Below are 46,623 nucleotides of genomic sequence, written 5' to 3'. Positions count from 1 at the left end.
CTCCGGCGCTTCGCGCCGACCCTCCCCTCAAGGGGGAGGGGTGCCAATCGCAAAGGATGAAACCCATGCCTCGCGTTCTCGTCTCGGATAAACTTTCCACCACCGCCGTGCAGATCTTCAAGGATCGCGGCGTCGAGGTCGACTACCTGCCCGATCTCGGCAAGGACAAGGAAAAGCTGCTCGAAGTCATCGGCCAGTATGATGGCCTTGCCATCCGCTCGGCGACCAAGGTCACCGAAAAGCTGATCAACGCCGCCACCAATCTCAAGGTCATCGGCCGCGCCGGTATCGGCGTCGACAATGTCGATATCCCGGCGGCAAGCCGCAAGGGTATCATCGTGATGAACACGCCCTTCGGCAATTCGATCACGACCGCCGAACATGCGGTGGCGATGATCTTCGCGCTGGCGCGCCAGATACCGGAAGCCAACGCGTCGACCCATGCCGGCAAATGGGAAAAGAACCGCTTCATGGGCGTCGAGATCACCGGCAAGACGCTGGGCGTCATCGGCTGCGGCAACATCGGCTCGATCGTCGCCACGCGCGGCGTGGGCCTGAAGATGCATGTCATCGCCTTCGATCCGTTCCTGTCGGACAAGCGCGCCGAGGAACTCGGCGTCGACAAGGTGGAACTCGACGAACTGTTCGCCCGCGCCGACTTCATCACGCTGCACACGCCGCTGACCGACAAGACGCGCAACATCATCGATGCCGAGGCCATCGCCAAGATGAAGAAGGGCGTGCGCATCATCAATTGCGCGCGCGGCGGCCTCGTCGTCGAGGCCGATCTGATCGCGGCGCTGAAGAGCGGCAAGGTGGCGGGCGCCGGCATCGACGTGTTCGAGGTAGAGCCGGCCGAGCAGAACGAGTTGTTCGGCATGGAGAATGTGGTGGCGACACCGCATCTCGGCGCCTCGACGGCGGAAGCACAGGAAAATGTCGCGCTGCAAGTGGCCGAGCAGATGTCGGACTATCTGATCAAGGGCGCGGTCTCCAACGCCATCAACATGCCGTCGATCACGGCGGAGGAAGCGCCGCGGCTGAAGCCCTTCGTCAAGCTGGCGGAAGTGCTCGGCGCCTTTGTCGGCCAGGTCACCGAGGATCCGATCAACGAGGTCGAGATCCTGTTCGACGGTTCGACCGCGACGATGAACACGCGCGCGCTGATCAGCGCGGCGCTGGCCGGTTTGATCCGGCCGCAGGTCGCCGACGTCAACATGGTGTCGGCGCCGATCATGGTGAAGGAGCGCGGCATCATCGTCGCCGAGGTCAAGCGCGACAAGTCGGGCGTGTTCGACGGCTATATCAAGCTCACGGTCAAGACGGAGCATATGACGCGCTCGATCGCCGGCACCTGCTTTTCGGACGGCAAGCCGCGCTTCATCCAGATCAAGGGCATCAATCTCGACGCCGAGGTCGGCCAGCATATGCTCTACACGACCAATGCCGACGCGCCGGGCATCATCGGCCTGCTCGGTACGGTGTGCGGTGAGAACGATGTCAACATCGCGAACTTCCAGCTTGGGCGCAACCGGCCGGGCGGTGACGCCATCGCGCTGCTTTATCTCGATGCGCCGTTCCCGGAAAAGGTGTTGGAGCAGGTGCGGGCGCACAAGTCGATCGACTCGGCCAAGCGGCTGCGGTTCGACGTCGGCGCGGCGTAGGCCGTCATAACCAACGCAGAGCTGGTCAAGCGAGGCACCCCGTCAGGCGCGGGGTGCCTCGAGCCGGTTACCCCAGCCGCGCCCAATCCACGGCTTCGAGCACATAGGGCGCGAACAGGAAGTCCCGGATGCCGGCGATCCTGTCTTGCGACCAGTCGATCAGGACGAAATGCGCGGGTTGCTCCATCGAGCCGGCGCCGTCGAAGACCAGCATGGCCGGGTGTCCCTCGATCGCTCCGAAGGCGAAGCGCCATTTCGTCACCTCGGCATACCGGGTGAAGTAAGGCGCGATCTTCTCGCGTCCGTCCAATCGCAAGCGGTTCACCAGTTCGAGCTTGACGTCATCGGCAAGCATGGCGCGGATCGCGTCGAAATCGCCCTCGCGGAACAGGTGGACAAAGGCGGTCATCCTGCGCCGGTCCGGCTCGGACATCAGCGGTAACCTTGTGTCCTCGGTCCGGGCAAGCTGCTTCAGCGCCGCACGTCCGCGCTGAAGCGCCGATTTGGCGGCGGCCCCGGAGCATCCGGCAATGTCAGCGATCTCCTCGATGGAATGCCCGAGGACGTCTTTGAGGATCACGGCGCAGCGCTGAAGCTCGGGCAGACGCAAGAAGGTCTGGAAACCGATCGCGACGATGTCAGCCTCGGGCATGGCTGCTGCTTCGAGGTTCTCGGTGAGCTGAACCACCGCATGGCGGGATCCAGATCGCAGGAAATCAAGGCTGGCATTGTGGGCGATGCGAAATAGCCAGCCCTCGAGATTATCGACCTCGGTGCCTTCGGCGCGGGCGCTCAATGCCTTGAGCAAGGCGTCCTGCAGGACATCCTCGCCAGTGATCGCCGATCCCGTCATGCGCGCGCAATAGCGGTGAAGGCGCGGACGCAATGTTCTGACGCGATCCTCGAAATCATCGTCGTTCATGTATCGAGCCCGCTGCGCTGGCGGCCGCGCCGCCGGTAAACGTGGTGGAGATGTCATGAATATCCTGCAAGCGGATCGCGTCAAACGTCCCGGCTGTCGAAGAGGAACATCTGCACGCCCGAGTGGTCTGGCGCAAACAGCCGGCGATCCGCCCCCGCTGCTTGCCCTTCGGGACTTGCGAACGCCGTTTCGATAGCCGCGAGGTCGTCGAAATGGAGCGTCCCGATCCGATGGATATTGGAGGCTCCCACCGGTGTCGCAATGGGGCCATCGCTGACCTCGTACCTCCTGAGGCCCGGTATCTTCAAGGCGAGAGGCACGTGGATATCGAAGTAATGCCGGTCGAAAGCCTCCACGTCCCTAGGGGTGGGGTAAATCACGATCATCCGCGCCATGGCGGTTCTCCTTCTCTGTCGGTTGATGAAACCGGTTGTGTCCGTTTTCACCGGCTCTCGCCCAAGACCTGCGGGCCCACGATGGACTCCAGGCTCGCCAGTTCGATGATCCTGGGAAAATAGGCTTTCATGCGCGGGTCGGCGCGCATCGCCTCGATGGCTGTGGGGCTGTCCCACTCCGAGTAGATGACGACACTGGCACCGTCCTTGGCGGCAATCAGCCGGGTCGCTCTCCAGCCCGGCAGCGTTCGGATCACCGTTTCGGTGTTCTGCCTCAAAAGCGCGATCAGCGCGTCCTGGCTACCGGGCTCGACCTTGAGCAGATTGATCAGGACGACGGATTGGTCGGACATGGCGTGTCTCCTTTTGTTTCGAACATGCCAAGGACGGACCGGACGATGAAAACGGATCGCGGCGCGTAAATTCTTTTACGAGCCTGCGACCGCGCATTGGCTAGTGGCGGCGACAGATGAGCCCGCGCGACAACAGGCGCTGAAACGAAGAGCCGGCCCTACCGGCTGTCGGGCATTCCCGTCTTTCGGCCGCTGTATTCGGCGAGCGCAATGCCGCCCAGCACCAGCACAAGCGCCAGCGCCTGGTAGAGCTGGAAGGTCTCGCCCACGATCAGCACCGAGAGCAGCGTGCCGAAGATCGGCACGAGATTGATGAACAGGCCGGCGCGGTTGGCGCCAATCAGTTCGTTGCCTCTGATGTAGGTGACCTGCGAGATGACCGACGCGCCGACCGCGGTGTAGGCGATGACGGCCCAGCCATGGGCATCGGGCACGATCAGCTTGCCGGCGGCGGCCTCCCAGAGGAAAAAGGGCAGGGATGTGAGGAGCGCGGCGAACGACATGGCCAGCATCAGGCTCTGCCAGCGCAGCGCCGGCTTCAGCCGCAGCCCCACCGAATAGCCGCTGTAGAGCACGACCGCGACCAGCATGATGGCGTCGCCGAAATTGAGTTCCAGGGTCAGCAGGCGGCGCGGGTCGCCATGGCAGGCGGTCAGGATCACGCCGGCGATGGTCAGCACCACGCCGGCGATCTGCGCCCAGTTCACCCGCAGGCGGAAGAAGACGAAATTGGCTGTCATGATCAGGATCGGCATTGCCGCCTGTTCGATCGAGACGTTGATCGCCGTCGTGTAGTTGAGCGCCGTGTAGAAGATCGTGTTGAACAGCGTGAAGCCGCTGGCGCCGAGTGCGGCCAGGACGAACCAGTGTTTGCGCACCACCGGCCAGTCCTCGCGGATCGTGCGCCAGCCGATCGGCAGCAGGATCGCGACGGCCAGCACCCAGCGCAAGAAGACCAGCGTCATCGGCGAGACGTGGCCGACGGCCAGCTTGCCGGCAACCGAATTGCCGCCCCACAGCAAGGTGGTGGCGAGCAGGAACATGTAGGCGCTTCGATGCATCGCGGGATTCCGGCCGCGGCTGAGGAGCCGCATGTTTGCCGGCCTATTGCCAGCGCCGGCCCAAGTAAATGATGTCAAAGCCAAAAATTGTTGTGCCTCAGGGCATTTTCGGCGGCAAAGAAAGGTCGCGCTCGCGCGGTCTTGACGCTATAGAGGCCTGTCGTTTCGAACCATATCCAAGCCGCGCCGCGGCCTCTCAAGGGAAAAGAAACATGGCCAATGTGGTGGTCGTCGGCTCGCAGTGGGGCGACGAGGGCAAGGGCAAGATCGTCGACTGGCTGTCGGAGCGCGCCGATGTCGTGGTGCGTTTCCAGGGTGGCCACAATGCCGGCCACACGCTGGTCGTCGACGGCAAGGTCTACAAGCTGTCGCTGTTGCCGTCGGGCGTCGTGCGCGAAGGCAAGCTGTCCATCATCGGCAATGGCGTGGTCTTCGACCCGCATGCTTTTGTCGCCGAAGTGGCGAAACTCAAGGCGCAAGGCGTCGAAGTAACGCCGGATCGCCTGAAAATAGCCGAAAACACCGCGCTTATCCTGTCACTGCACAGGGAGCTGGACGGATTTCGCGAAGACGCGGCCTCCAATTCCGGAACGAAGATTGGCACGACCCGCCGCGGCATCGGGCCCGCCTACGAGGACAAGGTAGGCCGGCGCGCGGTTCGGGTGATGGATTTGGCGGATTTGGACACGTTGCCCCTGAAGGTCGACAGGCTGCTGACGCATCACAATGCGCTGCGTCGGGGTCTCGGCCATGCCGAAGTTACGCATGACGCGATCATGGGCGAGCTGACCTCGGTCGCCAGCGAGATCCTGCCCTACATGGACCGGGTCTGGAAGGTGCTAGACGACAAGCGACGCGCCGGCGAACGCATCCTGTTCGAGGGCGCGCAGGGCACCCTGCTCGACATCGACCACGGCACCTATCCGTTCGTTACCTCGTCCAACACGGTCGCCGGGCAGGCGGCCGCCGGATCAGGCGTCGGGCCGGGCGCCATCGGTTATGTGCTGGGCATCACCAAGGCCTACACGACGCGTGTCGGCGAAGGGCCGTTCCCGACCGAACAGAAGAACGAGATCGGCGAGTTCCTCGGCACGCGCGGCCATGAATTCGGCGTCGTCACCGGGCGCAAGCGCCGCTGCGGCTGGTTCGACGCGGTGCTGGTGCGCCAGGCCGTCGCCGTCAACGGCATCAAGGGCATCGCGCTGACCAAGCTCGACGTGCTCGACGGGCTGGACGAGATCAAGGTCTGCACCGGCTACAGACTCGACGGTGAGATGATCGACTACCTGCCGGCCAGCCAGGGCGCGCAGGCACGTGTCGAACCGGTCTACGAGACGCTGGAGGGGTGGAAAGGCACCACCGCCGGCGCGCGCAGCTGGAACGATCTTCCGGCCCAGGCCGTCAAATATGTCCGATACATAGAAGAGTTGATCGGGGCGCCGGTCGCACTCCTCTCCACCAGCCCGGAACGGGACGACACGATACTTGTGACCGATCCGTTTCAAGACTAGTTTCTCAAGCCTTTCCGGGCATCGCGGCTGATTTGCGGGGGCCGGCGCGGAAACAAAATACAGGTCGACTGAAGCATGGCAGATTTCGTTGCTGTTCTGAAGAAAACGATAGACAATCTCAGCGATCAGTCGCCGGAGATGCGTGCAAGGGTCTATGACAAGGCCCGCGCGACGATCGCGGCGAAGATCGCCCAGCGCGATCCGCCGCTTTCACCGTTGGATGTCACCAAGCAAAAGCGTGGTCTGGAAGACGCGATCGCCAGCGTCGAGCGCGACTATGCCAAGAGCGTGCCGGAAACGGATCCGCTTGCCGAGCTGGAACACATCTTTTCCTCGATCGACCGCAACAAGAACCAGCCAAGCCATACCAAGCAGCCCGCCAAGCCGGATCCGATTCCCGCTCCGTCTCCGTATCGGCCGGTGCCGGCAGCGGCCCGACCGGAGCCGCACAGGCCGGAAGCCTACAAGCCCGCGCAGCCCGTCGCGAGCCCGGAACCTTACCGGCCCGCGCCTGCCCCCGCCGCGAAAACCGAGCCGAACTGGCAAAGGCCCGCAACGGCGCGGCCGGCTCCAGACTTCTCCGACAAGACCCTGCCGGGCATGGACGTGGCCCGGGATGACGATCAGGACGACGTCTTCGCCAATGATGACGCGCCGGTGGCCGACGACACTTTCCAGCGCCTGCGCCCGGTCGAACGCAAGCGCAGCTATGGCGGTCTGATCGCTGCCGTCGTCGCGCTGCTGGTCGTGGCCGGGGGCGGCTACGGTATCTGGCTGAACAAGGACGCGTTCGGCAAGATGCTGGGCCTGGGCGGCAGCAAGGTTGTCGCAAAGACCGAGCCGGTGAAGCCGGCACCAGCCAAGCCGGCGACCGATGCCGCGGCGACGCCACCGGCTCCGGCGACAGGCGCGGAAGGAACGAAATTCACGCAGCGGCTGACGCCTGAAGGCGGCGAGTCCGACCCCGGCCCGGCCGGCGGACAGAGCGGCATCGGCGAAGGCGAATCCGTCGCCGCGCTGACGACGCCGCCATCGGCCACGAACGCCCCTGCCAATCCACCGCCGGCCACAGGTACGCCAGCCGCCGCGACCCCGCCTGCCGCCGCCACGCCAGCCGCGGGCGCCGCGCCAGCGACGCCGCCCGCCAACGGAACCGCACCCGCGGCGCCGGCCGATGCGGCGACCACGGCGCCAGCGCCGGCTGGTGCAACGCCGGCGGCACCGGCAACCGCCGCCCCGGCGCAGGCCTCGGTGCCGGTCGGCCAGAAGGCGATCTTCTATGAGGAGCGCACCAGCACAGCCCAGGGTTCGGCCGAACCCGGCAGCATCGTCTGGTCGCTGGTGCAGGAATCGCCCGGTGGCGACCTGCCGCCCGAACCGGCGATCCGCGCCGAGGCGACCATTCCGGGCAAGGATATCCAGCTGCGCATGACCATTCGCCGCAACACCGACCAGACGCTGCCGGCGAGCCACATCATCGAGATGATCTTCCTGACGCCCGAGGGCTTCGATGGCGGCGGCGTCGACAACATCCTGCGCGTCGCCATGAAAAGCTCCGAGCAGGACGCGGGCAGCCCGCTGATCGGCATCCCGGCCAAGATCGCCGACGGCTTCTTCCTTGTCGCGCTCAATGATACCAAGGCCGACGAGGACGCCAACATGACCCTGCTGCGCGGCCAGGACTGGATCGACGTGCCCGTGGTCTACAAGACCGGACGGCGCGCGCTGCTGACCATGGAAAAGGGCATTCCCGGCGAGAAGGTGTTCGACGAGGCGATCAAGGCCTGGCAGGCCAAGACGGCGGGCTGAGAGCGGCGGCGCAGCGGTCGCCTTCGTTCAGAAGCCCTGGAACAACATGTCGAGTGCGGCGACGATGTCGTCATGGTGCCTGGAAAGACTTCCCTCAAGGTGCCGCAATTCGGAAGCACTGAAGGCCGACAGAAACTGTGTGACCATCACATGATCTTTACCGTTTACGGCAAAGATCGGGTTCAATCGCCGGGCGGGAAGCGGGGCGATCTCGGGCGGCATCAGAGGAACGACGACTCTCGTGCCAAGCCCTTCCAGAATGTCTGACTGCACATCCAGAAGATAACCGTCGCTCTCGCGAATCCGATAGAAATCATAGCGAGCCATCAGAACGGCCGGTATTTTGCCAAAGGCAGCCCGCTCTTTCTGACATACTCGTTGGAGCTTTCGATGGCCTCCTTGTTTTCTTCCTGCCATCGACGCGTTTTTTCCGCTGCAATCGCTTTCGCGATGCCTGCCTCGGCGGCGCGGGAGATGTTGATGCCCAGCGCTTTGGCGTCCTTGATCAACTGAGAGTCAATGGACGTGTTAACGGAGATCCTCTGAGCTTTCGGGGCCGATTGGAGCATGGATATGACCTCACTTACGCGCATAACATACGCGCATGAAAGGCCGCACGCAATCGTTCACCCCTCCATCTCTTCCCGCAGCATCTCCAGTTCCAGCCACTCTTCCTCGAGCGCGGCAAGTGTTGCACGCTCCTTGTCGAGGGCGGAGATGGTCTTCTGGAACGAGGCCGGATCGCGCTCGTAGTAAGCGGGGTCGGCGATGTTGTTCTCCAGCCGCGAGATCGACGCTGTCACCGCCTCGATCTTCTTCGGCAAGGATTCGAGCGCGAATTTCTGTTTGAACGACAGCTTTTTTGCAGGGCCTTTCGGCGTCGCAGGCTCGCTTCTGGCTGGCCCCGGCGCCTCGGCGCTCTCGGCTTTCGCACGCGCCTTGCGGTCATCGAGCCTGGTGCCGCCGCGCTGCGACAGCATGTCGGAATAGCCGCCGGCATACTCGACCCAGCGGCCGCCGCCGTCGGGCGCAATCACGCTGGTCACGGTGCGGTCGAGGAAATCGCGGTCGTGGCTGACCAGGATGACGGTGCCGGCGAAGCCGGCGACCAGCTCCTGCAAGAGCTCCAACGTCTCCATGTCAAGATCGTTAGTCGGCTCATCGAGAACGAGAAGATTCGCTGGCCGCGCCAGCACGCGGGCCAGGATCAGCCGTGCCCGCTCGCCGCCGGACAGTTCGCGCACCGGCGTGCGCGCCTGCTCAGGCTTGAAGAGGAAATCCTTCATGTAGGAGACGACATGGCGCTGTTCGCCATTGATGACGAGGTTTTCGCCGCGACCGTCGGTAAGGTACTGCGCCAATGTCTCCTGCGGGTCGACGGCCTCGCGCTTCTGGTCGAGCGTGGCGATCTCCAGATTGGTGCCGAGCCGCACGGAACCGGCATCCGGCGCCAACTCACCGGTCAGCATCTTCAAAAGCGTGGTCTTGCCGGCGCCGTTCGGGCCGACGAGGCCGACGCGGTCGCCGCGCTGGATGCGGGTCGAGAAGCCCTTGACCACGGTGAGGTCGCCAAAACTCTTCTCGATGTTCCTGGCCTCGATCACCAGCTTGCCGGATTCGGCGGCGTCGCTGGCCACCATGGTCGCCGAGCCCTCGGCACCGCGATGGCCGCGAAAATTCTTGCGCATGGTCTGCAATTCGCCGAGGCGGCGCATGTTGCGCTTGCGCCGCGCCGTCACGCCATAGCGCAGCCAGTGCTCCTCGCGCACGATCTGGCGGCCGAGCTTGTGCTGCTCGCGTTCCTCTTCCTCCAGCACCTGGTCGCGCCATTCCTCGAAATGGCCGAAGCCCTTGTCCAGCCTGCGGGTCTGGCCACGATCGAGCCAGACCGTGGCACGCGAAACGCGTTCGAGGAAGCGTCGGTCGTGCGAAATGACGATGAGCGCCGAGGAGGTGCGGACAAGCTCCTCTTCCAGCCATTCAATGACGGACAGGTCGAGATGGTTAGTCGGCTCATCAAGAAGCAGGATGTCCGGTTCAGGCGCCATGACGCGAGCAAGGGCCGCGCGCCTCGCTTCACCGCCGGACAGGTCATTCGGCCGCTCCTCGCCCGACAGGCCGAGATGTTCCATCAGATAGGAGGCGCGGTAGGGGTCGTCAGCGGGCCCGAGCCCGGCCTCGACATAGGCACGCACGCTGGCGAAACCCTCCATGTCGGGCATCTGCGGCAGGTAGCGGACGGTCGCCGAGGGCTGGCGGAAGACCTCGCCGTCCTGCGGCTCGATGAGGCCGGCGGCGATCTTGAGCAATGTGGATTTGCCGGAGCCGTTGCGGCCGACCAGTGCGATCTTGTCGCCGGCCGAGGCGCTCAAGGCAGCGCCGTCGAGCAGCGGCGTGCCGCCGAAGGTCAGCTTTATCCCGTCGAGATTGAGAAGAGGCGGGGCCATGTCAGCTTTCAGGCAGAGGATGAGGATGGGCAAGCAGCAACGCGCGGCCATGGCCGAGCGTGATTTCGAGGCGCCCTCCGGTCTTGTCGAGCCTGACCTCGTTGGAGATGGTCAGCGACGAACCGAAGGCAACCTCGACATGATCGAGCGGCCATTTGGCGCCGGTGACGGTCAGGCCGGCAAGTTCGGAGAAACCCAGGATCGAGAACAGCGTGCCGTCGGCGTAGTCGAAGCGCGCTGTTCCAGGAAGCAGCGGAATACCGTCCTGGGCGCCGCTGGTCAAAAGCACGTCCGTCCCTGCCTCGGCCAGTCGCAGGCCGAGCGCCAGGTGCAGGAAGGCGTGGTCTGCGCGCTTGCCGCCAAAGGCGCCTGCCAGCACGAGCCGGGTCGCGCCGCGTTCGAGTGCCGCCGCGATCGCCAGTTCGCCGTCGGTCGCATCCTTCTCGGCCGGGAAGGTCCGGCGAGGTACGGCGGCGAGATCGTCGGGCAGGCCGGCCGGGACGGAATCGAAATCGCCCACCCACAGTTCCGGGACGAGGCCAAGCGTGCGCGCATGGCCGATGCCGGCGTCCGCGGCGATGACGCGCGAGCCCTCGACCTGGCGGTCGAGCCGGGGCGTGCGGATGAGATCGCCGCCAAGCAGGATCGTGAATGTGCTCATATCCGGTGGCCTGTACCAGCCCGGCACGGGAAACGGAAGGCCGGCAAACTGCCACTTGCGCGGTTCCTCGGCCGGGCCTATGTGTCGAAACGCTCTAACGGGGTGCCGGCTGCGATCTTCGCGGACCGGCTGAGAGGCAATCTCGCCAACCCGCTGAACCTGATCCGGTTTGTACCGGCGGAGGGATTAGACGTTTCGGACAGTCCGACGCCTCAATTCCTTTTAATTCGAACGAAGGAGGCGCCGATGCGCACGCTTTTATACGCTCTTGTCTCAGCAGCCGTCATGGCCCTGTCCGGCCCGGCCCTGGCAAAGGACAAGCTCACCGTCTACACCTATGAGAGCTTTACCGCCGACTGGGGCCCTGGCCCCGTGGTGAAGAAGGAATTCGAGGCCGAATGCGGCTGCGATGTCGAGTTCGTCTCGGTCGCTGACGGCGTGGCTCTGCTCAACCGCGTCAAGCTCGAAGGAGCCTCGACCAAGGCCGACATCGTGCTTGGCCTGGACACCAATCTTACCGCCGACGCCAAAGCCACGGGCCTGTTCGCGCCGCATGGCGCGTTGAACAACGTCAATGTGCCGGGCGGCTGGAGCGACGACACCTTTGTCCCCTTCGACTATGGCTACTTCGCCGTGGTCTACGATACCGAGAAGCTGAAGAACCCGCCCAAGAGCCTGAAGGATCTGGTCGAAGGCAGTGGCGATGACAAGATCGTCATCCAGGACCCGCGCACCTCGACGCCTGGCCTCGGCCTGCTCCTGTGGGTCAAGTCGGTCTATGGCGACAAGGCGCCGGAGGCCTGGGCCAAGCTCAAGGCGAAGGTGCTGACCGTGACGCCGGGCTGGAGCGAGGCCTACGGCCTGTTCACCAAGGGCGAGGCGCCGATGGTGCTCTCCTACACCACCTCGCCGGCCTACCACATGGTGGCCGAGAATACCGAGCGCTACCAGGCGGCATCCTTCGAGGAGGGCGAGTACCTGCAGATCGAAGTCGCCGGCATCACGACCACCGGGGCGAAGAACCCGCTGGCGCAGAAATTCATCGCCTTCATGACCGGGCCGAAATTCCAGGACGCCATTCCCGAAACCAACTGGATGTTCCCGGCAGGCAAGACCGACAAGCCGCTCAACCCGGCCTTCGACAAACTCGTCAAGCCGACCAAGACCCTGCTGTTCAGTCCCGAGGAGGTGGCCGCCAACCGCAAGGCCTGGGTCGATGAATGGCTTTCGGTGATGAGCAAGTAGTTTTGGTCATATGATCGAAAGATGAGTGCTCTACGGCGCCCCCCTCTGTCCTGCCGGACATCTCCCCCACTTGGGGGGAGATCGGACGGCATCGCGACCTTCGCCAATCGTCGCCGTCGCAGGAGCGAGCGGAGCGCTGAAGCAACCAATCTCCCCCTTGGTGGGGGAGATGTCCGGCAGGACAGAGGGAGGCGCGAAGAAACGCAGTCCTTTGTGAGTACCGCGATCCTGAGACTGGCGGTCCAGCGTGCAACGCGCGTCTGATCCCCGCATCACCGCCGGCATAGCCGCGCTTGCAGCAATCACGCTGCTGATCGGCGGCGCCTTTGCCGGCATGCTCATCGAAGGCGCGCATGATTTCTCCGGCGCCTGGGCGGCGTTCGATCCGTACCTCCTGCGCGTCGTGCGCTTCACGCTCTGGCAGGCAGTCCTTTCAACGCTCCTGTCCGTCGTGCCGGCGCTGTTCGTGGCGCGTGCCCTGTCCCGGCATCCGCGTTTTTTCGGCCGCGCCTTCATCCTGCAGCTTTTCGCCGTGCCGCTGGCGCTGCCGGCAATCGTGGCGGCGCTCGGCATCCTCGCGCTCTATGGCCGCGCCGGCTATTTCTCCGGGCTGTTCAGCATCGCCGGCGGCCAGGGCTGGCCAGGCATCTATGGCCTGTCTGGCATTCTGGTCGCCCATGTCTTCTTCAACCTGCCGCTCGGCGTGCGCCTGTTTCTCGAGGCGCTGCAGACCATACAGGCAGACCAGTGGCGGCTTGCGAGCCAGCTTGGCATGGGAGCACGGCCGGCGTTCCGGCTGATCGAATGGCCGGTGCTGCGCGCGGCCTTGCCTGGTGTCGCCGGGCTGGTCTTCATGCTTTGCATCACATCCTTCACCATCGTGCTGACGCTTGGCGGCGGGCCCGCCGCCACGACACTGGAGGTCGGCATCTACCAGGCGCTGCGTTTCGACTTCGATCCGGCGCGCGCCGTCGCTTTGACATTGCTGCAGATCGCGTTGACCTTCGTCGTGGTGCTGGCGCTGATGCGGCTCGGCGCCAATGTCGTGGGCGACGCCAACCTGCCGGTGGCACCGCGCCGCCACCTGCGGGTCAGTGGCAGCGAGGCCACGCTCAACGCCGTGCTCATCGTCCTGGCGCTGCTGTTCGTCGCCGGGCCGATGGCGGCAACCGTCACGGCCGGGCTCGGCGCCGATCTCGGCCGGCTTGCCGGAGAGACCGCGGTGCGGCAGGCGACACTGACCAGCGCCGCGCTGGCGTTCCTGTCTGCACTCCTTTCGGTGATGTTGTCGCTGGCATTGACCATGGCGCGCCGGGCGCTGGCCTTGAGCCGCCGCACGGGCCCGAAGACACTGCTCGAACATGCCACCGATACGGGCGCCGGTTTCGTGCTGGTGGTGCCGCCGATCGTCATCGGCGCCGGCTGGTTCCTGCTGCTGCGCCATGCCGGAGACGTCTTTGCCATCGCCCCGGTAATGGTCGCGACCGTCAATGCCATCATGGCGATGCCCTTCGCGCTGCGCGCCGTGCGTTCCGCCTATGATGCGGCGAGCGAGCGCCATGAACGCCTCTGCGCGCAGCTCGGCATTTCCGGCTGGGCAAGGCTGTGGCTCATCGACTGGCCATCGCTGCGTCGGCCGCTTGCCACCGCTTTCGCCTTCGCCATGGCGCTGTCGCTCGGCGATCTCGGCGTCATCGCATTGTTCGGCAGTGATTCCGTGCAGACATTGCCTTACCTTCTCCTGGCGCGCATGGGCAGCTATCGCACGCAGGACGCCGCCGGGCTGGCGTTGCTGCTGGGCGTGGTCTGCCTGGCCCTGGTGCTGGCGGCAGACCGGCTGGGAAGGGGGATGGTGGTTCGTGACTGACCGGGCAATTGGCGGGAAGGGTGCTCCGGTTCAGCTGGACAAGGTTTCGTTCAGCTATGACGAGACGCCGCTCGCTTTCGATGTCGCGTTCGCCGCAGCGCGGATTACCGCCATCATGGGACCAAGCGGTTCGGGAAAGTCGACCCTGCTCAACCTGATTGCCGGATTCGAGACACCGCGGGCCGGACGCGTGCTGATCGGTGGAGCCGATGTCGGCGGCGAGCCGCCGGCGGCGCGGCCGGTGTCGATGGTGTTCCAGGAAAACAACCTGTTTGCCCACCTTCGCGTCGAACAGAATGTCGGGCTCGGCCGCTCGCCATCGCTGCACTTGACCAAGACCGACCACTCGGCGGTCGCCGAGGCGCTCAAGCGGACCGGGCTTGCCGGCAAGGAGAAGCGGCTGCCGCGCGAACTGTCCGGCGGCGAACGGCAGCGCGTCGCCCTGGCCCGCGTGCTGGTGCGGGATCGTCCGGTGCTGCTGCTCGACGAACCGTTCGCTTCGCTCGGCCCCGCCTTGCGCGACGACATGCTCGACCTGGTTTCCGGCCTTCATGCCGAGCGCGGCATGACGGTGCTGTTCGTCACCCACCAGCCGGAGGACGCCCGCCGCATCGCCCAGAATGTGGTGTTCCTGGACAATGGCACCGTAGCGGCGACGGGCACGGCGGATGATTTCTTCACCGGGTCTGGTCCCCCAGCATTCCGGCGCTATATCGGCGCGAGTGCCCTATCACGAGATGTTGCCCGGAAGCGGACATAATTTATGGTCAAACCGGCTTCAGGCGATGAGGCGCTTGCTTGCCATGGCTGGAGTAGTGTGGCTAGGTCCGCCCTACCGGTCCGGCACAGGCCGTGATTTGCCTGCGGCAGACACCCGCCCCAAGGGAGGCGAAGTGGATGCCGCAGCAGTTTGTTTGCGCATGACAGTTCTGAGGACCGCCCCCGGTTTTCGTGGTCATGCGCCGGGACCCGAAAGGATGCCGTTCTGGCGATCGGCGCTGAAAGACGAAGATTGAATCCGCTGGTGCGCTTCATGGCGCTGGCCGGCCTTGCCGTGGCGCTGGCAAGCTGCCAGATGTTCACGCCTCCGGACGTGCAGGAATCAGGGTTCCAGCCCTCCGACAAGCCGATCACGGTCGACAATGTCGTCGCCAATGCCAAGCTCGCCGAAATGGCCAAGGCGCAGCATCCGCGCATCCTGGCGACCTATGGCGGGGAATATTCCGATCCCAGGCTGGAGCGCATGGTCGCCAAGGTCGTCGGCAATCTGACGGTCGTGTCGGCCAATCCGACCCAGACCTATCGCATCACAATTCTCAATTCGCCCAACGTCAACGCCTTCGCTCTGCCGGGGGGGTATCTCTACATCACCCGCGGCCTGCTGGCGCTGGCGAACGATTCGTCCGAGCTCGCCGCCGTCATCGCGCACGAGATGGGTCACGTCACCGCCAATCACGGCCTGCAGCGGCAGCAGCTGGAGGCTGAGGAAGGCCTGGCGACCAAAGTGGTCTCGGACGTGCTCGGCGACAGCCCGACCGCCAAGGCGGCACTCATCCGCGGCAAGCTCAGGCTGGCGCAGTTTTCGCGCAACCAGGAGCTGGAGGCCGATGCGATCGGCATCAAGTCGATCGGTGAAGCCGGCTACGATCCTTATGCGGCCGGCCGCTTCCTGCAGTCGATGTCGGCCTATACCGACTTCCGCTCGATATCGGGCGCCACCGATGCCAGCCTCGACTTCCTGGCCACGCATCCGAATACGCCGCAGCGCATCGACCTTGCGCAGCGCCACGCCCGCCAGTTCGGCGCGCCCGGCGTCGGCACGCGCGACCGTGATTCCTTCCTCGCCGGCATAGACGGCCTGCTCTACGGCGATACGCCGGAGGAAGGCTATGTGCGGGGCGAGACCTTCCTGCATCCGGGGCTGGGTGTCTCGTTCACCGTGCCGGACGGGTTCATCATCGACAACACCGCAGCGGCGGTGACGGCCACCGGGCCGGGCGACATTGCGATCCGCTTCGACGGCGTTTCGATCGACAAGAACCGTGCCCTCACCGATTACATCAGAAGCGGCTGGGTGGCTGGTCTCGACGACAGTTCCGTCAAGCAGGAAACGATCAACGGCAACGAGGCCGCGACGGCCCATGCCGGTGCGGAAGGCTGGCAGTTCGACATAGCGGTGATCCGGGCGGGCGGCCAGGTCTATCGGCTGCTGACCGCGGCACCTTCGGCCAGCACCTCGCTGGAGACCGTGGCGCGCTCGGTAAGCGGTTCGTTCCGTATCCTGAGCCCTGCCGAAAAGGCGGCGCTGAAGCCCTTGCACATCCGTGTGCTGACCGTGCAGCCCGGTCAGACCATGGGAACGCTGGCCGCGCAAATGGTCGGCGTCGACCGCAAGCTCGACCTGTTCCGCGTGCTCAACGCGTTGTCGCCGGGCGCGGCGGTTTCCGCCGGCGACAAGGTCAAGATCGTTACCGACAAATAGCGTTCGGTCGCGGGAGTCAGGCGGCCGTCGCCAGAAATTCCGGATTCTGTTTCACCAAGGCGACCTTGAGCTTTTCCATCGCACGCGCCTCGATCTGGCGCACGCGCTCCTTGGAGATGCCGAGCGTCTCGCCAAGCGCTTCGAGCGTCGCGCCATCGTCCGTCAACCGGCGCTCCTCGATGATGCGGAGCTCCCTTGTGTTGAGCGCGGCGAGAGCGGCCTTCAGCCAGACCGAGCGGCGCGCGACGTCGATCTTGTCGCCGACGACCTCGTCGGGCAGCGGGTCGTCAGAAACCAGGAAATCCATGCGCTCGGTGGCGCCGGAATCGTCGGCAAGCGGGACATTGAGCGAGGAATCGGGAGCCGACAGCCGCGAATCCATCATCGCCACGTCGGCTTCGGAAACGCCGAGTGCTACCGATACCTCACGGTAAAGGGTTTCGTTGGAAAGTGGTTCGGCGCCATTGGCGAGACGGGCGCGCAGCCGCCGAAGATTGAAGAACAGGGCCTTCTGCGCTGAACTGGTGCCGCCGCGCACGATCGACCAGTTGCGCAGGATGTAGTCCTGCATGGAGGCCCGGATCCACCACGTCGCATAGGTCGAGAAGCGCACCTCGCGCTCCGGCTCGAAGCGGGCGGCGGCCTCGAGCAGGCCAACATGGCCTTCCTGGATCAGGTCGCCGAGCGGCAGCCCGTAGTGCCTGAACTTCGAAGCCATGGAGATCACCAGCCGCATATGGGCGACGGTGATGGAGTGCAGCGCATTCTGATCGCTGTCCTCCTTCCACAGCAGGGCCAGCCGGTGTTCCTCGTCGCGCTCGAGATAGGGCGCTTTCATCGCCGCGCGGACCATGATCCGTCCTGCCGTGTCTTCCATCATGAGGCGCTCCCTGGCTCAGGCGATATGATCGATGTCTCGAACTTGGCGGGCACCAGCTTGAAATCGTGTCGCCGTGCCCTAGAACAGCCAAAACAGCCACGCGTGAGAAAGGTTCCGATGGCGCGGGGGCAGTTACGCTGTCCGGGCGCCCTCAAGAATGGTTCCGGTTGTCCCGAACTCCGCGGTGAAATTCCGTTGGAGAATTTGGTTTCGGAAATGCCCCTCTTTTGAAAATCTGTTCCTTATTTTTTCCGTTGGCATCTGTCATTTTCCAGACCTCACAACATGCCGGGTTTCCGGCCAAGGACGGGATCACAGAAAAATGAAATGGCTCAAGTCACTCATCATTGCCGGAACGCTGCAGGCGCTGGCTGTCGCATCCGGCCATGCCGGCGCAAATCTCGACCAGATCAAGCAGGCGGGCGTCATCAAGGTCGGCACGGAGGGCACCTACGCGCCCTTCACCTATCATGACGCGTCAGGCTCCCTGGTCGGCTTCGACGTCGAGATCGCCAAGGCGATCGGCGACAAGCTCGGCGTCAAGGTCGAGTTCCTCGAAGGTAAGTGGGACGGGCTGATCGCCGGTCTCGACGTCAGCCGCTACGATGCCGTCATCAACGAGGTCGGCATCACCGATGCCCGCAAGGCCAAGTACGACTTCTCGGATCCCTATATCGCGTCCAAGGCGGTGCTGATCGTGCGCGGCGACAACACCGACATCAAGAGCTTCGCCGACCTGAAGGGCAAGAAGTCGGCGCAGTCGCTGACTTCCAATTTCGGCAAGCTGGCCGAGACGAACGGCGCCGAACTCGTCGGCACGGACGGTTTCGACCAGTCGATCCAGCTGCTCCTGACCGGCCGCGCCGACGCAACCATCAACGACAGCCTGTCGTTCCTCGACTTCAAGAAGCACAAGCCCGATGCCAATGTGAAGATCGCCGCGCAGGAGGAGAACGCCGACTATTCCGGCGTCATCGTGCGCAAGGGCGATCCCGAACTGGTCGCCGCCATCAACAAGGCGCTCGCCGACATCAAGGCGGACGGCACATATCAGAAGATCGCCGACACCTATTTCGGCCAGGATGTTTCGAAGTAACTGGCAATACGGACCAGGCGCTGGTCCGGCAATCCCTTGAGCGGCGGGTCGTCTTTGACGGCTCGCCGCTTTTGTCGTGATATGACGCCGGTACTGGCAATATCGATAAAGCTGTCTCGACCGTTCCCGGAGGGTCTTTCGTGCCGCACTGGCTGCAACTGATGCTGGACTCGCTACCCTCCCTTCTATGGGCGGCGCTGATCTTTACCGTGCCGCTGACGCTGTTGTCCTTCGTCCTTGGCCTGACCGTTGGCCTCGGTGCCGCGCTCGGCCGGCTGTTCGGTCCAAGCCCGCTGGTCGCGCTGGTGCGCTTCTATGTCTGGATCTTTCGCGGCACGCCGCTGCTGGTGCAGCTGTTCCTGATCTTCTACGGCTTGCCATCGGTTGGCATCCTGCTCGACGCGTTCACCGCGGCGCTGATCGGCTTCACGCTCAACATCGGCGCCTACACGTCCGAAATCATCCGCGCGGCCATCGGCTCGGTGCCGAAGGGACAGTGGGAGGCCGCTTATTCGATCGGCATGACCTGGAGCCAGGCGATGCGGCGCACGATACTGCCCCAGGCAGGGCGCGTCGCGGTGCCGCCGCTCTCCAACACCTTCATCTCGCTGGTCAAGGATACCTCGCTCGCCGCCGCCATCACGGTGCCGGAGATGTTCCAGGCGGCGCAGCGCATCGTCGCCACCACCTATGAGCCGCTGATCCTCTATGTCGAGGCGGCCATCCTCTATCTGGCCCTGAGTTCGGTGCTGTCGGCCTTGCAGACAAGGCTGGAGGGGCGGCTCAACCGCTATGGCGGCTTCCTGGAGGCGCGTTCATGATCGGCCTCACCAACATCGAAAAGCGCTTCGGCGACAATCTGGTGCTGAAGGGGGTGACGGTCGCCATCGCCGAGGGTAGCGTGACCGCGCTCGTCGGCCCGTCGGGTGGCGGCAAGAGCACGCTGCTGCGCTGCATAAACCTCCTGGAGATCCCGACATCGGGCGCGGTGCGCATCGGCGACGAAACGCTGGAATTCCGCCCCGGTGGCAAGGTGCCGGCCCGGGACATCCAGCGCCTGCGCCTGCAGACCGGCATGGTGTTCCAGAATTTTCAGCTCTTCCCGCATCGCACCGCGATCGAGAATGTCATGGAAGGGCTGGTGACGGTGCTGAAATGGCCTGCCGAGAAGGCGCGGGAGCGTGCGCTGGCGCTGCTGGAGAAAGTCGGCATGGCGCACAAGGCCGATGCCTGGCCGGCGACCTTGTCGGGCGGCCAGCAGCAGCGGGTGGCGATTGCCCGCGCCCTGGCGCCGTCGCCGAAGGTGCTGTTGTGCGACGAACCGACTTCCGCGCTCGACCCGGAATTGGCGCAGGAAGTGGTCGATGTGCTGGGCCAGCTCGCCAGCGAGGGTACGACCATGGTGATGGCCACGCATGATTTGCGTCTCGCCTCCAAGATCGCGCAGGAAGTCGTGTTCCTCGATGCCGGCGTCGTCGTCGAGAAGGGGCCGTCCGCCGTGCTGTTCGGCAATCCGGAGCGCGAGCGGACCAGGCGGTTCATCGCGACGCTGAAGCAGGAAGCGGAGAAGGAAGGCGGGGTCGCGTAGGCAATGACCTTGATAGGTCTGCGCCGCCCCTCATCCGCCTGCCGGCACCTTCTCCCCGTATAGTGACGGGGAGAAGGGAATCTCGCCAGTGAAGGCAACTTATTCTGCAACGCTGGCGATAAGCGAAATCATTGGTGAAGGCGACTTTTCTCCCCGTCCCCATACGGGGAGAAATGCCCGGCAGGGCAATGAGGGGCAGCGCTGACGTTTCCAATGTTGCTCTCAACAAAAAACCCGGCGCGAGGCCGGGTTTTCCATGAATTCAAATCCGAAAGGGGCTCAGGCAGCTTCTTCCTGCTCGGCTTCCTCATTGTCGGCCTTGGCGCCGCGCTTGGGGCCCTTGTTGAGGTTGACCTCGATCAGGCGCACGGCTTCGGTTTCCGACATGCGGTTGACGGCGGCGATCTCGCGGGCCATGCGGTCGAGCGCGGCCTCGTAGAGCTGGCGCTCGGAATAGGACTGCTCCGGCTGGTTGTCGGCGCGGTAGAGGTCGCGCACGACTTCCGAGATCGAGATCAGATCGCCCGAGTTGATCTTGGCATCATATTCCTGGGCGCGGCGCGACCACATGGTGCGCTTGATGCGGGCGCGGCCCTGCACGACCTTCAGGGCGCGTTCGACATAATCCTCTTCCGACAGCTTGCGCATGCCGATGGAGGTTGCCTTGGCGACCGGCACCTTCAGGCGCATCTTGTCCTTCTGGAAGTCGATGACGAACAGTTCCAGCTTGTGCCCGGCCACTTCCTGCTCGTCGATCGAAACGATCTGGCCGACGCCGTGCGCCGGGTAGACGATATACTCGCCGGTCTTGAAACCGTGACGCGCACCGGTGGACTTCTTCTGCGGGGTGGTTGTTGCCATTACGCCCTGAACTCCTTGTTGTGGTACCGGCATCCTGCCGGCCCGAACTCGTGCGATCGGGAACCCGATCGTTAGCCGCACAACTGGTGTACCCACCGGGAAAGGCCGGGACCGGCAAACCGCACGATTGCGACCGCCTGGCCCAGATCGCTCTGGTCCGGATTGGGATTTTCACCTTTCAGTGATTTGGGGCTTCTGCGCCATAAATCGACGTTGTGTCACCGGCATGTTTCATTGGTGTAACACAAAAAGTCGGAAGAATCAAGGTTTTGCTGCATAAGCGAAGGCCACGGCCAAGCGCCGCCTGTCAAGCCGGTTAATGCACCATGCCTCTTACGCAGCGTCATATTGCCTGAACGGCAGCGCTGTCAGTCACCTTCTCCGGGCTCGGCGGAGAAATATTTCTCGAACTTGCCGGCCTCGCCGTCGAAGGTCTTGGCGTCGGCTGGCGGTTCCTTCTTGGCCGTGATGTTGGGCCATTTCTCGGCATATTCGGTGTTGATCTGCAGCCATTTGTCGAGACCGGGCTCGGTGTCCGGCTTGATCGCGTCGGCGGGGCATTCCGGTTCGCAAACGCCGCAGTCGATGCACTCGTCGGGGTGGATGACGAGCATATTCTCGCCCTCATAGAAACAGTCGACCGGACAGACCTCGATGCAATCCATGTATTTGCACTTGATGCAGTTGTCGGTCACGACATAGGTCATCGGTCGGCTCCGGGACGTCCCAGCTTTATTGGGCTTTTTCCGTGAGGTAACGCCTTTATCCGCCGCTTGCAAGGGCGGCTGTGCCCGCCGGCGCCGGCGTTCATGAAATGGAATTTCATGCCGCAAGCCACGGTAGGGGGCCTTTGCCATTCCCGGAATATCTTGTTTGCCGGATTGAGCCCCGGCCCGCGTTCGCCACGGTCGCGCCAAACGTTGCCGGTCGCGGAGCGATGAGCCTCAGTTCTCGTCGAACAGGCGGTCGGTCTGGCGGCGCTCTTTCTTTGTCGGGCGGCCAGAGCCCGCCTCGCGCAGTGCCGGGACCGCATCGGGAAGGGCCTCGCCCTTTGGCGCGGGCGGTGGCGAGATATCCTCGTAGAGGGTGCGGGCTTCCTCCGCAGGGCCGCGCCGCGTGCCGGCGGCGACCACCTTCCAGATGAAGATGCGCTGGTCGAGCGTGATCGTCAGCACGTCTCCGGGCTTGACCAGATCGGAGGCCTGCGCTGCTTTGTCGCGATTGATGCGCACCCGGCCGGCGACCACCAGTTTCGCCGCCAGCGAGCGCGATTTCACCGCGCGCGAAAAGAACAGCCATTTGTCGATGCGCTGGCGGCCTTCCGCGACCATCGAAACGCCGGGCCTAAAGCGTGTCGCGTCTGCGACGCGCTTCTGGCTTTTGTCCGCTTCCGGGCAGCATGCACTACTTCTTCAGCTGGTCGCGCAGGGCGGCGAGCTTGGCGAAGGGCGAGTCCGGATCGAAGCGCGCCGGGCGCTCCTCGCGCGGCTTGGGCTGGAAGGCGGGCTTTCCGCCGCCCTTGCCCCGATCGGGGCCTTTGCCGTCCGGCCTGCCACCCTTCCAGTCCGGGCGGCCCTCGCGGCGATCGGGACGCTCGCCTTGCGGGCGGCCGTCACGGCGCTGTTCGCCTTCGCCCTGCGGCTTGGGCTTGAACTTGGAGCGGTCGAAGCGCGGCTTGCCGGCGCCGTCACGGCGCGCCTCATGAGCGGGGCGTTCGCCGGGGGCGCCCGCCGTCTGTGCGCCACCGGCCTCGGCCGGCGCATTGCTGCGTCCGCGCGCCTGTCCGTTGCGCTGGCGATTGTTGCGGCCTTCATGGTGACGGGGTCGCTGTTCGAAACGGCCCTGGCGCCACAGCAAGATAGGCTTGGGCGCCTCGGCCACTTCACCCTCCCCCTCGTGGGGAGGGTCGGCGCGCAGCGCCGGGGTGGGGGGCGCGGCGGTATCGTCAGCACTGCCTGAATCGTCAGCGCCATCACCCCCACCCGCGTCGCTTCGCGCCGCGACCTCCCCCATCGAGGGGGAGGTGAGGGCGTCGGCGCCTTCGGCGACGGTGACTTCAGCGATCGTTTCCGCCTCTGGCTCGGGAGCAGATTCACTAGCGGCTTCTGCGGCAGCCTGCGTTGCAGGCTCAACTTCGGCCGCAGCTTCCGGCTGCTCTTCCGTGACAGGCTCCGGCGTCTCTTCCGCGATGGCTCCAGCGGGAACGTCGCCGGTGGTCTCCGCGGCAACAGCGCCCGGTTCCGAACCCTCGACTGCCGTCTCGACGACCGCTTCCGATGCAGCGGCTTCGGCTGCCTTGGCCTGCTCGGCGCGTGCGGCCTCTTCGGCCGCGAGTTTGGCCGCCGCGGCTTCGCGCGCGGCGGTGTCCTGCGCCTCGATCCGCGCCTTGACCTCGGCCGCCGGCTTCGGCTCGGCGCGATAGCCCAGGCCTTTCAGGATCTCTTCCATGTCGTCGGCGGTGGCGCCGAGGATCGACATCATCGGCGGCGTCACCATGAAGGACTGGCCGTCATAGGCGCCGTCCGGGCGCTGGCCGAGGCCGGGCTTCCAGTTGGTCGCCGGGCGGATCAGGTCGGCTAGCCGCTCCAGAATGTCGATGCGCACCGCGCGGCGGCCGAGATTGCGGTAGCCAGCAAGCTTGTAGAAGGCCTTGTCGAAGGCCGGATCGATGACGACGGAGGTGCGGCCGGACGCCAGCGCGTGGACGACATCGCCGAAGCCCGGCTTGTCCTTGCCGTCGTTCTTGAGCGCCCACAGCAGCGTCACCAGACCGGCGGGAGCCGGCTTGATCAATGACGGCACGAACACGTGATAGGCGCCAAAGCGCACACCGAGCCGGCGAAGTGCGGCACGACCCTCCTGGTCGAGCGACTTCATCTCCTCGGCTATGTCGCGGCGGTTGATAAGGCCGAAATTCTCAACCAGTTGGAAGGCGATGCCCCGGCCGATGCCCGAGATCTGCTCGGCACCCTTCAAATCGACCAAGGGCTTCAGCAACGACTCGATCTGGAAATTGACGAACCGTTCGGCGCGGACGGCGACCTTATCACGCGCGGGGCCGGTCAACTGTTCGTCGGCGAGCAGCACGAGGCGCGGCTTCAGCGCGTCCTCGCCCGACACCAGCGTGCCGATCGGCGCGCCGATCCAGCGCAAGACGCCATCCGAGCCAAGCGCCAGGTCGCCATTGGGGCAGGCGCCGAAGCGTTCGGCGCGCGCCTCGAATTCGGCGGCGAGCGCCTTTTGCGCGGCGGTGCGCACGGCCTTGGCGTCTTCGCCGCCGGCGGTCTGGTCGGCAGTGAAGCGGAACCCCTGCAATTCGCCGACATGGTGGCCTTCGACAAGGACGGTTCCGGTAGGACTGATTTCGGCTTCAGGCATGGTATTTTCTCTAAGGCGCCGCATGAGGACGGAAGTCCTGCGGTCTACGAAGCGTTTCGTCAACCGTTCATGCAGCGCATCCGACAGTCTGTCTTCGATTTCGCGCGTCTTTTCCTGCCAGTGTGCCTGATCGGCCAGCCAGCCGGGCCGGTTCGACACGAATGTCCAGGTGCGTATCTGCGCAATACGGTGCGACAGCGTGTCGATGTCACCCTCGGTGGTGTCGGCGCGGCGCACCTGCTCGGCCATGTAGTTCTCGTCGACATGGCCGTGGCGGGCAAGGTCCATGTAGATCGAGGCGATGAGATCGGCATGCTGCGCGGGCGCGATCTTGCGGTAGTCCGGCAGCGCGCAAGCCTCCCACAACAGAGCCACGCGTTTGGCATCGGTGGCAAGCGAACGGATTTCTTCGTCGCGCGACAGATATTCGAGCGCCTGGGCATCGACGGCCGGCAACGCGCGGGTCAGTCCCTCGACCGGGGCGTTGGTCTCGATCGAGCGCTTCAGCGCGTCGAGGCTGGTGAAGTCGAACCGGGCGGTGCGCCATTGCAGCACCTTCACCGGGTCGAAGTCGTGGCCTTCGATCTTCTTGACCAGATCCTCGTCGAGCGGATCGACCTGGCCTGTTACGCCGAACGTGCCGTCGCGCAGGTGCCGACCGGCACGCCCCGCGATCTGGCCGAGTTCGGCTGCAGTCAGATTGCGGTACTGATAGCCGTCGAACTTGCGGTTCTGGGCGAAGGCGACATGGTCGAGATCGAGGTTAAGGCCCATGCCGATGGCGTCGGTGGCGACGAGGTAGTCGACATCGCCCGACTGGAAGAGGGCCACCTGCGCGTTGCGGGTGCGGGGCGAGAGGGCGCCGAGCACGACGGCGGCGCCACCTTGCTGGCGGCGGATCAGTTCGGCGATGGCGTAGACCTCGTCGGCCGAGAAGGCGACGATCGCGGTCCGGCGCGGCAGGCGGGTCAATTTCTTGGAACCGGCATAGGCCAAATGCGACAGGCGTGGACGGGTCACCACCGAGACGCCCTTCAGCAGGCGCTGCAGGATGCCGTGCATGGTGGCCGCGCCCAACAGCAGCGTTTCCTGGCGGCCGCGCAGATGCAGGATGCGGTCGGTGAAGATGTGGCCGCGCTCGAGGTCTCCGGCGAGTTGCACCTCGTCGATGGCGACGAAGGCGGCGTCGGTCTCACGCGGCATGGCCTCGACGGTGCAGACCGAATATTTGGCCCCCGGCGGCTGGATCTTCTCCTCGCCGGTGATCAGCGCGACCTTGTGGGCGCCGACCTTCTCACAGACGCGGCCGTAGACCTCGCGTGCCAGAAGCCGCAGCGGCAGCCCGATGACGCCGGTTTCGTGCGCCACCATGCGTTCGATGGCGAGATGGGTCTTGCCGGTGTTGGTCGGTCCCAGCACGGCGGTGACGTCGCGGCCCGACAGGATCAGCGGCTCGGTGTGTTTGGGCTGAATGTTCATCGGCTCGGAAATAAGGCTTCTGGCCTCTTGTTGTCGGGAGCGCGCCCTGGACGGCGTGTGACAGGCGACACATAGGGATTTCGGGCGCGAAGCGAAAGTGGAATGTTCCAGACGGGTCTGAAGGTGGCTTGGTCAATCCGCAAATCAGCCAGCGCTTAACAGTTGGAACGAGTCTGGAACGAATCGGCGACGAATCGCTGACTCCCAAGGATTCAGCTTTTGTTCACGGCTACATATGGATTCTATGACGATGAGTCTCACCACATGCTGAATCGTCGAACTGGCCCGTTTTATGCAGGGCCGCCTGTGCAGTTAACCTTCGCCGGAAAACGACTGGAGCGTGTCATCAGCTGCTCCTCAAGATTATGAAATTGTTAATCTTTTTGAATTGTGCGTTAAGAAATCGGGTCTGATTCAGGCGGGTAACGTTAACATTGCGCTCAAAGCCGGAACGAATCGGCGACAAACCGGCGCCGTCGCCATTTTCTCCTTTTGTTCCGTCAATATGTTGTGTTGCCAACAGCTTATCCACCGACAATCCACAGGCTTGCCCACAGGGTTCTCAAAAGGCGGCGATCACGCCGTTAACCTTTGCGTGCCGGATTGGAGCATAGCGCCGTGGCAAGGTATTCGGTGCGCCTGGTATCAAATGAAAACGGACCAGTTTCCCGGTCCGTTCGTCACAGCCTGAGACCGTTGGCCGTTTCAGGCGAAGTACTGGCCACCATTGGCCGTGAGTGTCGAACCTGTGATGAAGCCGGCTTCTTCCGACGCGAGGAAGACGACGCAGCGCGCGATCTCTTCCGGTTCGCCAAGGCGGCCGACGGGGATCTGCGGCAGGATGCGTTCGTTGAGCACCTTCTCGTCGATCGCCTTGACCATCTCGGTGGCGATGTAGCCGGGGCAGATGACATTGACCGTGATGCCAGCGCGCGCCCCTTCCTGGGCGAGCGCCTTCGAGAAGCCTATGTCGCCGGCCTTGGCAGCGGAATAGTTGACCTGGCCGGCCTGGCCCTTCTGGCCGTTGATCGAGGAAATGGTGATGACGCGGCCGAACTTGCGGTCGCGCATGCCGCCCCACAAGGGGTGTGTCATGTTGAAGACGCCCGACAGGTTGGTGTCGATGACCTCTTTCCACTGCTCGCGCGTCAGTTTGTGGAACATGGCGTCGCGGGTGATGCCGGCGTTGTTGACCAGCACCGCGACCGGGCCGAGATCGGCCTCTACCTGTCTGATGCCGGCGGCGCAGGCGTCATAGTCGGCGACCGACCATTTGTAGACCGGGATGCCCGTCTCCGCCTTGAACTTCGCGGCCGCGTCATCATTGCCTGCATAGTTCGCGGCGACCGAATAACCGGCCTTCTTCAGCGCGATCGAGATGGCGGCGCCGATGCCGCGCGATCCACCGGTGACGATTGCAACCTTGGTCATATGTCCTCCCTTTGGTCGGGATAGGGGATAGGGAGTAGCCAATAGTGAGTAGGGATTTCATCTCCCGCAGCACTGAAGCCATTCTTCCCTATTCGCTACTCCCTAATGACTACTCACTTCTCTTTCAGAGCGCTTCCACGCACATGGCGACGCCCATGCCGCCGCCGATGCAGAGCGTGGCGAGGCCCTTTTTAGCGCCGCGGCGGCGCATCTCGTAAACCAGCGTGTTGAAGACACGGGCGCCGGAAGCGCCGATCGGATGGCCGATGGCGATGGCGCCGCCATTGACGTTGACGATGGAGGGATCCCAGCCCATGCCCTTGTTGACGGCGCAGGCCTGCGCCGCGAAGGCTTCGTTGGCCTCGACAAGGTCGAGATCGCCGACCGACCAGCCGGCCTTTTCCAGGGCGCGCTTGGAGGCCGGGATCGGGCCGGTGCCCATGATCGAGGGATCGACACCAGCGGTTGCCCAGGAGGCGATGCGCGCCAGCGGGGTAATGCCGCGCCTTGTGGCTTCGGCTTCGCTCATCAGCAGTGCGCCGGCCGCGCCGTCATTGATGCCGGAAGCGTTGGCGGCGGTCACCGTGCCGTCCTTGTCGAAAGCGGGCTTCAGCTTGGTCATGGCGTCGAGGGTCGCGCCATGACGGATATATTCATCCTGATCGACAATGGTGTCGCCCTTCTTGCCCTTGATGGTGAAGGCAACGATTTCGTCCTTGAACTTGCCGGCCTTCTGCGCGGCCTCGGCCTTGTTCTGGGACGCCAGCGCGAACTGGTCCTGGTCGTCGCGGGTGATCTGGAACTGGCGGGCGACGTTCTCGGCGGTGTTACCCATGTGGTAGCCGTTGAAGGCGTCCCAGAGTCCGTCCTTGATCATGGTGTCGATCATCTTGTAGTCGCCCATCTTGACGCCGGCGCGAAGATGCTCGGCGTGCGGCGACAGCGACATCGATTCCTGGCCGCCGGCGACGATCACCTTGGCGTCGCCGGTGGCGATCTGCTGCATGCCGAGCGCGATGGCGCGCAGGCCCGAGCCGCAGACCTGGTTGAGGCCCCAGGCGGTGGTTTCGATGGGCAGGCCGGCAAGGATCGAGGCCTGGCGGGCCGGGTTCTGTCCCTGAGCCGCGGTCAGGACCTGGCCGAGGATCACCTCGTCGACCTCGGCGGCCTCGACGCCGGCGCGTGCCAGCAACTCCCTGACGACGACGGCGCCGAGTTCATGCGCCGGCGTGGCGGCAAACGCGCCGTTGAACGAGCCGACGGCGGTGCGCGCGGCGCTGGCAATGACGATGGAAGCGGACATTTTCTTCTCCAGACTTCAAGGGTGTCGTTCGGTCGTTGAGGACTTTTCTTGCCCGTTCCAAACCCCAAGTCAAACCGGAAATCGGCATGGCGCCCATGCACGCCGAGCAGACCGCGCATTGCGATGCCGGCAGGCCGGGCGTTGCTGCGCAGCATATTTTGCCTGCTATGCAGCATTATGTGATCCCGCACTGCACAAACTGCTTGGAATTATGAGGCTTTTGCGCATATCCTCAAAAAGGGCGCAATCGTTACCGGCAGCTTACTCAGGCGCGCCGGTGTCCGGGGAGGATGCAGATGGCCGCAAAAGACGATCCGATCATTATCAAGAAATACGCCAACCGCCGCCTCTACAATACGGGGACGAGCACCTATGTGACGCTCGAGGACCTCGCCGAAATGGTCAAGAAGGGCGAGGAATTCACCGTTCAGGACGCCAAGACCGGCGACGACATCACGCATCCGGTGCTGACCCAGATCATTTTCGAACTGGAGAACAAGGATGGGCAGAACATGTTGCCGATCCCATTCCTGCGCCAGCTGATCGCCTTCTATGGCGACCAGATGCAGATGATCGTGCCGAGCTTTCTCGAACAGTCGATGATCGCCTTCTCCAAGGAGCAGGAGCGGTTTCGTGAGCAGATGAAGGGCGCCATCGGCAAGTCGCCGCTCGATGTCATGAAGATGGCGACGCCGATGAAGGCGCTGGAAGAGCAGACGCGGCGCAACATGGAAATGTTCCAGAATGCGATGCGGCTGTTCACGCCGTTCCCGCCCACGGCCCCGGCGACTGCCGCGCCTCCCGCCGAGCCGGCCCGCAAGGAAGCGCCCGAAAAGCCCGATGATCTGCAGCAGCTGAAGGATCAGATCGCGGCCATGCAGCGCAAGCTCGACACGATGTCGTGACAGCCTAAAGCGCGTCGCGTGAGCGACGCACTTTAGGTCATTGTCTGATGCATGTCGTCGTCGCAAAACCGAGGTCACTTTTGCGCGACATGCATTAGCGATCAGTCGGCGGCAGCAATCCATCATAACGGCCGCGCGGTCTGATGATGTTGCCGCTCATGATCTGTTCGACAATGTGCGCGGCCCAGCCGACGCTGCGTCCTAGAGCGAACAGCTGGAAGGGCGCGTCGCGCGGCAGGCCGAGACCGCGCGTCAGCACGGCGAGTGCGAAATCTATGTTCGGGCGCGCGCCGGTCGCGGCGATGGCGGCGGCCTCCAGCGACTGCAATGTCTCGTCGCTGTTGCCGATTGCCGCCAGAAGCGCCGTGGCCCGGGGGTCGCCCTCGGGGTAGAGCTGATGGCCAAAACCCGGTAAGGGCCGGTCATGGCCGAGCCAACGCCGGATCGCCGCCTCGGCGCCATGCCGCGCCGCATCCTCCGCCAGATGCATCACCGCTTCGCCAGCGCCGCCGTGCCGGGGTCCGGACAATGTCGCCAGGCCAGCCATGAGGCATGCGGCGGGCGAAGCGCCGGTCGAGGCCGCGACGCGCGCCGCGAAGGTCGATGCGTTGAGCTCGTGATCGGCGAGCAGGACCAGAGCGCGGCGGATCGCGTCGGCGACGTCATCACCAACCGACCATCCCCGCGCCAATCGCCGATGCAGCGGATCAGTCCCTGCCGAGGCGCCGAGGGCGCCGACCAGCACGCCGATTGCGCGCGCGGCGTCGGCGCACAGCGAGGCAGCACTTCGTCCAAGCGAAGGCCGTTCCTGACCGGCAAGCATGGCGAGTTGCGCGAAGGCCGAAGCACGGCCGAACTGAAGCGGCGCATCCGGCAACGGCGCTTCGAAACGGGCCGGTTGGGGCATGGCCCAGAGCAGGGCCGCGGTTTCCTCCAGCGTGGCATGCTCGCTGAGTACCGCGGCATCCTGGCCGCGATAGATGAGCTGGCCGTGCCAGACGGTCGAAATCGCTGTGACGATTGACGGCTCGCCCCAGGCAATGGCGCTCTCGGCTATTGCCGAGGGGCTGCGTCCGCGCGCCCGGCGGGTCGCCAGGGCCGCGATGTCATCGGCGCGATATTCGCTGCGGCGCGGATCGGCGTGGTCAGGGCGCATGCCGATGCGGCCACGGCTGACATAGGCATAGAGCGTCTGCGGCCGCACCTTGAGCCGTTCCAGTGCCTCTTCCCGCGACAGCCATTCGGACATTTGGATCCTGATATTGATTCTATTGATCAAGATTGATGCATGTATTGCCTAGCCTTATCTCGACGCTGGAAAAGCTTCAAGGAGACAGATCATGGCGAATGGGCTCGATGATGTGGTGGCGGCGGAAACCGTGCTGTCCGATGTGGACGGCCTGGGCGGACGCCTGACGATCCGCGGCCATTCCCTCCCGGAACTGGCTGGACGGTGGAGCTTTCCTCAAGTGGTGCGCCTTCTGCTCGACGGCTTCTTCGACGATCTTCCTGGTGAAGCCGAATTTGCGGCCCGATTGGGCAAGGCTCGCGTCGCGGTGTTCGAGCGGCTTCAGCCTTCGCTGGCCGTGCTGGCGCCGCTCGAAATCTACAGCGGCATGCGCGCCGGCATGGCCCTGTTGCCCGATGGCGAGACGCTGGCGGATGCGTTGCTGCTGATCGCGGCACCCTCGGTGCTAACGCCCGCCTTGCTGCGCCTGCGGCGCGGCGAGCAGCCGATCGCGCCGGACGGCAAGGTCGAGCATGCCGCCGACATGTTGAGGATGCTCAAGGGGTCCGCCCCGTCGCCGGCCCTGGCAAAGGCACTCGATACCTATCTGGTGACCGTCTGCGATCACGGACTCAACGCCTCGACCTTCGCCACCCGCGTCGTCGCGTCGACACTGGCCGGGCTGACATCGTCGGTGCTGGCCGGGCTTGGCGCGCTGAAGGGGCCGTTGCATGGCGGCGCGCCCGGGCCGGTGATCGAGATGCTCGACGCCATCGCGGCGCATAGCGATGCCGCCGGCTGGCTGCGCGACGAGATCGCGCAAGGCAGGCGCATCATGGGCTTCGGCCACCGCATCTACCGGGTGCGCGACCCGCGCGCCGATGTGCTGAAGGCGGTGGTGCGAAAGCTTGGCGGCGAGGGTGCAGCGGGCCGCCGGCTGGCTTTCGCGGAGACGGTCGAACAAACCGCGCTGGAAGTGCTCCGGATCGCCAAGCCGCAGCGCGCGCTGCAGACCAATGTCGAGTTCTACACCGCGCTCGTGCTGGAGGCGTCTGGTTTTCCGCCACAGGCTTTCAGCAATGTCTTCGCCGCCGGGCGTGTCGCCGGCTGGGTCGCCCATGCGCGCGAGCAGCAGACCACCGGCAGGCTGATCCGCCCGCAATCACGCTATGTCGGACCGGTGCCGGAGCTGGTTGCCTAGAACATCAGGAAGGTCAGGGCGCTCCGGTTGTTGTACACGGATGTTACATCACGGTGTAACTGCGAGGAGATCCCTATGCCTGAAAGAATCACCATGGCCGAGTCATTGCCTGCAACCGCCGTCGTCCGCGTCTCGCGCGCCGGCTTCGACCCGAACCGGTTCGCCGAAGTCGACGCCGCGAGCAAGAAAACCTCGGAATACATAATCCCGGCCATCAGACGGCTGCCGGGGCTCCTACACTTCTATGCGGGCCTCTCGCCGAAGGGCTCGATCGTTCAAGTTAGTGTCTGGGACACCGACGAGCATGCGGCACAGCTGGACCGACTGAAGGAGATGGTCGTCGACGGTCGTAGAGATATGGAGGCGGTCGGCGTGACGTTCACCCCGATCTTCAACTACCCGATCGACTGGACCTGGACGGTCTGATCCGAGGCTCCTAGCGCGGCTCAGCGTTTCACGGGATCGCCGAACCGCTCTAAGCCTTTGTTTTTACGCAATTCCCAAGGGGAAGCGCTTCGCGCTTCTCCGGGGAAAACCGCTACGCACTTTTCCTGGAATTGCTCAAGCCTGTTTCGGTTGACGCAGCCCGCTTCGACGCGGGCTTTTCTTTACGATCGAAATTTCATGTGATCACGCGACGGTGTTCGTGTTCTTGCCTTGGTCCGTCCCTATATGCTGCACTGCAACATAGATCGCCGGCAGCTGCATCTTTCAATGACGTTGGGGCAGGCCGGCGCATCAGGATGACAGGAACGCCATGACCAAGAACGGCAAGGCGGAGGAAAAGAAGAAGATCAACATCGCGCTTCAGGGAGGCGGCTCGCATGGCGCCTTCTCCTGGGGCGTGCTCGACCGCCTGCTGGAGGATGGCAGGCTGGAGATCGCCGCGGTGTCCGGCACCAGCGCCGGCGCCATGAACGCGGTGGCGCTGGCCGATGGGTTCATGCGCGGCGGCGTCGACGGCGCGCGGCGGAAGCTGGAGGATTTCTGGCGCGCCGTGGCGGCGAAAGGCCGGTTCAGCCCGGTGCAGCGCATGCCTTGGGATGTCGCCTGGGGCAACTGGTCGATCGAGAACACGCCGGGCTACGTCTTCTTCGACACCATGTCGCGGGTGTTCTCGCCCTATGTCGCCAACCCGCTCGGGCTCAATCCGCTGCGCGACGTGGTCCAGCAGCAGATCGATTTCGGCAATGTCCGCGCCTGCAAGTCGATGGAACTGTTCATCTCCGCCACCAATGTCGAGACAGGGCAGTTGCGTGTGTTCTCCGATGGCGAGATCGACCTCGACACGGTGATGGCCTCGGCCTGCCTGCCGCAGCTCTTCCGCGCCGTCGAGATCAAGGGCGTGCCCTACTGGGACGGAGGCTATGGCGGCAATCCGGCGCTCTATCCGTTCTTCAAGACGGCGGCGACCGAGGATGTTCTCCTGGTGCAGATCAACCCGGTGGTGCGCGAAGGCACGCCCAGAAGCGCCAACGAGATCCAGAACCGCATCGACGAGATCACCTTCAACGCGGGACTGCTGCGCGAATTCCGCTCGATCGCCTTCGTCAAGGAACTGATCGCCGCCGGCCGCCTGCCGCGCGGCGAATATCGCGACATCCGCATGCACCGTATCGATGCCGACGAGGCGTTCAAGGATCTGTCGGCGTCGTCGAAGGTGAATGCCGAATGGGCTTTCCTGAGCTATCTCAGGGATCTTGGCCGCACCGCCGCCAGCGATTGGCTGGAAGAGAATTACGATGCCGTCGGCAAGCGGCCGACGCTTGATCTCTCCGGCGAGCTCGATGACGGCTTCAAGCCGGTGCGCGGTCCCGCACCCGGTCGGCGGGTGAAGGAATTCCTCGCCGTACGCAAGAATCCGGAAGCCGAGCGCCGCCGGGCCTGAGCCCGCCGGCGCCCGCTGTCATTGCATGGCGATCAGGCGTCGGCGACGTCCTTCTCGGCCTTGGCGGGGGCTGCAGGCTTTGCAGCAGGGGCGTCGGTTCCCAGTTTCGAACCGGCCAGCAGGCCCTTCGACTTCGCGAACTCGGCGCCGGACATCTTTGCTCCGGCCTCGGTGCGCACCTTGAAGATTTCCAGATTGCCACCCTGGACGGTGACCTGCAGGCTCTTCTCGCCGACCCAGCTGATTTCGCCCGGCTTGCCGACCACGTCGGCGAACTTGCGCGCCACGTGCTTCCTGACCTCGAACAGGCGGATTTTCTCGCCATCCACCGTCGTCCAGGCGCCGGGCGCCGGATCGCAGCCGCGAATGAGGTTGTGGATGGTGTCGATATGGCTGTTCCAGTTGATCTTCGCCTCGGCGTCCTTGCACCAGCCTTCATAACTCGCCTGGGATTCGTCCTGGGCGATTTCCTGGTGCCTGCCGGAGACGACGAGATCGGCGGCATCGAGCATGGCCTGGACACCGAGCGGGAAAAGCCGGTCGAAATAGACCGTGGCGAGAGTGTCTTCCGGACCGATGCCAACCGTCACCTGCAACAGCACCGGACCCTCGTCGAGGCCGTCGGTCGGACGGAAAATGGTCAGGCCGGTCTGGCTGTCGCCCTTGATCAGCGGCCAGTTGATCGAGCTCGGGCCCCGGTATTTCGGCAGCAGCGAGGGGTGATACTGGATGGTGCCGTGCTTGGGAATGTTGACGAAGGTCTGCGGGGCGAACTGCAGGACATAGGCCATCACAGCCAGCTCAACATCGAGTTCGCGCAGCGCGGTCTCGGCGGCCTCGCCCTTGAGGCTCGGCAACTGGAACAGTTTCAGCCCGCGTTCCTCGGCGGCAAGGCGAAGCGGATCCGGCCTGGAGCCGGGCTTTTCGGGGGCACAGAAGACGCCGGCGATTTCATCGCCACGGGCGAGGAAGGCCTCAAGCACACTTTTGCCGAAGGCCTGCTGTCCGATGATTGCAAGACGCATGATCCGATATCCTGTTGCTGGGCAAAGTTTCGCCGTGCCCTCGTCGACCGGTGGCCGCGAAGGTTGGGCTGGTTGGGGAATAGGAAGGTTCAGGCCGGCGGGCGTATCACTTGCCGGTCTGGATCCAGACGACCTTCTGTTCGGTGAAGTTCTCGATGGCGGCGTCGCCGTGTTCGCGGCCGAAGCCGGAATCGCGTGACCCGCCCCAGGGCAGGCGGATGTCGGTCGGGCCATAGGTATTGACCCAGACCGTGCCTGCCTTCAGCTCCCGGGCGAAGCGGTGGACGCGTCCGATATCGCTGCTCCAGACGCCGGCCGCCAGGCTGTAGACGGTGCCGTTGGCGAGGCGCAGCGCATCCGCCTCGTCGGTGAACTTGATGACGGTCGCGACTGGCCCGAAGATCTCTTCCTGCGAGATGCGCATCTGGTGCTCGACATCGGCGAACACGGTCGGCTTGACGAAGTAGCCGACATCGCCATGGCGGCTGCCGCCGGTGACCACCGTGGCGCCTTCCTTGCGGCCGATCTCGATATAGTCGAGCACGCGCTTCATCTGCACTTCGGAGACAAGCGGGCCCATCGCCGTCGAGGTCTCCTGCGGATTGCCGATGCGGGTGGATTCGGCACGCGCGGCGAGGCGTTGGACGACCTCGTCATAGACCGATTCATGGGCGAGAATGCGCGAGCCGGCCGAGCAGACCTGCCCGGTGTTGAAGAAGATGCCGGAGCCGGCCGCCTTGACCGCGGCGTCGAGGTCAGCGTCGGGGAAGATGATGTTGGCGGACTTGCCGCCGAGTTCCAGCGTGACCCGCTTCAGATTCCCGGAAGCGCCTTGCAGGATCTGGCGGCCGACGACCGGCGAGCCGGTGAAGGTGATCTTGTCCACATCGGGGTGATCGACCAGCGCCTGGCCGGCGACCTTGCCGAAGCCGGGAACGACATTGAGGACGCCCGCGGGGAAACCGGCTTCCAGGGCAAGTTCGCCGATCTTGAGGGCCGTCAGCGGCGTGATCTCGGCTGGCTTCAGCACGACGGTGCAGCCGCAGGCGAGCGCCGGCGCGATCTTCCACATGCCGATCATCAGCGGGAAGTTCCACGGGATGATCGCGGCCACGACGCCCAGCGGTTCGCGCACCGTGTAGGTCAAGGCATCGGTGCGGGCCGGGATGACCTGGCCGTTTATCTTGTCGGCCATGCCTGCGTAATAGGTCAGCGTGTCGATGACCGCGGGTAGGTCCTGGCGGCGGATGGCCGAAACCGGCTTGCCGGAATCGATGCTCTCCAGACTGACCAGTTCGTCCTCGTCCCTGCGGATCAGCTCGGCGAGCTTGAGCATCAACTGGCCGCGATCGGCGGCGCGCATGCGCTTCCATGGCCCTTCGAACGCAGCCCGCGCCGAGCGCACGGCGGCGTCGATGTCGTCGGCACCCGCCTCGGCGACCTTGGCGATCACTTCGCCCGTGGCAGGGTTCACCGTGTCGAAGGTGCGGCCGGACAAGGCGGACACGCGCCGCCCGTCGATCAGGAGATTGTGCGTCTGGTCGGAAGCGCGGGTGAGCATGTGAGTGTTTCCCATATATGAACCAAAATGCATATCTGGCGGATACTGCCACGACGTGCGCTGTCGCAACGGAACGTACGTTCGCGGCAAATCATTGGGAATATGATATTTATTGCCTATGATAACAGGCAGAGATATGAAGAATGGTTCCTATCTGAGGCTGATCGTAGATATGATTGTGAGTTCATATTTATGATCCGATGCGAGCCCCTTCCCGGGAGGAGACGGTTGTGATCCAGATCGAAATCGATCCGGTATGGCGCTTCCGGCGGCGCGAGGACGCGCAGTCGTTGCAGATCATGCTGGATTTCCTCGCCGAGATACGGGCGACGGGAAAGATCACGTCCGCAGCCGACAAGGCGCGCATCTCCTATCGGCACGCCTGGAACCTCATCGAGAAATGGTCCGAGTTCTTCAACATGCCGCTGGTGGTGCGCAAGCAGGGCAGCGGCACCAGTCTGACGCCGTTCGGCGACAAACTGGTCTGGGCCGGGCAGCGGCTGGAGGCGCGGCTGCGGCCCTTGCTGCAGAATCTGTCGCAGGAACTCGAGACCGAGATCAACCAGATGCTGCCGCACGGCCCGCTGGTTCTGCGGGTCCATGCCAGCCACGGTTTCGCGGTGCCGAAACTGCGCGAGATACTCAGCCGCGAGCCCGATATCGGCGTCGACTTCCGCTATATCAGCAACCAGAACTCGCTGGCCTCGCTTGCCCATGACGGCTGCGACCTCGCCGGCCTGCATCTGCCGCAGGGCGAGTTGCGCAAACGGGCGATCGCCGCCAGCAAGGGCTGGCTGACGCCGAGCATGCACCGCGTCATCAGCTTCGTGACCCGTGAAATGGGCCTCATGGTCAGGCGCGGCAATCCGCTCGGCATCACCTCGCTGGAGCGCCTGCTTGATCCGTCGATCCGCTTCGTCAACCGCGATCCGGATTCCGGCACCCGATTGCTGTTCGAGCAATTGCTGGCGCAGCACGGGCTCGATGGCACGCGCATCAACGGCTATGAGCATTCCGAGTTCACCCATGCCGCGGTCGCCGCCTATGTCGCCAGCGACCTGGCCGACGTGGCCTTCGGCGTGGAGGCCGCGGCGCGGCAGTTCGGGCTCGATTTCGTGCGGGTGCTGACGGAAGATTATTTCTTCGTCTGCAAGAAGCAGATACTGGAGGTCGAAGCCGTGCAGAGGGTGCTGTCGATCATGCGCGGCGAGGAATTCCATGCCGCCATATCGCAACTGCCAGGCTACCGCGTGAAGGATGCCGGATCGATCAAGACCATCGGCGAGGTGTTCCGGAAATCGGAATGGGCTTAGGGCCGCCCGCCGAGGTGACAACCTTGGCGTGTGCGGAATGTTTCATCATGCTGACGCCTGCTGCCACCGATGTGCTGAAGTATACGGTGCGGTACTGCCGCAAGTCGACTGCTTAAGCTTTGACGCTGATCCGGTGGATGGGGCGAAGCTCGGGCCGGGTTTAGAGGCTGGCGTCGTCGCCACTGTCCTTCCGTAGAACGGCGGCAGGGCCTATTCCCGATGTGCCGGAGCCGCGTGCGTCGGCGCTCCAAACGCTTGTTGCCCTGTCGAATAATTGGTCCGGATCAACATTGAGCAGCGTGGTCCCCAAGCTGATTTATAAGCAGTTCCAATGTGTTGGTTTTGATCATGCAAGCTGGCGCCTGATTTCTCCGGCTAACCGAAACCGAATTGGTGTGTCGGCCAGACCCGCGTCCGGGTCGGAAACTCGGCACGGCGCGGCGGCCGTCTCTCCGACCGCCTCGCGCGGTCTTCCGGCGATGGCGGATCGGCCGTTCGCGCTTGATCCTTCTGCGCAGATTGTGAACCGGCCGCGAGGCCGCTGTACTGGTATTTTAGCAGATCGAGAACAGTTTCGTGACGGCCACACCTTGGCCGGCTACGCAATGCTGATGCAACTTTCGGACTATATTGCGATCCAACTTTGATGTAGAAGCGCGCTCGCCCATCACGGCAATTTGAACACGGTCATGCGCGCACCCATATCGGCGACGCGCCCGCGCACTGGAGGCGCGGTGCTGGCCGAACCCGCAACGGAAAAACGACGATGCCTAAAATCAGGTTTCACAAGCTTGCCGCCATTGTTGTGCTCATAGGTTTCGCGGCCTGGATGGCGACAGGCGAGTTCTCGTCGGTCGGCAGCGCAGCGGCCAGCAAGGCCAAGGCGGGCGAAGTCGAGCAAGGCAAGGCGCCTGATGCGGCCAAGCCGAAGGCTGCCGAAGCCGAGCCGAAGGCTCCGTTGCGCACCGTCGCCGTGGTGACGCCGCCGCGCAAGACCTATGCGCGCGCCATACGCATTTCCGGCCTGACCGAAGCCGACAAGCGCGCCGTGCTTGCAACACGTGTCGCCGGCGTCATCGACAAACTGCCGGTCAAGCAAGGCGATCACGTCAAGACCGGCGATCTGGTGCTGATGCTCGCCGCCGAGGAAAAGATCTCGATGGTCGACAATGCCAAGCAACTCGTCGCGCAGCGCCAGGCCGAACTGGACGCGTCGCTGCGGCTTATGAAATCAGGCAATTTGCCCAAGCTGCAGCTCGACACCGCCCGCTCCAATCTGACCCTGGCGCAATCGCAACTGGATACCGCGCAGGCCGAGCTTGACCGCAACGAAGTCAAGGCGCCATTCGACGGCGTCATCGACAGGGTGCCGGTGGAACTCGGCAGCTCGGTTATGCAGGGCGGCGAGGTGGCAACCATCCTCAAGCTTGATCCGGTGATCGCGCGCGGCGAGATCAGCGAGCGTGACCTCGGCTATCTCAAGCTCGGCGACAAGGCCTCGGTGCGGCTGGTCAGCGGCCAGACTGTCGAAGGCACGGTGCGCTACATCAGCCGCGATGCATCGTCGGCGACACGCACCTTTCGCATCGAGGTCGCCATCCCCAATGGCGACGGCTCGGTGCCGGCCGGCATGACGGCCGAAATCCAGCTCAGCGCGCTGCCGACCGACGCGATCCTTCTGCCGCGCTCGGTGGTGACGCTCGGCGACAAGGGCGATCTCGGGATCCGTGCCGTGGGCAAGGACAACAAGGTGGCGTTCTTCCCGATCGACCTGGTCGACGATACGCCGACCGGCCTGGTGCTAGGCGGGATCCCGGCCGATGCCCGCATCATCGTCGCGGGTCAGGAACTGGTGAAGGAAGGCGACGAGGTCAAGCCGGTCGAGGCCGACCAGGCGACCATCAACAAGCTGATCGGCGAAGCCACCGCCGGGACGCAGTAGCGCGGGGGCGCCGGCGCCGGGTCTTCCCGGCGACAGGTCCCTTCGCCACTCCCGCAGCAACAGCAGGCACAAGTCATGGATATCGTCAGACTCGCAATCAACAATGCCCGCCTGACCATCTCGGTCCTGGTCTTCCTGCTGATCGCAGGTTGGGTCGCCTATCAGTCGACACCGAAGGAAGCGGAACCCGACGTTCCGATTCCGATGATGTATGTCAGCCTGATCTATCAAGGCATTTCGCCTGAAGATTCCGAGCGTCTTCTGCTGCGGCCGATGGAAAGCAAGCTGAAGAGCCTGAAGGGCCTCAAGGAGATGCGCTCGGCCGCCTTCCAGGGCGGCGGTTATGTGCTGGTCGAGTTCCAGCCGCAGACCAATCTGGCCACCGCGCTGCAGGATACACGCTCCAAGGTGCAGGACGCCAAGGCCGACCTGCCGCAGGCGGCAGAGGAGCCTGTCGTCACCGAGGTCAACATTTCCGAGTTCCCGGTGCTCGTCGTCACCCTGTCCGGCGAGTTGCCAGAACGCGTGCTGGCCGCCGCGGCGCGCGAGCTGCGCGACCGCATCGAGGAAGTGCCCGGCGTTCTCGAAGGGTCGTTGCAGGGCTCCCGCGACGATCTCGTCGAAGTCGTCATCGATCCGATGAAGCTGTCGTCCTACGGGCTGCAGCTCGACCAGCTGATCGGCGCCGTCGGCGCCTCCAACAGTCTGGTCGCGGCTGGAAACATCGAAGGCTCGCAAGGCAAATACGCGGTCAAGGTGCCGTCGCTGATCGAGACGCCGGAGGATGTGGCGGCATTGCCGGTGGTCGCCGGCCCCAATGCCGTTGTCCAGGCCAAGGATATCGCGACGATCCGCTCGACCTTCGCCGACGCCACGACGATCACCCGCCTCAACGGCAAACCGGCCATCGCCATCGAGGTCAAGAAGCGCATCGGCGCCAACCTGATCGACACGCTGGCCAAGGTGAGGGAAGTGTCCGACACCTTCGTCAAGACAATGCCCGAAGGCATGCACGTCACCTACACGCAGGACAAGTCGGTCTTCGTCAATCAGCTGCTCGGCGACCTGCAGAACCACGTGATGATCGCCGTCATCCTGGTGTTCATCGTCATCCTCTACGCGCTGTCGGGACGGGCCTCGCTGCTGATCGGCCTTGCCATTCCGTCATCCTTCCTGATCGGCATCCTGCTGCTGGCCATGATGGGCTACACGATCAACATGATCGTGCTGTTCAGCCTGATCCTGGCGGTCGGCATGCTGGTCGACGACGCCATCATCGTCACCGAGTTCGCTGAGCGGCGGATGAGTGAGGGCATGCCGAAGCAGGAAGCCTTCGCGCTGGCGGCCAAGCGCATGGCCGGTCCGGTCATCGCGGCGACGATGACCCGTATCGCCGCCTTTTCGCCGCTGCTGTTCTGGCCCGGCATCATCGGCGATTTCATGAAGTACATGCCGATCACGCTGATCGTGACACTGTCGGCTTCGATGCTCTATGCGCTGGTGTTCGCCCCGACGCTCGGAGCGATCTTCGCCAAGGCGCCGGAGCACCATGAGGACGGCAACCGCGATGGCTGGTACATGGCCGTCGTCAAGCAGGCGGTGCGCTTCCCGATCACCGTCATGGCTCTCACCGTCATCCTGCTTGCCGGCATCTTCGTCGGCTATTCGAAATACGGCGCCGGCGTGGAGTTCTTCCCGAGCGTGGAGCCCGACTACGGCCTGCTCTATGTGCATGCCCGAGGCAATCTTTCGCTGGCCGAAATGGATACGGCGACCAAGATCGCCGAAAACCGGCTGCTCGGCTGGCCTGGGGTGAAGTCCGTCTATACGCGCGTCGGCAAGTCCGACGGCGGCGGCGGCGATGTGCCCGAAGACGTCGTCGGCGTCATCCAGTACGAATTCATCGACTGGCGCGAGCGCAAATCGGCGAACGATATCCTGAACGATCTGCGCGGCGTCATGGCCGGCATTCCCGGCGTCGATGTCGAAGTCCGCGTGCCCGAGGCCGGCCCGCCGACCGGCAAGCCGATCCAGATCAGGCTTTCGGCCGTCGACCCCAAAGGACTGGACGAGAAGGCGCGCGCGGTGGCGGCCCGCATCGCCAAGGTGCCCGGCGTCATCGACATTTCCGACGGCCTGCCGCCACCCGGCGTCGACTGGGCGCTCGAGGTCGACCGCGCCAAAGCCGCGCAGTACGGCATCAGCCCAACCTCGGTCGGAACGGTCGTGCAACTCGTCACCAACGGGCTCAAGCTTTCGGAGTACCGGCCGGCCGGCGCCGACAAGGCCGTCGACATCAGGCTGCGCCTGCCGGAAGACCGGCGCACGCTGTCGACGCTCGACGAGCTCAGGGTGCAGACCTCGCAAGGGTCGGTGCCGATCTCGAACTTCGTCGTGCGCAAGGCCAAGCCCAGCGTTGGCGTCCTCAACCGCATCGACGGCGCCCGCACCGTGGTCGTGCAGGCCAACGTCGCCGCCGGCGAGCAGGTCGCCGCCGTGCAGCAGGAGGTCACCAAGGCCGTCGCCGACATGGGCCTGGGCAATGGCATACGCTGGAAGCTGGCCGGCTCGAACGAGGACAGCGCAGAGGCCAGCGCCTTCCTGAGCAAGGCCTTCGGCGCGGCGATCTTCCTGATCTTCCTGGTGCTGCTCGCACAGTTCAACAAGTTCACCAGCGTCTGGCTGGTGCTGTCCTGCGTGGTCATGGCAACGATCGGCGTGTTCCTCGGCCTGCTGATAACAGGCGAGACATTCGGCATCGTTATGTCGGGCATCGGCGTCATCGCATTGGCCGGCGTGGTGGTGAACAACAACATCGTGCTGATCGATACCTATGACCGGCTGCGTGAAGAAGGCTGGGATAAGATGGATGCCGTGCTGCAGACCTGCCGTGAGCGTGCGCGTCCCGTGGTGTTGACCGCGGTGTCGGCCATTCTCGGCGTGCTACCGATCGCCTTCGGCCTCGGTCTCGAAATCTTCCATCACGAGACGACGATCAACGCGCCGTCGACGCAATGGTGGATATCGCTGTCATCGGCGATCGTCTTCGGCCTGTCCTTCGCCACCATCCTGACGCTGGTGGTGACGCCTTCGATGCTGATGATGTTCACCAGGGCCAAGGTCAAGCCCGGCGCGCGGCGCGGCTGGTTCAGCCGCCTCTTCCGTCGTGGCAAGGGCAAGATCGCGTCGGCCGAGGCATCCGGTCCGGATGCCGGCGCCGAGCCTGCCGTCGCCTTCCCGAAAGCCGCCGAATAGGCTGATTTCCGGATTTGAATGCAAAAGGCCGCCCGGAACAACCGGGCGGCCTTTTGCATTGTTCCCGGCAGTAACGTCGAGCCATGGCTTCGTGCGGCGCCAGCCGCCGCACCTTTGCCAGCCGCTACCGGCTAAACGTAAATGCGGGGAATGCCTCATGCCGATCACCACCATCGTCATCATCGTCCTGATCCTCGTCCTCATCGGCGCGATCCCGGCCTGGCCGCATTCGCGCTCCTGGGGGTACGGACCCTCGGGTGTTCTCGGCGTGGTGCTGGTGGTGGTCCTGGTGTTGCTGCTGATGGGGCGGATCTGAGCCGTCCTGACAGGTTTGAGGGATGCCAGCGGGCAGACCCCGCCGGCGCGGTTCATGCGGCCATCGCATGCCCGTGCACAGTGGCGATGCCGATGTCTTCCAGCGCCTGGGCGACGGCCTGATTGAGCGGTGTATGCGGGATCTCGCCGATGATGCCTTCCAGCCGCGCGGACGCCAGGCGGTGCGGCTCGAAGCGCAGGTATGACATCGAGACGATCTCGCGCCACATCGCCACGAACGGGCTGCCGGCACGCAGCACCCACCACGGCATCGACGTCATCTTCAGCTGACGGCCAACGGCCTTCTCTGCGGCAGCCTTGATGTCGAGATCGGTGACGGCGTGGCCCGGAAAATTCAGCGCCTCATAGGAGCCGAGCTTGTCGAGGTTTTTGGCCAGCGCGACGAAGCCGACGGCGAAGTCCGGCAGATAGGCCCATTCATGCACAAGGTCGGCCGGGCCGGGCGCGGTGTAGGTGCCCTTGCCGATCTTTGCGGCGACGACGAGGTCGAACCAGGAGCCGCTGCCGGTGCCGCCGAAGAAGTCGCCGGCGCGCAGGATGATGGTGCGGACGCGGCCGGCTTCGGCCTCGCGGCGGAACAGGTCTTCCATGGCGCAGCGAATGCGGCCCTTTTCGGTGGTCGGATGGAACGGCGTGTCTTCCGTGATCACCGCCGGCATCGGCGACCCGTAATTGTAGACTGTGCCCGGGAACAGGTGCAGCGCGCCGTTAGCGTGGCAGGCGGCCATCACATTCTGCGCCATCGGCATGCACTTGCCCCAGTCGGTGTAGATCGGGTTGAGGCCGTTGAAGATGATGTCGACGCCTTCCGTGGCGGTGATCAGCGATGGGCGGTCGAGTGCGTCGCCGGCAACCGCCGCGGCACCCCTGAGTTCGGCCGGCACCTTGCCGGTGCGGGTGACGGCGCGGACGTCGAAGCCCGCGTCGATGAAGGCCTTGCCGACGACACGGCCGAGCCGGCCATTGGCACCCAGAATTGCGATCTTGGTCATTGTTCGTCTCCTTGCTCGAGGCGACGGGACCAGCCCGTCGCCCGTGGATTTCGCCTTGGAATTTCTGTTGGTTCAGCGGTTGCCGAAGAGGTCGCGGTTGCTGCCCTGGACGACCGGCTCGCGGTCGGTGGCGTCGGGCTTGCCGATCGAGGTGGTGACGGTGTCGTCGATCTTGGCGACAGCCGGTTGGCTGGCATCGTTCGAGCCATATCTGTCGCTGCCGGCAAAGGCGGTGCCGGCGGCGATGAGGAGGGCGGCGGCGGTGAGGGCGATCCTGGTCATTTTTGAAGGTCTCCTGGTTGGGGTTTGCAGTCCGTATCGGTGTTTGCAGAGGGAATATCGGCGCTCCATTGATGAATTGAAATTGACCATGAATGCAGTTTTGATATTCATTATTGAATGAGCGAGATCGACTGGAACCTGATCAAGAGCTTCGTCACGGTCGCTGAAACCGGGAGCCTGTCGGCGGCGGCGCGAAAATTGTCCGCCAGCCAGCCGACGCTTGGCCGTCACATCGGGGAACTGGAGCAGGCGCTTGGCGTCACCCTGTTCCGGCGTGGTCGCAGCGGCTATGCGCTGACGGAGGCCGGGGCGACATTGTTCGAGCGCGGCAAGGCCGTCAGCGAACAGGCGATCGCTTTTTCACGGCTGGCGCTGGGGTCGGTCGAGGCGATCGAAGGCACGGTGCGGATCGCCGCCAGCGAGGTGGTCGCCGCCTATGTGCTGCCCGGCATGATGGCACGGCTCGGCATCGAGGAGCCCGGCATAGAGGTCGAGATCGTCGCCTCCAACCAGGTCGAGAACCTGCTGCGCAGGGATGCCGACATCGCCATCCGCATGGTCAAACCGGCACAGAACGAACTGGTCGCGCGCAAGGTCTGCGATATCGAACTCTGCGCCTGCGCGGCCGTGTCCTATCTGAACCGTCGCGGGCGGCCACTCGGTCCAGCCGACCTGGTCGATCATGCCTTGATCGGCTTCGACCGCAGCGACGAGATGATCCGAGGCTTCACCCAGCACGGCGTTCCGGTCACCCGCAGCAGTTTCCGCTTCAGGGCCGACAATCAGATCGTGCTGTGGGAGGCGGTGCGGGCTGGAAACGGCATAGGCCTCGGCCAAGAGCCCCTGGCAGATCGCGATCCGCTGGTGGAAAAGGTTCTGCCCGGCCTGCCGCTGCCCAACCTGCCGGTATGGCTGGCCATGCACCGCGACGTGCGCGGCAGCGTGCGCATCCGCCGCGTGGCGGATTTCCTGCACGAGGAGCTGAAGCGCTATTCGGCGGGTGCGGGCGCGAACTCGGCGCGGTGAGCAAGGCCCGCCATCAACAGGACCACGATCAGCAGCACCGACATGGCAATGAAGATCGGGCCGAAGCTGAAATGCTCGGCGACGAAGCCGATGGCCGACGGCGCCACCAGAATGCCGGAATAGCCCATTGTGGTGACGACGCTCATGCCGGTGCCGGATGACATGCCCTCCTGGTTGCCGCCGGCCGAGAAGATGATCGGCACCATGTTGGCGATACCAAAGCCGCACAGCGCGAAGGCCGAGATGGCGAGCCAGGGCGAGGGCGACAGGCCGGCGATGAGCATGCCGGCGGCGGCGACCACGGCCGAGCCGCGCAGTGTTGTCACCGCGCCGAAGCGGTTGCGCACGCCGTCGCCGAAGAAACGCATGATCGCCATGACGCCAGAGAAAGCCGCATAGGCAAGGCCGGCGACGGCGAGGTCGGCGCCAAGCTCCTGCCGCAGATACAGGGCTGCCCAATCGAGCACCGCACCTTCGGAGATCATCGTCAGCAGCGCCATCAGGCCGATCAGGTACACCAGCGGGTTTGCCGGCAGGGCAAATTTATGGTGCTCGGCCGCCTGCGGCCTGTCCTCGGCGACCAGATGGCCGACGGCAAACGCGACCACCGCGAAGGCAAGTCCTGTCACCACCGCGGCGTGGGCGAGATGGCCATAGTGCTGGATGGCAAAGCCGCCGAGGCCGCCGCCGGCGAAACCGCCAAGGCTCCAGAAGCCGTGCGAGGAGGACATGATCGCGCGCGACAATTTTCGCTCCACAACCACTGCATTGGCATTCATGGCGACATCCATGCCACCGATCGAGCCGCCGAAAATGATCATGGCGATCGCCGCCAGCGGCACGTTGGGCGCCAGCGCCACGACCAGCAGGCCAAGGCTGCCGCAAAGGGCGAACCAGCGCAGCACGGTGCGCGAACCATGTCTGGAGATCAAATGGCCGCACCAGCTCATGGCTGTGACGGCACCGACGCCGAACAAGAGGATGAGCAGGCCGAGTGTGAATTTGGTGATGTCGAGCCGGGTCAGGAACACCGGGATCTGCGGCGCCCAGCTGCCGGTCAGAAAGCCATTGGCCAGGAAAATGGCGGCCACGGCCCATCGCCCGCGAATGGCAGTCTGTATGGCTGTTGGCGCGTTCATAGGGTCGAATCCGGTACAAAAATGGCTTTGGCCGGCAAATTAGATCGATTCAATTTCCAGTCAAGCGCTGTTTCGGGGGAAGTGCTGGACCAGGGAT

General features: G+C 64.3%; 42 protein-coding genes and 1 riboswitch. Of the genes, 20 read left to right on the top strand and 22 right to left on the bottom strand.

Features of this window, described 5'->3' with window-relative positions; translation table 11 throughout:
• Positions 1-65: 65 nt before the first annotated feature.
• A complete protein-coding gene (gene serA, locus FFS37_RS10635) occupies positions 66-1,664 on the top strand; it encodes a phosphoglycerate dehydrogenase (protein WP_137930889.1) in 1,599 nt (532 codons plus the stop codon).
• Positions 1,665-1,731: 67 nt separating this feature from the next.
• Here the strand turns inward: serA and FFS37_RS10630 are convergent, their stop codons facing one another.
• From FFS37_RS10630 to FFS37_RS10615, 4 genes are all read right to left on the bottom strand, one after another.
• Positions 1,732-2,586 carry a sigma-70 family RNA polymerase sigma factor gene (locus FFS37_RS10630; protein ID WP_137930888.1) on the bottom strand — a complete coding sequence of 285 codons (855 nt, stop codon included), beginning with the start codon at positions 2,584-2,586 and terminating at the stop codon, positions 1,732-1,734.
• 80 nt (positions 2,587-2,666) lie between these two features.
• Positions 2,667-2,981, bottom strand: a complete 315-nt coding sequence (locus tag FFS37_RS10625) for an EthD family reductase (protein WP_137930887.1) — start codon at positions 2,979-2,981, stop codon at positions 2,667-2,669.
• 47 nt (positions 2,982-3,028) lie between these two features.
• A complete protein-coding gene (locus tag FFS37_RS10620; protein ID WP_137930886.1) occupies positions 3,029-3,334 on the bottom strand; it encodes a putative quinol monooxygenase in 306 nt (101 codons plus the stop codon).
• A gap of 158 nt (positions 3,335-3,492) precedes the next feature.
• Positions 3,493-4,395: a DMT family transporter gene (locus tag FFS37_RS10615; RefSeq protein WP_137930885.1), complete on the bottom strand. Its 903-nt coding sequence runs from the start codon at positions 4,393-4,395 to the stop codon at positions 3,493-3,495.
• Positions 4,396-4,607: 212 nt separating this feature from the next.
• Between FFS37_RS10615 and FFS37_RS10610 the strand changes: the two genes are divergently transcribed.
• Positions 4,608-5,906: an adenylosuccinate synthase gene (locus tag FFS37_RS10610; protein ID WP_137930884.1), complete on the top strand. Its 1,299-nt coding sequence runs from the start codon at positions 4,608-4,610 to the stop codon at positions 5,904-5,906.
• Positions 5,907-5,981: 75 nt separating this feature from the next.
• Positions 5,982-7,715 carry a hypothetical protein gene (locus FFS37_RS10605; RefSeq protein ID WP_137930883.1) on the top strand — a complete coding sequence of 578 codons (1,734 nt, stop codon included), beginning with the start codon at positions 5,982-5,984 and terminating at the stop codon, positions 7,713-7,715.
• A gap of 27 nt (positions 7,716-7,742) precedes the next feature.
• On the opposite strand, the gene FFS37_RS10600 is transcribed toward FFS37_RS10605, so the two are convergent.
• The 4 genes from FFS37_RS10600 to FFS37_RS10585 all read right to left on the bottom strand — a co-directional run bounded on the left by FFS37_RS10600 (position 7,743) and on the right by FFS37_RS10585 (position 10,823).
• On the bottom strand, positions 7,743-8,042 hold the full coding sequence (locus FFS37_RS10600; protein ID WP_137930882.1) for a CcdB family protein: 300 nt from the start codon (positions 8,040-8,042) through the stop codon (positions 7,743-7,745).
• Positions 8,042-8,224, bottom strand: a complete 183-nt coding sequence (locus FFS37_RS10595) for a type II toxin-antitoxin system CcdA family antitoxin (protein WP_408631431.1) — start codon at positions 8,222-8,224, stop codon at positions 8,042-8,044. The genes FFS37_RS10600 and FFS37_RS10595 overlap by 1 nt, the downstream gene beginning before the upstream one ends.
• A 117-nt stretch (positions 8,225-8,341) precedes the next feature.
• Positions 8,342-10,162, bottom strand: a complete 1,821-nt coding sequence (locus tag FFS37_RS10590; protein ID WP_137930880.1) for an ABC-F family ATP-binding cassette domain-containing protein — start codon at positions 10,160-10,162, stop codon at positions 8,342-8,344.
• A gap of 1 nt (position 10,163) precedes the next feature.
• A complete protein-coding gene (locus FFS37_RS10585; RefSeq protein WP_137930879.1) occupies positions 10,164-10,823 on the bottom strand; it encodes a thiamine diphosphokinase in 660 nt (219 codons plus the stop codon).
• Between the two features lie 88 nt (positions 10,824-10,911).
• Positions 10,912-11,026, top strand: a riboswitch (TPP riboswitch).
• 43 nt (positions 11,027-11,069) lie between these two features.
• Here FFS37_RS10585 and thiB point away from each other — a divergent pair.
• The 4 genes from thiB (at position 11,070) to FFS37_RS10560 (ending at position 16,417) form a co-directional block, all read left to right on the top strand.
• The gene (gene thiB, locus FFS37_RS10580; protein ID WP_137930878.1) at positions 11,070-12,068 is read left to right on the top strand and encodes a thiamine ABC transporter substrate binding subunit; all 999 of its coding nucleotides are present in this window, start codon (positions 11,070-11,072) and stop codon (positions 12,066-12,068) included.
• 247 nt (positions 12,069-12,315) lie between these two features.
• Positions 12,316-13,935, top strand: coding sequence for a thiamine/thiamine pyrophosphate ABC transporter permease (thiP, locus tag FFS37_RS10570; RefSeq protein ID WP_137930876.1), 1,620 nt, complete (start codon positions 12,316-12,318; stop codon positions 13,933-13,935).
• A complete protein-coding gene (thiQ, locus tag FFS37_RS10565; protein WP_137930875.1) occupies positions 13,928-14,695 on the top strand; it encodes a thiamine ABC transporter ATP-binding protein in 768 nt (255 codons plus the stop codon). The genes thiP and thiQ overlap by 8 nt, the downstream gene beginning before the upstream one ends.
• A gap of 252 nt (positions 14,696-14,947) precedes the next feature.
• Positions 14,948-16,417 (top strand): M48 family metalloprotease, encoded by a 1,470-nt coding sequence (locus FFS37_RS10560; protein WP_137930874.1) that lies wholly within the window; start codon positions 14,948-14,950, stop codon positions 16,415-16,417.
• 16 nt (positions 16,418-16,433) lie between these two features.
• Here the strand turns inward: FFS37_RS10560 and FFS37_RS10555 are convergent, their stop codons facing one another.
• A complete protein-coding gene (locus FFS37_RS10555) occupies positions 16,434-17,297 on the bottom strand; it encodes an RNA polymerase factor sigma-32 (protein ID WP_137930873.1) in 864 nt (287 codons plus the stop codon).
• Positions 17,298-17,619: 322 nt separating this feature from the next.
• On the opposite strand from FFS37_RS10555, the gene FFS37_RS10550 reads away from it, so the two are divergent.
• The 3 genes from FFS37_RS10550 to FFS37_RS10540 all read left to right on the top strand — a co-directional run bounded on the left by FFS37_RS10550 (position 17,620) and on the right by FFS37_RS10540 (position 19,981).
• Positions 17,620-18,393 carry an amino acid ABC transporter substrate-binding protein gene (locus tag FFS37_RS10550; protein ID WP_137930872.1) on the top strand — a complete coding sequence of 258 codons (774 nt, stop codon included), beginning with the start codon at positions 17,620-17,622 and terminating at the stop codon, positions 18,391-18,393.
• Between the two features lie 140 nt (positions 18,394-18,533).
• The gene (locus tag FFS37_RS10545; RefSeq protein WP_137930871.1) at positions 18,534-19,214 is read left to right on the top strand and encodes an amino acid ABC transporter permease; all 681 of its coding nucleotides are present in this window, start codon (positions 18,534-18,536) and stop codon (positions 19,212-19,214) included.
• The gene (locus FFS37_RS10540) at positions 19,211-19,981 is read left to right on the top strand and encodes an amino acid ABC transporter ATP-binding protein (protein WP_137930870.1); all 771 of its coding nucleotides are present in this window, start codon (positions 19,211-19,213) and stop codon (positions 19,979-19,981) included. The genes FFS37_RS10545 and FFS37_RS10540 overlap by 4 nt, the downstream gene beginning before the upstream one ends.
• A gap of 279 nt (positions 19,982-20,260) precedes the next feature.
• On the opposite strand, the gene FFS37_RS10530 is transcribed toward FFS37_RS10540, so the two are convergent.
• The 7 genes from FFS37_RS10530 to FFS37_RS10500 all read right to left on the bottom strand — a co-directional run bounded on the left by FFS37_RS10530 (position 20,261) and on the right by FFS37_RS10500 (position 28,433).
• Entirely contained in the window at positions 20,261-20,842 is a 582-nt protein-coding gene (locus tag FFS37_RS10530; protein ID WP_137930869.1) for a CarD family transcriptional regulator, read from the bottom strand.
• A 368-nt stretch (positions 20,843-21,210) separates the two neighbouring features.
• Positions 21,211-21,549, bottom strand: coding sequence for a ferredoxin FdxA (fdxA, locus tag FFS37_RS10525; protein WP_008873823.1), 339 nt, complete (start codon positions 21,547-21,549; stop codon positions 21,211-21,213).
• A gap of 237 nt (positions 21,550-21,786) precedes the next feature.
• On the bottom strand, positions 21,787-22,173 hold the full coding sequence (locus FFS37_RS10520; RefSeq protein WP_137930868.1) for an RNA-binding S4 domain-containing protein: 387 nt from the start codon (positions 22,171-22,173) through the stop codon (positions 21,787-21,789).
• Positions 22,174-22,246: 73 nt separating this feature from the next.
• Positions 22,247-25,699, bottom strand: a complete 3,453-nt coding sequence (locus FFS37_RS10515) for a helicase-related protein (protein WP_137930867.1) — start codon at positions 25,697-25,699, stop codon at positions 22,247-22,249.
• A gap of 346 nt (positions 25,700-26,045) precedes the next feature.
• On the bottom strand, positions 26,046-26,231 hold the full coding sequence (locus FFS37_RS10510) for a hypothetical protein (RefSeq protein WP_137930866.1): 186 nt from the start codon (positions 26,229-26,231) through the stop codon (positions 26,046-26,048).
• Between the two features lie 173 nt (positions 26,232-26,404).
• Positions 26,405-27,130 (bottom strand): acetoacetyl-CoA reductase, encoded by a 726-nt coding sequence (phbB, locus tag FFS37_RS10505; RefSeq protein ID WP_137930865.1) that lies wholly within the window; start codon positions 27,128-27,130, stop codon positions 26,405-26,407.
• Positions 27,131-27,254: 124 nt separating this feature from the next.
• Positions 27,255-28,433 (bottom strand): acetyl-CoA C-acetyltransferase, encoded by a 1,179-nt coding sequence (locus FFS37_RS10500; RefSeq protein ID WP_137930864.1) that lies wholly within the window; start codon positions 28,431-28,433, stop codon positions 27,255-27,257.
• A gap of 296 nt (positions 28,434-28,729) precedes the next feature.
• Here FFS37_RS10500 and phaR point away from each other — a divergent pair, with 296 nt between their 5' ends.
• Positions 28,730-29,338: a polyhydroxyalkanoate synthesis repressor PhaR gene (phaR, locus tag FFS37_RS10495; protein WP_137930863.1), complete on the top strand. Its 609-nt coding sequence runs from the start codon at positions 28,730-28,732 to the stop codon at positions 29,336-29,338.
• Positions 29,339-29,432: 94 nt separating this feature from the next.
• Here phaR and FFS37_RS10490 read toward each other — a convergent pair whose 3' ends face one another.
• Positions 29,433-30,587: a citrate synthase gene (locus FFS37_RS10490; protein WP_137930862.1), complete on the bottom strand. Its 1,155-nt coding sequence runs from the start codon at positions 30,585-30,587 to the stop codon at positions 29,433-29,435.
• A 91-nt stretch (positions 30,588-30,678) separates the two neighbouring features.
• Here FFS37_RS10490 and FFS37_RS10485 point away from each other — a divergent pair, with 91 nt between their 5' ends.
• The 3 genes from FFS37_RS10485 to FFS37_RS10475 all read left to right on the top strand — a co-directional run bounded on the left by FFS37_RS10485 (position 30,679) and on the right by FFS37_RS10475 (position 33,655).
• A complete protein-coding gene (locus tag FFS37_RS10485; RefSeq protein WP_137930861.1) occupies positions 30,679-31,767 on the top strand; it encodes a citrate synthase/methylcitrate synthase in 1,089 nt (362 codons plus the stop codon).
• Between the two features lie 75 nt (positions 31,768-31,842).
• Positions 31,843-32,193 carry a hypothetical protein gene (locus FFS37_RS10480; RefSeq protein WP_137930860.1) on the top strand — a complete coding sequence of 117 codons (351 nt, stop codon included), beginning with the start codon at positions 31,843-31,845 and terminating at the stop codon, positions 32,191-32,193.
• A gap of 331 nt (positions 32,194-32,524) precedes the next feature.
• Entirely contained in the window at positions 32,525-33,655 is a 1,131-nt protein-coding gene (locus FFS37_RS10475) for a patatin-like phospholipase family protein (RefSeq protein ID WP_137930859.1), read from the top strand.
• A 32-nt stretch (positions 33,656-33,687) separates the two neighbouring features.
• Here FFS37_RS10475 and FFS37_RS10470 read toward each other — a convergent pair whose 3' ends face one another.
• Both FFS37_RS10470 and FFS37_RS10465 read right to left on the bottom strand, forming a co-directional pair.
• A complete protein-coding gene (locus FFS37_RS10470; protein WP_137930858.1) occupies positions 33,688-34,680 on the bottom strand; it encodes a methionyl-tRNA formyltransferase in 993 nt (330 codons plus the stop codon).
• A gap of 106 nt (positions 34,681-34,786) precedes the next feature.
• Positions 34,787-36,241: an aldehyde dehydrogenase family protein gene (locus tag FFS37_RS10465; RefSeq protein WP_137930857.1), complete on the bottom strand. Its 1,455-nt coding sequence runs from the start codon at positions 36,239-36,241 to the stop codon at positions 34,787-34,789.
• Positions 36,242-36,471: 230 nt separating this feature from the next.
• Between FFS37_RS10465 and FFS37_RS10460 the strand changes: the two genes are divergently transcribed.
• The 5 genes from FFS37_RS10460 (at position 36,472) to FFS37_RS10440 (ending at position 43,067) form a co-directional block, all read left to right on the top strand.
• Positions 36,472-37,554 carry a substrate-binding domain-containing protein gene (locus tag FFS37_RS10460; protein WP_137930856.1) on the top strand — a complete coding sequence of 361 codons (1,083 nt, stop codon included), beginning with the start codon at positions 36,472-36,474 and terminating at the stop codon, positions 37,552-37,554.
• Between the two features lie 290 nt (positions 37,555-37,844).
• Positions 37,845-38,201 (top strand): hypothetical protein, encoded by a 357-nt coding sequence (locus tag FFS37_RS10455; RefSeq protein WP_137930855.1) that lies wholly within the window; start codon positions 37,845-37,847, stop codon positions 38,199-38,201.
• Positions 38,202-38,320: 119 nt separating this feature from the next.
• A complete protein-coding gene (locus FFS37_RS10450; protein WP_137930854.1) occupies positions 38,321-39,496 on the top strand; it encodes an efflux RND transporter periplasmic adaptor subunit in 1,176 nt (391 codons plus the stop codon).
• Positions 39,497-39,571: 75 nt separating this feature from the next.
• Positions 39,572-42,751 carry an efflux RND transporter permease subunit gene (locus tag FFS37_RS10445; protein WP_137930853.1) on the top strand — a complete coding sequence of 1,060 codons (3,180 nt, stop codon included), beginning with the start codon at positions 39,572-39,574 and terminating at the stop codon, positions 42,749-42,751.
• Positions 42,752-42,908: 157 nt separating this feature from the next.
• Positions 42,909-43,067 carry a DUF3309 family protein gene (locus tag FFS37_RS10440; RefSeq protein ID WP_137930852.1) on the top strand — a complete coding sequence of 53 codons (159 nt, stop codon included), beginning with the start codon at positions 42,909-42,911 and terminating at the stop codon, positions 43,065-43,067.
• Between the two features lie 52 nt (positions 43,068-43,119).
• Here FFS37_RS10440 and FFS37_RS10435 read toward each other — a convergent pair whose 3' ends face one another.
• Together FFS37_RS10435 and FFS37_RS10430 are read right to left on the bottom strand one after the other, a co-directional pair.
• On the bottom strand, positions 43,120-44,079 hold the full coding sequence (locus FFS37_RS10435) for an SDR family oxidoreductase (protein WP_137930851.1): 960 nt from the start codon (positions 44,077-44,079) through the stop codon (positions 43,120-43,122).
• A 72-nt stretch (positions 44,080-44,151) separates the two neighbouring features.
• Entirely contained in the window at positions 44,152-44,361 is a 210-nt protein-coding gene (locus tag FFS37_RS10430; protein ID WP_137930850.1) for a DUF680 domain-containing protein, read from the bottom strand.
• Between the two features lie 117 nt (positions 44,362-44,478).
• On the opposite strand from FFS37_RS10430, the gene FFS37_RS10425 reads away from it, so the two are divergent.
• Positions 44,479-45,387, top strand: a complete 909-nt coding sequence (locus tag FFS37_RS10425; protein WP_137930849.1) for a LysR family transcriptional regulator — start codon at positions 44,479-44,481, stop codon at positions 45,385-45,387.
• Here the strand turns inward: FFS37_RS10425 and FFS37_RS10420 are convergent.
• Positions 45,351-46,526 (bottom strand): MFS transporter, encoded by a 1,176-nt coding sequence (locus tag FFS37_RS10420; RefSeq protein ID WP_137930848.1) that lies wholly within the window; start codon positions 46,524-46,526, stop codon positions 45,351-45,353. The genes FFS37_RS10425 and FFS37_RS10420 overlap by 37 nt on opposite strands.
• Between the last annotated feature and the right edge of the window lie 97 nt (positions 46,527-46,623).

It is taken from the genome of Mesorhizobium comanense, from assembly GCF_005503535.1.
In the GTDB taxonomy this organism is placed as follows: domain Bacteria; phylum Pseudomonadota; class Alphaproteobacteria; order Rhizobiales; family Rhizobiaceae; genus Mesorhizobium; species Mesorhizobium comanense.
Note: the sequence above shows the minus strand (reverse complement) of the source record. Positions and strands in the feature narration are given on the sequence as shown.

What these genes read in the sequence shown, in the direction of transcription:
- FFS37_RS10425 (WP_137930849.1), top strand. Translation starts at nt 44,479, where the DNA reads ATGAGCGAGATCGACTGGAACCTGATCAAGAGCTTCGTCACGGTCGCT.
- FFS37_RS10520 (WP_137930868.1), bottom strand. Translation starts at nt 22,173, where the DNA reads ATGGTCGCGGAAGGCCGCCAGCGCATCGACAAATGGCTGTTCTTTTCG.
- FFS37_RS10435 (WP_137930851.1), bottom strand. Translation starts at nt 44,079, where the DNA reads ATGACCAAGATCGCAATTCTGGGTGCCAATGGCCGGCTCGGCCGTGTC.
- FFS37_RS10515 (WP_137930867.1), bottom strand. Translation starts at nt 25,699, where the DNA reads ATGAACATTCAGCCCAAACACACCGAGCCGCTGATCCTGTCGGGCCGC.
- FFS37_RS10500 (WP_137930864.1), bottom strand. Translation starts at nt 28,433, where the DNA reads ATGTCCGCTTCCATCGTCATTGCCAGCGCCGCGCGCACCGCCGTCGGC.
- FFS37_RS10475 (WP_137930859.1), top strand. Translation starts at nt 32,525, where the DNA reads ATGACCAAGAACGGCAAGGCGGAGGAAAAGAAGAAGATCAACATCGCG.
- FFS37_RS10555 (WP_137930873.1), bottom strand. Translation starts at nt 17,297, where the DNA reads ATGATGGAAGACACGGCAGGACGGATCATGGTCCGCGCGGCGATGAAA.
- FFS37_RS10540 (WP_137930870.1), top strand. Translation starts at nt 19,211, where the DNA reads ATGATCGGCCTCACCAACATCGAAAAGCGCTTCGGCGACAATCTGGTG.
- serA (WP_137930889.1), top strand. Translation starts at nt 66, where the DNA reads ATGCCTCGCGTTCTCGTCTCGGATAAACTTTCCACCACCGCCGTGCAG.
- FFS37_RS10550 (WP_137930872.1), top strand. Translation starts at nt 17,620, where the DNA reads ATGAAATGGCTCAAGTCACTCATCATTGCCGGAACGCTGCAGGCGCTG.
- FFS37_RS10600 (WP_137930882.1), bottom strand. Translation starts at nt 8,042, where the DNA reads ATGGCTCGCTATGATTTCTATCGGATTCGCGAGAGCGACGGTTATCTT.
- FFS37_RS10590 (WP_137930880.1), bottom strand. Translation starts at nt 10,162, where the DNA reads ATGGCCCCGCCTCTTCTCAATCTCGACGGGATAAAGCTGACCTTCGGC.
- FFS37_RS10620 (WP_137930886.1), bottom strand. Translation starts at nt 3,334, where the DNA reads ATGTCCGACCAATCCGTCGTCCTGATCAATCTGCTCAAGGTCGAGCCC.
- FFS37_RS10470 (WP_137930858.1), bottom strand. Translation starts at nt 34,680, where the DNA reads ATGCGTCTTGCAATCATCGGACAGCAGGCCTTCGGCAAAAGTGTGCTT.
- FFS37_RS10450 (WP_137930854.1), top strand. Translation starts at nt 38,321, where the DNA reads ATGCCTAAAATCAGGTTTCACAAGCTTGCCGCCATTGTTGTGCTCATA.
- FFS37_RS10465 (WP_137930857.1), bottom strand. Translation starts at nt 36,241, where the DNA reads ATGCTCACCCGCGCTTCCGACCAGACGCACAATCTCCTGATCGACGGG.
- fdxA (WP_008873823.1), bottom strand. Translation starts at nt 21,549, where the DNA reads ATGACCTATGTCGTGACCGACAACTGCATCAAGTGCAAATACATGGAT.
- phaR (WP_137930863.1), top strand. Translation starts at nt 28,730, where the DNA reads ATGGCCGCAAAAGACGATCCGATCATTATCAAGAAATACGCCAACCGC.
- FFS37_RS10630 (WP_137930888.1), bottom strand. Translation starts at nt 2,586, where the DNA reads ATGAACGACGATGATTTCGAGGATCGCGTCAGAACATTGCGTCCGCGC.
- FFS37_RS10490 (WP_137930862.1), bottom strand. Translation starts at nt 30,587, where the DNA reads ATGTCCGAATGGCTGTCGCGGGAAGAGGCACTGGAACGGCTCAAGGTG.
- FFS37_RS10625 (WP_137930887.1), bottom strand. Translation starts at nt 2,981, where the DNA reads ATGGCGCGGATGATCGTGATTTACCCCACCCCTAGGGACGTGGAGGCT.
- FFS37_RS10615 (WP_137930885.1), bottom strand. Translation starts at nt 4,395, where the DNA reads ATGCATCGAAGCGCCTACATGTTCCTGCTCGCCACCACCTTGCTGTGG.
- FFS37_RS10585 (WP_137930879.1), bottom strand. Translation starts at nt 10,823, where the DNA reads ATGAGCACATTCACGATCCTGCTTGGCGGCGATCTCATCCGCACGCCC.
- FFS37_RS10420 (WP_137930848.1), bottom strand. Translation starts at nt 46,526, where the DNA reads ATGAACGCGCCAACAGCCATACAGACTGCCATTCGCGGGCGATGGGCC.
- FFS37_RS10605 (WP_137930883.1), top strand. Translation starts at nt 5,982, where the DNA reads ATGGCAGATTTCGTTGCTGTTCTGAAGAAAACGATAGACAATCTCAGC.
- FFS37_RS10610 (WP_137930884.1), top strand. Translation starts at nt 4,608, where the DNA reads ATGGCCAATGTGGTGGTCGTCGGCTCGCAGTGGGGCGACGAGGGCAAG.
- FFS37_RS10445 (WP_137930853.1), top strand. Translation starts at nt 39,572, where the DNA reads ATGGATATCGTCAGACTCGCAATCAACAATGCCCGCCTGACCATCTCG.
- FFS37_RS10485 (WP_137930861.1), top strand. Translation starts at nt 30,679, where the DNA reads ATGGCGAATGGGCTCGATGATGTGGTGGCGGCGGAAACCGTGCTGTCC.
- FFS37_RS10430 (WP_137930850.1), bottom strand. Translation starts at nt 44,361, where the DNA reads ATGACCAGGATCGCCCTCACCGCCGCCGCCCTCCTCATCGCCGCCGGC.
- FFS37_RS10480 (WP_137930860.1), top strand. Translation starts at nt 31,843, where the DNA reads ATGCCTGAAAGAATCACCATGGCCGAGTCATTGCCTGCAACCGCCGTC.
- FFS37_RS10440 (WP_137930852.1), top strand. Translation starts at nt 42,909, where the DNA reads ATGCCGATCACCACCATCGTCATCATCGTCCTGATCCTCGTCCTCATC.
- FFS37_RS10530 (WP_137930869.1), bottom strand. Translation starts at nt 20,842, where the DNA reads ATGGCAACAACCACCCCGCAGAAGAAGTCCACCGGTGCGCGTCACGGT.
- phbB (WP_137930865.1), bottom strand. Translation starts at nt 27,130, where the DNA reads ATGACCAAGGTTGCAATCGTCACCGGTGGATCGCGCGGCATCGGCGCC.
- thiB (WP_137930878.1), top strand. Translation starts at nt 11,070, where the DNA reads ATGCGCACGCTTTTATACGCTCTTGTCTCAGCAGCCGTCATGGCCCTG.